At 75.0% G+C, this 44607-nt stretch carries 43 protein-coding genes and 2 pseudogenes; 33 read left to right on the top strand and 12 right to left on the bottom strand.

Annotated features, from left to right (window positions below):
- Positions 1–144: 144 nt before the first annotated feature.
- The 3 genes from ACWGB8_RS15410 to ACWGB8_RS15420 all read right to left on the bottom strand — a co-directional run bounded on the left by ACWGB8_RS15410 (position 145) and on the right by ACWGB8_RS15420 (position 3100).
- Positions 145–1674 (bottom strand): MFS transporter, encoded by a 1530-nt coding sequence (locus ACWGB8_RS15410; protein ID WP_452213870.1) that lies wholly within the window; start codon positions 1672–1674, stop codon positions 145–147.
- Positions 1675–1835: 161 nt separating this feature from the next.
- Positions 1836–2489: a TetR/AcrR family transcriptional regulator gene (locus ACWGB8_RS15415; RefSeq protein ID WP_452213872.1), complete on the bottom strand. Its 654-nt coding sequence runs from the start codon at positions 2487–2489 to the stop codon at positions 1836–1838.
- 155 nt (positions 2490–2644) lie between these two features.
- Entirely contained in the window at positions 2645–3100 is a 456-nt protein-coding gene (locus ACWGB8_RS15420; protein WP_452213874.1) for a MarR family winged helix-turn-helix transcriptional regulator, read from the bottom strand.
- Between the two features lie 137 nt (positions 3101–3237).
- Between ACWGB8_RS15420 and ACWGB8_RS15425 the strand changes: the two genes are divergently transcribed.
- The gene (locus ACWGB8_RS15425; protein WP_452213876.1) at positions 3238–3690 is read left to right on the top strand and encodes an AtaL-like protein; all 453 of its coding nucleotides are present in this window, start codon (positions 3238–3240) and stop codon (positions 3688–3690) included.
- A gap of 108 nt (positions 3691–3798) precedes the next feature.
- Here ACWGB8_RS15425 and ACWGB8_RS15430 read toward each other — a convergent pair whose 3' ends face one another.
- Entirely contained in the window at positions 3799–4380 is a 582-nt protein-coding gene (locus tag ACWGB8_RS15430; protein ID WP_452213877.1) for a GNAT family N-acetyltransferase, read from the bottom strand.
- A 189-nt stretch (positions 4381–4569) separates the two neighbouring features.
- On the opposite strand from ACWGB8_RS15430, the gene ACWGB8_RS15435 reads away from it, so the two are divergent.
- From ACWGB8_RS15435 to ACWGB8_RS15485, 11 genes and pseudogenes are all read left to right on the top strand, one after another.
- Entirely contained in the window at positions 4570–5850 is a 1281-nt protein-coding gene (locus ACWGB8_RS15435) for an ATP-grasp domain-containing protein (protein ID WP_452213878.1), read from the top strand.
- The gene (locus ACWGB8_RS15440; protein ID WP_452213880.1) at positions 5847–6683 is read left to right on the top strand and encodes a Rossmann-like domain-containing protein; all 837 of its coding nucleotides are present in this window, start codon (positions 5847–5849) and stop codon (positions 6681–6683) included. The genes ACWGB8_RS15435 and ACWGB8_RS15440 overlap by 4 nt, the downstream gene beginning before the upstream one ends.
- A pseudogene (locus tag ACWGB8_RS15445) lies at positions 6680–7732 on the top strand (pyridoxal-phosphate dependent enzyme); the annotation flags it as partial. The gene ACWGB8_RS15440 and the pseudogene ACWGB8_RS15445, both read left to right, overlap by 4 nt.
- Before the next feature lie 236 nt (positions 7733–7968).
- On the top strand, positions 7969–9066 hold the full coding sequence (locus ACWGB8_RS15450) for a dipeptide epimerase (protein WP_452213882.1): 1098 nt from the start codon (positions 7969–7971) through the stop codon (positions 9064–9066).
- Positions 9063–10268: an MFS transporter gene (locus tag ACWGB8_RS15455; protein ID WP_452213883.1), complete on the top strand. Its 1206-nt coding sequence runs from the start codon at positions 9063–9065 to the stop codon at positions 10266–10268. The genes ACWGB8_RS15450 and ACWGB8_RS15455 overlap by 4 nt, the downstream gene beginning before the upstream one ends.
- Positions 10265–11158, top strand: coding sequence for a class I SAM-dependent methyltransferase (locus ACWGB8_RS15460; RefSeq protein WP_452213885.1), 894 nt, complete (start codon positions 10265–10267; stop codon positions 11156–11158). The genes ACWGB8_RS15455 and ACWGB8_RS15460 overlap by 4 nt, the downstream gene beginning before the upstream one ends.
- Positions 11155–12723, top strand: a complete 1569-nt coding sequence (locus ACWGB8_RS15465; protein WP_452213887.1) for an ABC transporter substrate-binding protein — start codon at positions 11155–11157, stop codon at positions 12721–12723. The genes ACWGB8_RS15460 and ACWGB8_RS15465 overlap by 4 nt, the downstream gene beginning before the upstream one ends.
- Positions 12720–13664: an ABC transporter permease gene (locus tag ACWGB8_RS15470; RefSeq protein WP_452213889.1), complete on the top strand. Its 945-nt coding sequence runs from the start codon at positions 12720–12722 to the stop codon at positions 13662–13664. The genes ACWGB8_RS15465 and ACWGB8_RS15470 overlap by 4 nt, the downstream gene beginning before the upstream one ends.
- Positions 13661–14560 (top strand): ABC transporter permease subunit, encoded by a 900-nt coding sequence (locus ACWGB8_RS15475; protein WP_452213891.1) that lies wholly within the window; start codon positions 13661–13663, stop codon positions 14558–14560. Before ACWGB8_RS15470 ends, ACWGB8_RS15475 begins: the two co-directional genes overlap by 4 nt.
- Positions 14557–16002 (top strand): ABC transporter ATP-binding protein, encoded by a 1446-nt coding sequence (locus ACWGB8_RS15480; RefSeq protein WP_452213892.1) that lies wholly within the window; start codon positions 14557–14559, stop codon positions 16000–16002. The genes ACWGB8_RS15475 and ACWGB8_RS15480 overlap by 4 nt, the downstream gene beginning before the upstream one ends.
- 159 nt (positions 16003–16161) lie before the next feature.
- The gene (locus ACWGB8_RS15485) at positions 16162–16965 is read left to right on the top strand and encodes a VOC family protein (protein ID WP_452213893.1); all 804 of its coding nucleotides are present in this window, start codon (positions 16162–16164) and stop codon (positions 16963–16965) included.
- 76 nt (positions 16966–17041) lie between these two features.
- Here ACWGB8_RS15485 and ACWGB8_RS15490 read toward each other — a convergent pair whose 3' ends face one another.
- On the bottom strand, positions 17042–17521 hold the full coding sequence (locus tag ACWGB8_RS15490) for a hemerythrin domain-containing protein (protein WP_452213895.1): 480 nt from the start codon (positions 17519–17521) through the stop codon (positions 17042–17044).
- Positions 17522–17671: 150 nt separating this feature from the next.
- Entirely contained in the window at positions 17672–18256 is a 585-nt protein-coding gene (locus tag ACWGB8_RS15495; RefSeq protein WP_452213897.1) for a TIGR03086 family metal-binding protein, read from the bottom strand.
- A 231-nt stretch (positions 18257–18487) separates the two neighbouring features.
- Here ACWGB8_RS15495 and ACWGB8_RS15500 point away from each other — a divergent pair, with 231 nt between their 5' ends.
- Both ACWGB8_RS15500 and ACWGB8_RS15505 read left to right on the top strand, forming a co-directional pair.
- Entirely contained in the window at positions 18488–19039 is a 552-nt protein-coding gene (locus tag ACWGB8_RS15500) for a DoxX family protein (protein WP_452213899.1), read from the top strand.
- Between the two features lie 236 nt (positions 19040–19275).
- Entirely contained in the window at positions 19276–21840 is a 2565-nt protein-coding gene (locus ACWGB8_RS15505; RefSeq protein WP_452213901.1) for a collagenase, read from the top strand.
- Positions 21841–21937: 97 nt separating this feature from the next.
- On the opposite strand, the gene ACWGB8_RS15510 is transcribed toward ACWGB8_RS15505, so the two are convergent.
- Positions 21938–22705 carry a PP2C family protein-serine/threonine phosphatase gene (locus ACWGB8_RS15510; RefSeq protein WP_452213903.1) on the bottom strand — a complete coding sequence of 256 codons (768 nt, stop codon included), beginning with the start codon at positions 22703–22705 and terminating at the stop codon, positions 21938–21940.
- 181 nt (positions 22706–22886) lie between these two features.
- Between ACWGB8_RS15510 and ACWGB8_RS15515 the strand changes: the two genes are divergently transcribed.
- From ACWGB8_RS15515 to ACWGB8_RS15570, 12 genes are all read left to right on the top strand, one after another.
- Positions 22887–24038, top strand: a complete 1152-nt coding sequence (locus ACWGB8_RS15515; RefSeq protein WP_452213905.1) for an LLM class flavin-dependent oxidoreductase — start codon at positions 22887–22889, stop codon at positions 24036–24038.
- Entirely contained in the window at positions 24035–24643 is a 609-nt protein-coding gene (locus tag ACWGB8_RS15520; RefSeq protein WP_452213907.1) for an FMN reductase, read from the top strand. Before ACWGB8_RS15515 ends, ACWGB8_RS15520 begins: the two co-directional genes overlap by 4 nt.
- Positions 24644–24865: 222 nt before the next feature.
- Positions 24866–25927: a Dyp-type peroxidase gene (locus ACWGB8_RS15525; protein ID WP_452213909.1), complete on the top strand. Its 1062-nt coding sequence runs from the start codon at positions 24866–24868 to the stop codon at positions 25925–25927.
- 114 nt (positions 25928–26041) lie between these two features.
- Positions 26042–26842, top strand: a complete 801-nt coding sequence (locus tag ACWGB8_RS15530) for a family 1 encapsulin nanocompartment shell protein (RefSeq protein WP_452213911.1) — start codon at positions 26042–26044, stop codon at positions 26840–26842.
- 23 nt (positions 26843–26865) lie between these two features.
- On the top strand, positions 26866–27408 hold the full coding sequence (locus ACWGB8_RS15535; RefSeq protein ID WP_452213943.1) for a hypothetical protein: 543 nt from the start codon (positions 26866–26868) through the stop codon (positions 27406–27408).
- A gap of 48 nt (positions 27409–27456) precedes the next feature.
- Positions 27457–28185 (top strand): hypothetical protein, encoded by a 729-nt coding sequence (locus ACWGB8_RS15540; RefSeq protein ID WP_452213913.1) that lies wholly within the window; start codon positions 27457–27459, stop codon positions 28183–28185.
- Between the two features lie 51 nt (positions 28186–28236).
- On the top strand, positions 28237–29076 hold the full coding sequence (locus ACWGB8_RS15545; RefSeq protein WP_452213915.1) for an alpha/beta fold hydrolase: 840 nt from the start codon (positions 28237–28239) through the stop codon (positions 29074–29076).
- 159 nt (positions 29077–29235) lie between these two features.
- On the top strand, positions 29236–29739 hold the full coding sequence (locus tag ACWGB8_RS15550) for a GNAT family N-acetyltransferase (RefSeq protein ID WP_452213916.1): 504 nt from the start codon (positions 29236–29238) through the stop codon (positions 29737–29739).
- Positions 29740–29869: 130 nt separating this feature from the next.
- Positions 29870–31090: a helix-turn-helix domain-containing protein gene (locus ACWGB8_RS15555; protein WP_452213918.1), complete on the top strand. Its 1221-nt coding sequence runs from the start codon at positions 29870–29872 to the stop codon at positions 31088–31090.
- A gap of 94 nt (positions 31091–31184) precedes the next feature.
- A complete protein-coding gene (locus ACWGB8_RS15560; protein ID WP_452213919.1) occupies positions 31185–31409 on the top strand; it encodes a hypothetical protein in 225 nt (74 codons plus the stop codon).
- 103 nt (positions 31410–31512) lie between these two features.
- On the top strand, positions 31513–31914 hold the full coding sequence (locus tag ACWGB8_RS15565; protein WP_452213921.1) for an NUDIX domain-containing protein: 402 nt from the start codon (positions 31513–31515) through the stop codon (positions 31912–31914).
- Positions 31915–32043: 129 nt separating this feature from the next.
- Complete coding sequence (locus ACWGB8_RS15570) at positions 32044–32253, top strand: hypothetical protein (RefSeq protein ID WP_452213923.1); 210 nt, start codon at positions 32044–32046, stop codon at positions 32251–32253.
- Positions 32254–32379: 126 nt separating this feature from the next.
- Here the strand turns inward: ACWGB8_RS15570 and ACWGB8_RS15575 are convergent, their stop codons facing one another.
- Positions 32380–32916, bottom strand: coding sequence for a GNAT family N-acetyltransferase (locus tag ACWGB8_RS15575; RefSeq protein WP_452213925.1), 537 nt, complete (start codon positions 32914–32916; stop codon positions 32380–32382).
- A 382-nt stretch (positions 32917–33298) separates the two neighbouring features.
- On the opposite strand from ACWGB8_RS15575, the gene ACWGB8_RS15580 reads away from it, so the two are divergent.
- Positions 33299–33805: a SigE family RNA polymerase sigma factor gene (locus tag ACWGB8_RS15580; protein ID WP_452213945.1), complete on the top strand. Its 507-nt coding sequence runs from the start codon at positions 33299–33301 to the stop codon at positions 33803–33805.
- Positions 33806–34727: 922 nt separating this feature from the next.
- On the opposite strand, the gene ACWGB8_RS15585 is transcribed toward ACWGB8_RS15580, so the two are convergent.
- Positions 34728–35780 carry a trypsin-like serine peptidase gene (locus ACWGB8_RS15585; RefSeq protein WP_452213927.1) on the bottom strand — a complete coding sequence of 351 codons (1053 nt, stop codon included), beginning with the start codon at positions 35778–35780 and terminating at the stop codon, positions 34728–34730.
- A 496-nt stretch (positions 35781–36276) separates the two neighbouring features.
- Positions 36277–37974: an MFS transporter gene (locus ACWGB8_RS15590; protein WP_452213928.1), complete on the bottom strand. Its 1698-nt coding sequence runs from the start codon at positions 37972–37974 to the stop codon at positions 36277–36279.
- 127 nt (positions 37975–38101) lie between these two features.
- Here ACWGB8_RS15590 and ACWGB8_RS15595 point away from each other — a divergent pair, with 127 nt between their 5' ends.
- Positions 38102–38578 (top strand): MarR family winged helix-turn-helix transcriptional regulator, encoded by a 477-nt coding sequence (locus ACWGB8_RS15595; protein WP_452213930.1) that lies wholly within the window; start codon positions 38102–38104, stop codon positions 38576–38578.
- Between the two features lie 96 nt (positions 38579–38674).
- Here ACWGB8_RS15595 and ACWGB8_RS15600 read toward each other — a convergent pair whose 3' ends face one another.
- Positions 38675–39232, bottom strand: coding sequence for a CGNR zinc finger domain-containing protein (locus ACWGB8_RS15600; protein ID WP_452213932.1), 558 nt, complete (start codon positions 39230–39232; stop codon positions 38675–38677).
- Between the two features lie 241 nt (positions 39233–39473).
- Between ACWGB8_RS15600 and ACWGB8_RS15605 the strand changes: the two genes are divergently transcribed.
- The 3 genes from ACWGB8_RS15605 (at position 39474) to ACWGB8_RS15615 (ending at position 41975) form a co-directional block, all read left to right on the top strand.
- On the top strand, positions 39474–40610 hold the full coding sequence (locus ACWGB8_RS15605) for an MFS transporter (RefSeq protein ID WP_452213934.1): 1137 nt from the start codon (positions 39474–39476) through the stop codon (positions 40608–40610).
- A 259-nt stretch (positions 40611–40869) separates the two neighbouring features.
- Complete coding sequence (locus ACWGB8_RS15610) at positions 40870–41322, top strand: hypothetical protein (protein ID WP_452213936.1); 453 nt, start codon at positions 40870–40872, stop codon at positions 41320–41322.
- 26 nt (positions 41323–41348) lie between these two features.
- On the top strand, positions 41349–41975 hold the full coding sequence (locus ACWGB8_RS15615; protein ID WP_452213938.1) for a TetR/AcrR family transcriptional regulator: 627 nt from the start codon (positions 41349–41351) through the stop codon (positions 41973–41975).
- A gap of 101 nt (positions 41976–42076) precedes the next feature.
- On the opposite strand, the gene ACWGB8_RS15620 is transcribed toward ACWGB8_RS15615, so the two are convergent.
- Entirely contained in the window at positions 42077–43084 is a 1008-nt protein-coding gene (locus tag ACWGB8_RS15620) for a phosphatidylinositol-specific phospholipase C (RefSeq protein WP_452213940.1), read from the bottom strand.
- Between the two features lie 190 nt (positions 43085–43274).
- Between ACWGB8_RS15620 and ACWGB8_RS15625 the strand changes: the two genes are divergently transcribed.
- Together ACWGB8_RS15625 and ACWGB8_RS15630 are read left to right on the top strand one after the other, a co-directional pair.
- Positions 43275–44261: an endonuclease/exonuclease/phosphatase family protein gene (locus ACWGB8_RS15625; protein ID WP_452213942.1), complete on the top strand. Its 987-nt coding sequence runs from the start codon at positions 43275–43277 to the stop codon at positions 44259–44261.
- Between the two features lie 233 nt (positions 44262–44494).
- Positions 44495–44607, top strand: a pseudogene (locus ACWGB8_RS15630) (electron transfer flavoprotein subunit beta); the annotation flags it as partial.

A 44607-nucleotide genomic window follows, 5' to 3' on the forward strand; every position in this document is an offset into this window, starting at 1 on the left:
ACACCCCGGGCCCCCCCCCCCGTCCCCCGGGGGGGGGGCCCCCCGGGGGGGCTGGGGGGGGGGGGGCCCCGGCGCCGCCCCGCCCGGTGGGGTCCACCGGACGGGCCGTCGTCCTCGGGAGGGGAGCCGCGCAGCCCCTCGGCGTCAGTGCACCAGCACCGGCACCTCGTTCGCCTCACCGGCGCCCGAGCCGGCCACCACGCCCGCACCGTTCGGGCGGCCGGCGTTGATCAGCACGAAGGCGATCGCGGCGGCGGCCAGCAGGATCCCGAAGGACCACCAGATGGCGGTGGAGTAGCCGTGTACCAGGCTCTGGAACTGCAGGGCCCGGGCCGCGGCCGGCTCCACCGCGCCGGTCACCGCGTGCGAGGCGGCGTACGTGGCGGTGGCGCTGGCGGCGATGGTGTTGAGCAGGGCGGTGCCGATCGCACCGCCGACCTGCTGGGAGGTGTTGACCATGGCGGAGGCCACCCCGGCGTCGCGCGGCTGGACGCCGTGCGTCGACAGGCTCATGGCCGGCATGAACGCGGTGCCCATGCCGAGGCCCATCAGCACCAGACCGGGCAGGATCAGCGCCGGGTAGGAGCTGTCCAGCTCGATCTGGGTGAGGATCAGCAGGCCGAGCGAGGCGACCAGGAAGCCGGGCGCCATCAGGTACCGGGCCGGGACCCGGGTCATCAGCCGGGCGCCGATCTGGGTCGAGCCGACGATCATGCCCGCCACCATCGGCAGGAAGGCCAGGCCGCTGACCACGGGGCTGTAGCCGAGGACGACCTGCAGGTAGAAGGTCAGGAACAGGAACAGGCCGAACATCCCGATCACGGCCAGGCCGAGCGACAGGTAGACCCCGCCGCGGTTGCGGTCCAGCAGGACGCGCAGCGGCAGCAGCGGCGTCTTCACGACCTTCTCGACCACCACGAAGGCGGCCAGCAGGACGGCCGAGGCGGCGAACATGCCGAGCGTCATGCCGGAGGCCCAGCCGTCCGACTCGGCGCGGGTGAAGCCGTACACCAGGGCGACCAGGCCGGCGGTGACCAGCAGCACGCCGGGGATGTCGAGGCGGTCGCGGTTGCGGCCCTCGGCGGGTTCGCGGATCACCAGGACGGCGCCGACGGCGGCGACCACGGCGAACGGGATGTTGACGAAGAAGGTCCAGCGCCAGTTGAGGTACTCGGTCAGCAGTCCGCCGAGGATCAGGCCGATCGCGCCGCCACCGCCGGCGATGGCGCCGAAGATGCCGAACGCCTTGGCGCGCTCCTTGGCCTCGGTGAACATGACGGCGAGCAGCGACAGGGCGGCGGGCGCCAGCAGCGCGCCGAAGACGCCCTGGAGGGCGCGGGCGCCGAGCAGCATCGCGGTGTTGGCCGCGGCGCCGCCGAGCGCGGAGGCCGCGGCGAAGCCGGCCAGGCCGACCACGAAGGTCCGCTTGCGGCCCCACAGGTCGGCGATCCGGCCGCCGAAGAGCAGCAGTCCGCCGAAGGCGAGCGCGTAGGCGGTGATGACCCACTGGCGGTTGCCGTCGGAGATGCCGAGGTCGGTCTGGGCGGAGGGGAGGGCGATGTTCACGATGGTGGCGTCGAGCACGACCATCAGCTGGGCGAGGCCGATGAAGATCAGCGCCGTCCAGCGCCGCGGATCGGGCTGGCGGGTCGCCTTGACGGCGGTTTCGGGCATGGGGGTACTCACTTCACGGTGCGTGGCTCGGGCGGGGCGGTCGGTGCGTGGTCGAACGTTCTCGGGGTCGGGTCCGGCTCGGGACCGTGGCTCGGGACGGCCGGATCGGCTCAGAACCGGGGGTTCAGGGGCCCGGTCGCCGGGTCGGGTACGGGCTCGGGTCAGGTCCGGGGGAGGAAGTCCTCGAAGGTCGCGGCCCGGCCGGGCAGGACCGAACGGGCGGGCGCCCGCATGCCGTCCAGGAACAGCTGCAGGTGCCGGTGGACGAACTCGCCGATCGGCAGGCAGGCGCTGCCCGGCAGCGGCCGGGTCAGCTGGCTGATGGCGATGAAGAGGTCGGTCTGCGCGACGTCCGGCCGGACCTCGCCGGCCAGCTGCGCCCGCTCCAGCAGGGCGCCGACGGCGGCGGTGAGCCGCTCGCGGGCCTCGACCAGGGCGGGGTCCTCGGGGTCGAGCCGGTTGCTCAGCAGCGGGCAGAGCGCCCCGGCCTGCTCGTCCACCGCCGCGTGCGCGAAGCGCTGCAGGGCGTCGAACGGGCCGGTGCTCTCCGCGGGTGCGGTCTCGGCGGCCGCCAGGACGCGGCCCTTGACCAGCAGCACCACCTCGCGGATCAGCGTGACGCGGTCCGGGAAGTTCCGGTACAGCGTCGCGTTGCCCACGCCGGCCCGCTTGGCGATCTCGTCGAGCGGGGCGTCGGCGCCGTGCTCGACGAAGACCTCGCGGGCCGCCTGGACGATCCGCTCGCGGTTGCGGGTCGCGTCGGCACGCAGCTTGGGCGTGCGGGCGGCCGTCGGCCGGGCGGCGGTGGCGGTCACGGGACTCTCCTCCTGGGTACCGGTGCTCGCGGGGCGGTCCGCGCGAGCCGGGTCGATCGGTACCGGCGATGCGGGGAAGTTCTCCCCGCTTCGTCGTACGGAGGGGTAAACGGGGATTTCCTCCCCGGAAATTTCGGCTTCCGGTGTGACCTGCGTCACGCCGTCTTCGGCGGCTGGGCGAGGTTGGCCTCGACCCGGCCGAGCAGTCGGTGCAGGGTCGCGCGCTCCTCCTCGTCCAGGCCGGCGAGGGTGAGCTCCTCCAGTTGCAGCCAGGCGCCGGCGATCGAGTCCTGCAGGGCGCGGGCGGCGGTGGTCGCCTCGACCACCGCCGCGCGGCGGTCGCTCTCGCTGCGCCGCCGCCGGACGAAGCCGGCCTGCTCCAGGCGCTGCACCATCCGCGTCACCGTCGAGGCGTCCAGGCCGAGCCGCTCGATCAGGGCGCTCTGCGGCAGCGGCCCCTCGTCCCAGAGCATCATCATCAGCAGCTCCTGCCCGGCGTGCAGGCCCGAGGGGCGCAGCAGTCGTTCGGCGGTGGCCCGGTGCAGGCGGGCGACCCGGGCGATGGCCTGGCTGGTGTCGCCGGCGCCGGCGAGGGGGTTCTGATCGCTCACGGCTCCACTCTATCGGTACTTGTCCGGCCAAAGATTTCTTCCGGAAGGGCTTGCCTGCGGCTATGGGCAGACTTTTAATTGGCCGTACAAGCAATCGCCGCGGCGCATGATCCGCCGCCGATCCCGGAGGTTCCGCCATGCGTGTCGTCAGCGCGACCGTGCCCGTCAACGACCCCGCCCGCCCGGAGCAGGTGCCGCTCACCCGCGAGGACGTCTGGGGCGGACTGCTCCGCAAGGCCGAGAACGCGGTGCCGTACGTCGCGGCGATGGAGGAGTGCACCGTGCTGGAGCGCACCGCCGACGGCCTGGTGCGCGAGGTGTCCTTCCACGGTGAGCGGCTGGTCGAGCGGGTGGTGTTCCACCCGCAGCGGCGGGTCAGCTTCCACCGCGACGACGAGGCCGCCACCTGGGTGATCCACAACGACATCGACGAGGGCGAGGACGGCCTGACCCTCACCTTCCGGGCCGAGCTGGAGCTGCACGGCCGGGAGGTCGGCGACGAGGACGCCGAGCGGATGCGGTCCGGCTACCTGCTCGCCCTCGCCACCACGCTGGCGCTCACCCGCGAGGCCGTCGCCGCCCGGGGCTGAGGTGCGCGCCGCCGGGCCGGGTCGGGTTGGGCCGCGGGGGTGCAGGCGTGCAGGGGTGTGGGGCCCGGAGTCCGGGCGGGCGGCCGCGGTCGGGTCGGCGCCCGGGGTTCAGGCCGGGGTCCGGACCAGCGCCGGGCGGTGCAGCGGGATCTCGAAGTGGACGGTGGCGACCCCCGGCCCGTGCTCGCCGCTCGGCCGGGCGTCGTACACCTCCCGGGCGAGGCTGCGCCAGAACGGCTCGGCGCCCGGGATCCGGGTGTTGGTGTGCAGGTAGAGCCGCTCGTAGCCGCCCTCCTCGGCGGCGAAGTCGCAGGCCAGTCGGACGAGTTCGCGGGCCAGCCCGTGCCGGCGGTGCTCCGCGCGGACGTACACCCGGACCAGCTGGGCGGTCGTCCCGGACGGGTAGCGCTTGACCAGGTGCCGCGGGTGCGGGGGGTGCGCGGGGCCGGTGGAGTGCAGGGCGGTGGTGGCGACCACCTCGCCGCCGCGGACGGCGACCAGCAGGGTGTGCCGGGGGTGGTCGACGTAGTGCGCCTGGAGGTCGACCACGTCGGCGTGCCACTCGGGGACGTAGCCGTAGCCGAACTCGCGGTACAGCGTGTCGAGGATCAGCCGGCGTGCCCCGGGGACGTCCTCCGGGCGTGCGGGGCGGCACTCGTAGCGGAATTGACGGTCAATCAGATCATTCATCGGATTGCTCCCAAGGGTGGCGGCGCGGGGGTGGGGCCTGTAGCGTACATGAAAACGACTTTCATCTGGCGATCCGTCCCGGCATGTTGAAAATGAAAACGGATGCCGTTAAGTTCCTCCCTGTCGAAGCCCGCCGTGGCCGAGAACGGGCCGGACCGGCCTGCTCCGGCCCGCCGAAGAGGGAGAGCCGTGGCGCATCTGTTGGTCATCGAGAGCTGGGTCGGCTCCATGAGCAGGCTCCTGCCCAGGGCGCTGGGGGAAGGCGGCCACCGCTTCACCTTCCTCACCCGCGACCTGCACCACTACCTGCGCGCCCCCGGCGCGTTCGCCGACGGACCGCACCCGCTCCTCGCCGCCGAGAACATCCTCACCGCCGACACCAACGACGACGCCGTCCTGCTCCCGTACGCCGAACGGCTGCACCGGGTGCTCGGCTTCGACGGGGTGCTCTCCTCCTGCGACTACTACCTGCCCGCCGTCGCCCGGGTCGCCCGCCGGCTCGGCCTGCCCGGGCCCGACCCGGAGGCCGTCACCGCCGCCTGCCGCAAGGACCTCACCCGCCGCACCCTCGCCGCGGCCGGCGTCCCCGGGCCCGCGTACGCCCTGTGCGGCGACCGCGAACAGGCCCTCGCCGCCGCCCGCACCCTCGGCTACCCGCTGGTCGTCAAACCGGTCGACCTGTGCGCCGGGATGCTCGTGCGCGCCGTCGCCGACGAACGCGAACTCGACGCCGCCCTACGCGCGCTGGCCGACTTCCCGGTCAACGCCCGCGGCCAGCGCCGGGAGCCCGCCGTCCTGCTGGAGGAACTCCTCACCGGGCCCGAGGTCAGCGTCGAGACCGTCACCGCCGCGGGCACCACCCATGTCGTCGGGGTCACCGACAAGAGCCTCGGCGGCGCGCCCGCCTTCGTCGAGACCGGCCACATGTTCCCCGCCGCCCTCACCGCCGCCGACGCCCGCGCCGCGGTCGACACCGCCGCCGCCGCGATCACGGCCCTCGGCCTGGACGCGGTCGTCGCGCACACCGAGATCAAGCTCACCCCGGCCGGCCCCCGGGTCGTCGAGGTCAACCCCCGCCCGGCCGGCAACCGGATCACCGAACTCGTCCGCCGGGTCACCGGCATCGACCTCGCCGCCGCCTGCGTGGACGTCGCCCTCGGCCGCGAGCCCGACCTCGCCGTCCACCCCACCGGCGTCGCCAGCGCCGCCATCGCCTTCCTGGTGCCCGGCCGCGACGGCGTGCTCGACGGCTTCGACGGCGACGACGAGGTCCGCCGCGACCCGGCGGTCATCGAGCTCACCCTCGCCGGCGCCGGCCGCCGGGTCCGCGCCGCCACCAGCAACAACGAGTACCTCGGCCACGTCATGACCGCCGACACCGGCGGGGCGGGCGCCCGCCGCACCGCCGAGAAGCTGCTCGCCTCCCTCACCCCCCGCTACTGTCCGGAGCCCTCGGCGGTGTCCGCATGAGCGGCCCGACCGCCGTCGGGACCACCGCCCCCGCCCTGGCGGTGCTCGCCGACCGCGCCCGCGCCGGCGCGTACGGGCCCGACCCGGCCGGCCGCCGCATCGCGCTCGCCTTCACCACCAGTCAGGCCGTCCGCCACGAGGGCCGTGCCCGCGGCTACCGCAACGAGGTGCTCAGCCTGCGGATCGGCGCCGCCGTCGGCTCCTGCGCCGTCGAACCCGGCGAACTGCCCCCCGGCGCCCTCGCCGAATGCGTCGGCGCGACCGTCGCCGACCTGCTCGGCCACCCGCTCGCCGCCGTCCGGACCGCCGCCCTCGACGCCTACCTCCAGGACTGCCGCCCGCACGGCCCCGCCACCGGCGCCCGCCCCCACCGGCTGCCCGCCGGCAGCTCGCTGCAGAAGTCCCGCGCCCGCGCCGACGCCGTCACCGGCCTGCTCCCGGCCGGCCGGGTGCGCCGCGTCCTGGTCGTCGGCGTGGTCAACTCCCTCCTGGAGAGCCTGCGTTCGCGGGGGATCGGGTACACCGCCTGCGACCTCAAGGGCGGCAGCACCGAATGGGGCGAACCCGTGCACCCCGACGCCGCCGCCCACCTCGCGCAGTGCGACGCCGTCCTCGCCTCCGGCATGACCCTCGGCAACGGCACCCTCGACCCGCTGCTCGCCCACGCCCGCGCCACGGGCAAACCGCTGGTGCTCTTCGCCCAGAGCGGCAGCGCCGTGCTGCCCCTGCTGATCGGCGGGGGCGTCAGCGCGGTCAGCGCCGAACCGTACCCGTTCTTCTGGCTCGACGGCGGCCCCAGCACCCTCCACCTCTACGGCGGTGGCACCCGGTGACCGCCCTGCTCTCCGCCGCCACCGGCAACCCCGACCTGCTGCCCCTGCTCGGCCGCACCCCGCTCGCCCGCATCCGCACCCCGCTGCCGCACCCGCACCCCGGCTTCTGGGCCAAACTCGAATGCCTCGGCGCGGGCGGCATGAAGGCCCGCTCCGCCGTCGCCATGCTGCGCGGCGCCCACGCCCGCGGCGAACTCCGGCCCGGCGCCACCGTGGTGGAGTCCACCTCCGGAACGCTCGGGATCGGCCTCGCCTTCGCCGGACAGGCCCTCGGACACCCCGTCGTCCTCGTCGGCGACACCGAACTCGAACCCGCCATGCGGCAGTTGCTCCACTCGTACGGCGCCCGCCTGGAGCTCGTCGACCGGCCCGCCGCCGAGGGCGGCTGGCAGGCCGCCCGGCTCGCCCGGCTGCACGAGGTGCTGGACCGGCTGCCCGACGCCTACTGGCCCGACCAGTACAACAACCCCGACAACGCGGCCGGCTACCACGCCATGGCCCAGGAGTTCGCCGCCGAACTCGACCACCTCGACGTCCTGGTGTGCAGCGTCGGCACCGGCGGCCACAGCGCCGGCCTCGCCGAACCGCTGCGCCGCCGCTGGCCGGGACTCACCGTCATCGGCGTCGACTCGGTCGGCTCCACCATCTTCGGCCAGCCCGCCCGGCCCCGCCTGATGCGCGGCCTCGGCAGCTCCATCCACCCGCGCAACGTCGCCCACCACGCCTTCGACGAGGTCCACTGGGTCGGCCCCGCCGAGGCCGTCGACGCCTGCCGCCGACTCGCCCGGGGCTGCTTCGTCAGCGGCGGCTGGTCCACCGGGGCGGTCGCCCTGGTCGCCGCCTGGGCCGCCCGGGTCCACCCCGGCGCCGCCGTCGCCACCGTCTTCCCGGACGGCCCGCACCGCTACCTGGGCACCGTCTACGACGACGACTACTGCGTGCGGCACGGCCTGCTGCCGGAGCGGGCCGCACCGCGGCCGATCGAGATCCCGCACCCCGGCGCGGTCGAGGTCACCGGCTGGGCCCGCTGCCGCACGGTCACCGACCCCGCGCCGAACGGCCCGACGCCGCTCGCCGCGAGCGCCGCCCCGGTGCCGGCCCGCACCGCCGCGCCCGTCCGTGCCGCCGAGCCGACCCGCGCCGCCGTCCTGCCGGTACCCGCCCGCTGTTCCGAGGACCGCCGTACCGACGAGCGCCGCACCGACGAGCGCCGCACCGCTGAGCGCCGTACCGACGAGCGCCGTACCGACACCCGCTGTTCCGACGACCGCCCCAGGGAGCGCCGATGAGGCTCGACGTCAGCACCACCCGGTTGGAGTTGACCGAACCGCTGCGGATCTCCCGCTCGGTCATGGCGCACCGCGACGCCGTCCTGCTCGCCCTGCGCCACGGCGGCCTCACCGGCCACGGCGAGGCCGTCAGCAGCGCCCACCTGCGGCTGCCGACCGGCCGCATCCTGCGCGAACTCGACGCCCTCCGGCCCGCCCTGGAACGCTTCCCCGACCCCGAGCAGGCCCTGGTCGAACTCCAGCGCGGCGACGCCCGCTTCAAGGAGCTCCCGGCCGGCGTCCTCGCCGCCGTCGAGGCCGCCCTGCTCGACCTGGTCGGCAAGCGGGCCGGCGCCCCCGTCCACCAACTCCTCGGCTCCCTCGCCCCGATCGCCGCCCAGACCGCCCGCACCATCGGCATCTGCGACCCGGCGCTCGCCGCCGTCCGCGCCGACCGGCTGGCCGCCGCCGGCTTCCGCCTGCTCAAGATCAAGGCCGGCAGCCCCGACCCGGCCGAGGACCTCGCCCGGGTCCGCGCCGTCCGCGAGGCCGCCCCCGGTGTCCGCCTGCTGCTCGACCCCAACGGCGCCTGGACCCCGGCCCAGGCCCTCGACCTGCTCCCCGGCTTCGCCGACCTCGGCGTCGAGGCCGTCGAACAGCCCATCGCCCCCGGCACCCCCGACGCCCTCGCCGAGGTCGCCGAACGCTCCCCGCTGCCGGTCATCGCCGACGAGGACGCCGTCGACCACGAGGACGCCCTGCGGCTGGCCGGCCGCGTCCACGGCATCAACCTCAAACTCGCCAAATGCGGCGGCGTCCACCAGGTGCTCCGGATCCAGGCCGCCCTCCGGGGCAGCGGCACCGACCTCATGCTCGGCTGCCTCGCCGCCAGCTCGCTCGGCATCGCCCCCGCCGTCCACCTCGCCGACCGGGCCCGCTGGGTCGACCTCGACGGCCACCTGCTGCTCGCCCACGACCCCTGGCAGGGCATCGGCGGCACCGACGGCACCGTCCGCACCGCCGACCGCGGCGGCCTCGGCGTACTGCCCCACCCGGGCCCGCACGCCGGCCCGCGCGCCGCCCCGGACCCCGGCCCCCGGGCGGCCGGCCGGTGAGGATACTGCGCGCCGTACGGACCTTCCCGCTGCCCGTACGGCTGCTGCTGGTCAACCAACTCGGCGTCAACACCGGCTTCTACCTGCTCGTCCCGTACCTCGCCGGACACCTCACCCAGGACCTCGGGCTCACCGCCGCCGCCGTCGGCATCGTCCTGGGCGTGCGCAACCTCAGCCAGCAGGGCCTGTTCATCATCGGCGGCTCGGCCGCCGACCGGCTCGGCGCCCGCGGCGTCATCATCGCCGGCTGCGCCCTGCGCACCGTCGGCTTCGGCCTGTTCGCCCTCGGCGACGGCCTCGCCGTCCTGCTCGCCGCCTCCGCGCTCAGCGGCCTGGCCGGCGCCCTGTTCAACCCCGCCGTCCGCACCTACCTCGCCCACCGGGCCGACGACCGCAGGGCCGAGGCCTTCGCCCTGTTCAACGTCTTCGCCACCACCGGCGCCCTGGCCGGACCGCTGCTCGGCAGCCTCCTCCTGCTGGTCGACTTCCGGGCCGCCGCCCTCACCGCCGCCGGGATCTTCGCCCTGCTCACCGTCGCCCAGGCCCTCGTCCTGCCCGCCCACCCCGTCCGCCCGCCCGAGCGCGGCGTCCTCGCCGACTGGCGCACCGTCGCCACCGACCGCCGCTTCCTCGCCTTCGCCCTCGCCATGGTCGGCCTGTACGGCATGGAGAACCAGCTCTACCTGCTGCTGCCCGACGCCGCCCGCCGTGCCACCGGCTGGACCGGCGCCGTCGGCCTGGTCTTCCTCACCTCCACCCTCGCCAACCTCACCCTCCAACTGCGCATCACCGACCGGCTCAAGCAGTACGCCGACCCCGCCCGCTGGATCGCCACCGGACTCGCCACCGCCGGCACCGGCTTCCTCGTCCCGCTCGCCGCCCCCGGCCTGCCCGGCGTCCTCACCGGCGTCCTGCTGCTCCAACTCGGCCTGATGACCGCCCAGCCCTTCGTCATGGAACTGATACCCGCCTTCGCCGGGGACGGCCTCACCGGCACCTACTACGGCCTCTACTACGTCGTCTCCGGCCTCGCCGCCGCCCTCGGCAACGCGGCCGTCGGCCACGCCATGGACACCGCCCCCGCCGCCCCCTGGCTGCTCTGCTGCGCCCTCGGCCTCGGCTCCGCCGCCGCCCTCACCCACCTGCGCCGTACCGGCCGCATCCCCCGACCGCACCCCCTCACCCCCAGCGAGGCCCGATGACTGCCGGAAACCTGCTCACCGACACCCCCGAGCTGTACGAACTGCGCTTCCCCGACCCCGACCGCACGGCCGCCCGCTGGGCCGAATCCGTCCTGCGGGCGCACGGCGCCGGCCCGGAGCTGCTCGACCTCGGCTGCGGCACCGGCCGCGACGCCGCCTGGCTGCACCGCACCGCCGGCCGCACCGTCACCGGCCTGGACAGCTCCCCGGCGATGATCGCGTACGCCCGCAGCCGCCACCCCGGCCCGGACTACCGCCTCGGCGACATGCGCGCGTTCGACCTCGGCCGCCGCTTCGACGCCGCCCTCTGCCTCGACAGCGCCCTGCTCCACTGCCACACCAACCACGACCTCGACGCCGTGCTCGGCCGGCTCCGCGCCCACCTGCGGCCCGGCGGCCTGCTGGTCGCCGAGATGCGCAACGGCGCCTTCTTCCTCGGCCGCACCGAACTCCTGGACGCCCCCAGCACCCACACCGTCACCCACGACGGCACCACCCGCACCTCGCACACCACCCTGTGGATCGACCACCCCGCCCAACTCCTGCGCCGCACCCGGATCTGGACCGCCGACGACGGGACCCCGCCGGTCGAACAGCACTCCGCCTGGCGGCTGCTCCTCCCGCAGGAACTGCGCTACGTCCTCGCCGCGAACGGCTTCGAGGTCCTCGCCCTCTACGACCGGCCCGGCCCGCGCACCGAACCCCCCTGGCAGGACGGCGACCGGCCCGCCGACACCGCCGACGCCGACCGCATCCACCTGGTCGCCAGACTCACCGGCAGCACCGGGCCCACCGCCGGTACCGGACCCACCGGCAGTGCCGGGCCCGCCGGCCGTACCGGATCCACCGCCAGCGCCAGACCCACCGGCAGCCCCACCGAAGGCAGTTGAGCACCGTGACCCACCCCCTCGCCCGCCGCACCCTGCTCGCCGCCGGCGGCACCCTCGGCCTGACCGTCCTCGGCCTGACCGCCTGCTCCCCGGCCACACCCCCCGCCGCCGACGGTGCCGCCGCCGCGAGCCCCAAGCCCGGCGGACGGCTGCGCGCCGTCTTCGCCGGCGGCGGTGCCAACGAGACCCTCGACCCCCACCTCACCAACCTCTTCGCCGACGCGGCCCGCGCCAAGGCCCTCTACGACAAGCTCGCCGACTCCGGCGCCGACCTCGCGGCCGTCCCCCGCCTGGCGAGCGGCTGGGAGCCCAACGCCGGCCTCGACGTGTGGACGGTACGGCTGCGCCGCGCCGCCTTCCACGACGGCCGCCCCGTCACCGCCGCCGACGTGCTGTACAGCTACCGCCGGATCGCCGACCCCAAACGGGCGTTCCGCGCCAAGGCCTCCCTGGAACCGGTCGACCTCGCCGCCAGCCGCGCCGTCGACCCGGGCACCGTCGAGTTCCGCCTCAAGCGCCCCTACGCCGAATTCCCCAACGTCCTGGCCGCGTTCGGCGCGTACATCGTCCCCGAGGGCACCGAGGACTTCACCCGGCCGGTCGGCAGCGGCCCGTTCTCCTTCGTCTCGTTCACCCCCGGCAGCTCCCTGCTCGTGCGGCGCAACCCCGACCACTGGGACGGCGCCCCGCACCTCGACGAGCTGGAGATCCTGGTCGCCAACGAGGAGTCCGCCCGGGTCAACGCCCTGCTCGGCGGCCAGGCCGAGTACGCCCACGAACTCGCCCCCGCCACCGCCCGCGCCCACGAGGGCAGGGGCCGGATCGGCATCGTCCGGCTGCGCAACAGCGCCATGCAGGGCTTCGTCATGAAGACCGACCGCCCGCCCTTCGACGACAAGAGGGTCCGCCAGGCGTTCTTCCACCTCGTCGACCGCAGGGAACTCGTCGACGGCGCCCTCTCCGGCGCCGGCGAGATCGGCAACGACGTCTTCGGCAAGGGCGCCCAGTACTACCCCGCCGACCTGCCGCAGCGCACCCAGGACCTCGACCGGGCCCGCGCCCTGCTCCGCGAGGCCGGCGCCGAGCAGCTCAGGGTCACCCTCGACACCTCCCCGGTCGCCCCCGGCTTCGTCGAGGCCGCCGGCATCCTCAAGGAGCAGGCCGCCCGGGCCGGCATCACCGTCGAGGTCAGGGTCGGCAACAAGGACACCTACTGGAAGGACATCCTGGACGGCGGCGTGCTCGCCTCCTACCGCTCCGGCGCCCTGCCCGTCGAGTCCCACCTCTCGCAGCGGCTGCTCACCGGCTCCACCACCAACGCCACCCACTGGCGCCACCGCGACTTCGACGACCTCTACACCCAGGCCCAGGCCACCGCCGACCCCGCCGCCCGCACCGCCCTCTACGAGCGGATGCAGCGCCGCCTCCACGACGAGGGCGGCTTCCTGATCTGGGGCTTCGCCGACTGGATCGTCGGCACCGCCCGCCGCCTGCACGGCGTGCGCTCCGACGCCCCCGCCAACACCCTCGACTGGGCCCGCTTCGACAAGGTCTGGCTGGCGTGACGCCACTGCGCCGCTGGACCGGCCGCCGCCTGCTGCTCGGTGCAGGGCAGGCGGCGGCCGTACCGGTCCTCGTCTTCGCCCTCACCGAGGCCCTGCCCGGGGACGCCGCCGTCGCCCTCGCCGGCGACGACCCCTCCCCGGAGCGGATCGCCGCCCTGCGCACCGCGATGCAGCTCGACCGGCCCGCCGCCGAACGCTTCCTCGACTGGCTGGCCGGACTCGCCCGTCTCGACCCCGGCCGCTCCCTGGTCAGCGGCCGGCCGGTCGCCGACTACCTGGCCGACGGACTCGCCCCGACCCTCCTGCTCGCCGCCCTCACCCTCGCCCTGATCGTCCCGCTCGCGGTCGGCCTCGGCATGCTCGCCGCCCGCCGCGAGGGCGGACCGCTCGACCGCACCCTCAGCACCCTCGCGCTCGCGGTCTACGCCGTCCCGGAGTTCGCCCTCGGGATCCTGCTGACCGCCGTCCTCGCCCTGCACCTCGGCTGGCTGCCGCCGACCGCCGTCGGCGGGGTGTGGCAGCAGCCGGCCGTCCTGGTGCTGCCGGTGCTGGTCCTGCTGGCCCGCCCGGTCTGCTCGATCGCCCGGCTCGTCCGGGCCGGCCTGATCGAGGCGCTCGCCGCGCCCTACGCGGTGCACGCCCGCCGCTGCGGGGTGCCCGCCGGACGGGTCCGCCGCGCGCACGCCCTGCCCAACGCCCTCGCCCCCGCCGTCCAGCAGCTCGCCCGCACCGCCGACTGGCTGCTCTGCGGCGTGATCGTCGCCGAGGCGCTGTTCGTGGTGCCCGGGCTCGGTACCGTCCTGCTCGACGCCGTCGCCGCCCGGGACGTCCCCGTGGTGCAGGGCCTGGCCGTCCTCTTCGGCCTGCTCGCCGTCGCCCTCAACCTGGCCGCCGACCTCGCCGCCCGCCGCCTCGCCCCCCGTACGGAGGCCGTCGCATGAAGCCCCTCGCGCGCCGCCCGGCCACCGCCGCCCGCGGCCCGGCCGGTCGTCCCGCAGGCCCTGGTCCCGCAGGCCGCGGTCCGGCCGATCGCGTCCGCCGCCCGGTCGCCCGGTATGCGCTCGGCGCCGCGCTGGTCGCCGTCCCGCTGCTGCTCGCCCTGGCCGGCCCGCTGCTCGCCGGCGACCCCGGCCCCCGCGCCGTCTCCTACACCCTCGGCGACGGCCACTGGCTCGGCACCGACTTCACCGGACGCGACGTCCTGCACCAGGTGCTGCTCGGCGGCCGCTCGGTGGTCCTGACCGCCGTCGCCGCCACCGCCCTCGCCTACGCCCTCGCCCTGCCGCCCGCCCTCGCCGCCGCCCTCACCGGACGCCCCTGGGTCGAGGACCTGCTGATGCGCCCCCTCGACGTGCTGATCGCGGTGCCCTCGCTGCTGCTCCTTCTGCTGGTCGCCACCGCCCTGCGGCCCGGCCCGGCCGGCCTCGCCCTGCTGGTGGCCCTCACCGCCGTCCCCGACATCGCCCGGGTGGTGCACTCCGCCGCCGTCGAGGCCGCCGCCCGCCCCGCCGTCGAGGCCCTGCGCCTGCACGGCGAGTCCTGGCGCAGGATCGCCCTCGACCAGGTCGCCCGGACCATCCGGCGCACCCTCGCCGCCGACGCCGGCACCCGGCTGGTCGGCGCCCTCCACCTGGTCAGCACCGCGGCCTTCCTCGGCGTCGGCGTCCCGCCCGACGCCGCCGACTGGGCCGTCATGGTCGACCGCAACCGCCCCGGACTCCTCCTCCAGCCCTGGGCCGTGGTCGTCCCCGCCCTGCTCGTCGCCGGACTCGCCACCGGCACCAACCTGCTGTTCGACGCGGCCCTCCAGCAGCCGCGGAAGGAGGCACGGCGATGACCGTCCTGGCCGAGATCGACGGCCTGCGGATCGAGACCGGCGGCCGGACCCTCGTCGACGGCGTCCGCCTGCGGGTGCGGCCGGGACGGGTCACCGCCCTGGTCGGCCCCTCCGGCAGCGGCAAGACCACCACCGCCCTCGCCCTGCTCGGCGAGTACCCGCCCGGCGCCCTGGTCAGCGGCCGGGTCAGCACCGCCGGAGGCCCGATCGGCTACGTGCCGCAGCACCCCGCCGCCGTGCTCAACCCCGTCCGCCGGGTCGGCGTCCTGCTGCGCGACATCGCCCGCGGCACCGGCGGCGGCCCCGAAGCCGTCCACCGGGCCCTGCGGCAGGCCCGGCTCGACGACGTCGACGCCGTCCTGCGCCGCTACCCGCACCAGCTCTCCGGCGGCCAGCAGCAGCGGGTGGTGCTCGCCCAGGCGCTGCTGCTCGGTGCCCGGGTGATCATCGCCGACGAGCCCACCACCGGCCAGGACCCCGCCACCAAGCGGCTCCTCACCGCCGAACTCGCCCGGCTCGCGGAGCAGGGCCTCGGGCTCGTCCTGCTCAGCCACGACCTGGACGTGGTGCGGGAGCTCGCCGACGAGGCCGTGCTGCTGGACCGGGGCCGGACGGTCGCCTCGGGGCCGCCCGCGGAGGTCCTCGCCGCGTCCGCTGTGTCCGGGGCGGTCACCGTGTCCGGGGCGGTGGCCGTGCCCGGGCCGCGTCGGAGGGCCGCGGACCGCCCCGTCCGGCTGGAGGCCACCGGGCTCACCGCCCACCACCCCGGCGGCGCACCCGTCCTGCACGACGTCGCCCTGACCCTGCACGCGGGGGAGTGCCTGGCCCTGGTCGGCCGCTCCGGCAGCGGCAAGACCACCCTCGGCCGCTGCCTGGCCGGCCTGCACACCCGCCACCGCGGCACCCTGCGGCTCGACGGCCACCCGCTCCCGCGCAGCACCCGGCGCCGCAGCCGGGCCCAACTCGCCGCCGTCCAGTACGTGTTCCAGGACGCCCGAGCCGCCTTCGCGGACCACCGCACGATCGCCGACCAGGTCGCCCGGGCCGCCGTCCGCCTGCGCGGCCTCACCGCCCCCGCCGCCCGCGCGGAGGCCCTCGCCCTGCTCACCGGCCTCGGCCTCGCCACCGGCCAGGCCGACCGCCCGCCCGGTCGGCTCTCCGGCGGCGAACTCCAGCGCGCCGCCCTCGCCAGGGCCCTGATCGTCCGGCCCGCCGTCCTGGTCTGCGACGAGATCACCTCCGGCCTCGACACCGCCACCCGCACCGCCGTCCTCGACCACCTGCGCGAACGCCGCGACCACGACGGCCTCGCCCTGCTCCTCATCACCCACGACCCGGCCACGGCCGCCCTCGCCGACGCCGTCCTGGAACTCTCCGCCGGCCGCCCGTCGACGCCCCGCCGCCCCACGGGCCCGGAACCCTCCGCCCACGCCTCGCGGTGAGGCCGGGTACCGCCCCGGCGACCACCCCGCGCCGTCGGCCGCGCCCGCGCGCTGATCCGACGGGAAGTGTCGGACACGCCCTAGGCTGAAGCCGCCCGGGCGGTCCGTCGGCCGTGGGTGCCGGGAGGGGCCCGGCGGCCGGGCGGGTGGAGGTGCGCGATGGGCAGCGGTGGGACCGGCAGCGGTGAGACCGCCACGGTGCGCTGCGTGGCGGCCGTGCCGTGCTGGGTGAGCCTGATGGCGCACGACCTCGACGCGGCGAAGGCCTTCTACGGCCCGCTGCTCGGCTGGGAGTTCGAGCCCGGCCCGGACCGTTTCGGCCCGTACGTGCACGCGGTGGCCGGAGGCGAGGCGGTCGCCGGGCTCGGCACCGGGGCCAGCGGCTTCGGCATGCCCGTCGCCTGGACCAGCTACTTCGGCACCGAGAGCGCCGATGCCGCCGCCGACGCCGTCCGCGAGCGCGGCGCCACCCTGGCGGTCGGCCCGCTGTCGTTCGACGCCGGGCGGGTGGCCTTCGCGGCGGACCAGCAGGGGGCGGTCTTCGGCATCTGGGAGGGCCCGCTCGGCCGCGCCCGGAAGCTGGACCTGCCGGGCGCCCCGGTCTGGATCGAGCTGCGCACCCCGGACCCGTTCGCGGCGGCGCTGTTCTACGGCGAGGTGTTCCGCTGGGACGGCCGGGACCCGGAGCGCTTCGAGGTGCGCTGGGAGCACGACCGGGTGGTGCTGCGGGCCGAGGGCCACAGCGTGGCGGCCCTCTCCCGGGAGCAGGAGTCCGGCCCGACCGGGCTGCCCCCGCACTGGGAGGTCTCGTTCTCGGTGCAGGACACCGACCGGGCCGTCGCCCGGGCCCGCTCCCTCGGCGGTACGACCGTCGGGCCGGTCTTCGACACGCCGTACGGGCGGATGGCGCGGCTGCAGGACCCGGAGGGCGGCCGGTTCGCGGTGATCAGCCCCAAGGTGTGAGCAGCCCCAAGGTGTGAGCGGCCCCAGGAGGTGAGCAGCCCGGAGGGCTGAGCGGGCCCGGCGCCGCTTCCGGGTGTCAGGACGGGTCGGGCACGCTCTCGCCGGCGCCGCTCTGTGCCGTGCGGTCGGCGCGCAGCCGGTCCGCGAGTTCGTTGCGGGCGGCGGCGGGCAGGGCCTTCCGGGCGGCCGGGTAGAGCTGCTCCTCCTCGGCCGCGACGTGGCGGCGGACCAGCGGGCCCAGGCCGCCGAGCAGGGTGGCGAAGGCGGGTTCGTCCGGCGAGAGGCCCTGCAGGTCGGAGAGGTACTGCCCGAGCCCCAGGTGGTCGTGGATGGCCGCGAACACCAGTGCCCCGCCGTCGCCCACGTCGTGCTGGACGGCCGGGAACAGGTGTTCCTCCTCCGCGGCACAGTGGCTGAACAGCAGGTCGGTCAGCTGCCCCAGCAGCTCGGACCGCTCGGGCGCGCCGGGCGGCGCGGCCTCGATCCGGTCGAGCAGGTCCGTCGCGGCGCGGTGGTCCGCGGTGAGTTCCCCGAGGATGTCCGGCCTGCGGCCCATGGTGTGCCCGCCCGTCTCGTCGGAAAGGTGCTGGCCCTTCCAGTATCCGGCGCGGGCCCGCGGTGCCGGGTTCCGGGCGCCGCCGGGGGTGGATGGGGGCCGGGGTGCGGGCCCGGTTCAGGCCCGGTTCAGGCCCGGTGCGGGCCGGGTTCAGGGGCGGTCGCGGCGGCCGGTGAGGGCCAGCAGCCGGGTCTGCGGGCTCGCGTCGTCGGGGACGTCCAGCGGCGGGTCGAACAGCCCGCTGCCGGAGAGGTCGCCGTACCCGCCGATCTCGCCCAGGGCGAAGTCGACCAGGGCGGCCGGCAGCCGGGTCCGGCGGTCGATGCCCTCGGCGAGGTCCCAGGTGTGCACGACGGCGTCGGCCGTGAGCTGGTCCAGGTACGCGCGGGCGGGGACGTCGCCGTACGAGAGGTGCACGGTCAGCCCGGTGGCGCCGGGTTCCAGGAAGGCCTGCAGGGCGGCCTCGGCGGCGGCGGTCCAGGCGGCGAGGGGGTCGTCGCCGAGGACGTCGCCGTCGAACCGGCCGCCGACCTCGGAGATCGTCGATCCCATCAGCAGCTCGGGCACCCACAGCTGCTCGGAGGTGAGGTGGTTCACCACGTCCCGGACCGACCATTCGCTGCACGGCGTCGGCCCGCCCCACTGCCCGGGCGCGATCAGCCGCACCCGCTCGCCGAACTCCGCCAGCGCCTCCGCGTACGGCACCCCGAGCTGCACCTCGCCACGATCACGCATACCTCCACCCTGCCCCGACCCCGCCCCACCCCGCCATTCCGCGGCCCCTGCGCACCGGAGGCCCGGCCCCACCGCCGGCCTCCGGCCCCCCGCCTCCGGCGCCGCCCGCCGCCCCGCGCTCGCCCCCCGCCTCCCGGCGGCTCAGTTGTTCAAATTCAAACTTCCAGGTACGGTCGGAGTCCCGGTTCGAATTTGAACTACCTCTCCCACCCTCGATCGCTGGAGACGACCATGCCGAGCATCAGCCCGAGCACGACCGCCCCCACCACCACGCCCGCCGCCGCGTCCGCCACCTCTCCGCACGCCTACGACGCGGGGCTGCTCCTGCTGCGCCTCGTGCTCGGGCTGACGATGGCCGCGCACGGCAGCCAGAAGCTGTTCGGCTGGTTCGGCGGCGGCGGGCTCGACGGGACCGGGAAGTTCTTCACCATGAGCGGCTACCCGGCCGGTGACGCGATGGCCGTCGTCGCGGGCCTGACCGAGACGCTGGGCGGTCTGGCCCTGGCGGTCGGCCTGCTGGCGCCGCTCGCCGGCGCCGCGATCGTCGGTGTGATGGTGAATGCGCTGGCGGTCACCTGGGGCGGCGGCTTCTTCGCTCCGAAGGGCAGCGAGTACGAGCTGCTGCTGACCGCCGGTGCCGCCGCTCTGGCGCTGACGGGCCCGGGCGGCTATGCGGTGGACCGCTTCCTGCCGGTGGTCCGGGCGCACCGCCTGGCGTACGGGGCCGCCGCCGTGGTGGTCGGGCTGGCGACCGCGGGGGTGATCCTGCTGCTGCGCAAGTAGTCGCCGGTAGCAGGGCTGCGGCCGCCGTGGCGGAGGGTCAGAATCCTTCCGTGCGGCGGCCGTTCGCGTTCTGTCGGCGCCGAAGGGGTTCCGCCGCCATGTGATGTATGCCATGGTACATGTCACACTCCCCACCGGTTCGGTGCATGACATCCGGAGGTCATGCCCGTGAACGGTCCTCACTCCCCGTACGGCCGCGCCCCCAACGCGGTCGCTGAAGGCCCGGAGGCCCCCACGTGAGAACCGCCCGATCCCTTCGACTGCCGTACCTGGTGCGGCTGTTGACCGTGGCGCTGGCATGCTGTCTGGCGCTCGCCGTGTTCACCCCGCGCAGTCAGGCGGCCCCCCTCCCCGCCCCGCCGGCCGCGGACGGCGGCGCAGGGGCGCTCGCCCCGCAGCCCGCCCCCGACGCGGCGCAGAGCGCGCACGAGGCCGACCACGGCCGCGCCGCCGTGCCGGCCCGCGAGCGCGCCCCGATCGCCGTGTCCGCCACCCGGCCGACCGTCGACGCCGATCCCGCCGCCGCCGATCCCGCCGCGAAGCAGAACGGGCTCGGCGCCCCCTCCACGGCCCAAGCCGCCTGCAACGTCGGCGACTTCACCGGCCGCACCGGAAGCGCCCTGGTCCAGGCGGTCAAGGCGGCCGAGGTGTCCTGCATCAACACGCTGTTCAACCTCACCGGCTCCGACGCGCGCGGCGCGTTCCGCGAGGAGCAGATGACCGCCGTGGCCTGGGCGCTGCGCGACGCGTCCGCCGCCTACCCGGGTGACAACAGCACGTCGGTGTCCCAGCTGGTGCTGTTCCTGCGGGCCGGCTACTTCGTGCAGTGGTACCACCCCGGCGACGTCGGCACCTACGGCACCGCCCTGCGGACCGCGATCCGCGGCGCCCTGGACGCGTACTTCGGCAGCGCCCGCTCGCGCGACGTCACCGACGCCAACGCCCGCATCCTCGGCGAGGCGGTCATCCTGGTCGACAGCGCCCAGGAGAACACCCACTACCTGCCACTGGTGAAGCGCCTGCTCGTCGAGACCGACAGCAGCCGCTTCCCGTCCGTCCCGTCGATGGCGGGCGCGCTCAACGGCGTCTTCACCGTGCTGTGGCGCGGCCACCAGACGGCCGGTTTCGCCGATGCCGTCCGCGCCGACCAGGGCGTGCTGGACGCCGTGCACCGCTTCGCCGACGGCAACGGCGCCCTGCTCGGCACCGACCTCGGCTACGTGGTCTACAACGCCAGCCGCGAGCTGGGCCGCTTCCTCCAGTACGAGGACCTGCGCGGCAAGCTGCGCCCGCTCTACAAGGGCCTGGCCGACCGCAGCGCGCCGTCCGGCCGCACCGCCCACCAGTGGGCCGCCGTCGCCGAGATGGCCGACGAGTACGACGCGGGCAACTGCTCCTACTACGGCACCTGCGACGCCCCGAACCGGCTGCGCACGGGCATCCTGACGGTCGCCCACACCTGCAGCCCGAGCATCCGGATCGCCGCCCAGCAGATGACCGCCGAGAACCTCGCGGCGACCTGCACCAGCCTGCTCAACCAGGACGCCTACTTCCACGCCGTCGCCAAGGACTCCGGTCCGGTGGCCGACGACCGCAACAGCACCATCGAGGTCGTCGTCTTCGACACCAAGTTCGACTACGGGGTGTTCGCCGCGGCGATCTTCGGCATCCGGACCGACAACGGTGGCATGTACCTGGAGGGCAACCCGGCCACCCCGGGCAACCTGCCGCGCTTCCTCGCGTACGAGGCGACCTGGCTGCGCCCGGCGTTCGAGATCTGGAACCTCAACCACGAGTACACCCACTACCTCGACGGCCGCTTCGACATGTTCGGCGACTTCACCGCCAACATGACCACCCCGACCGTCTGGTGGGTGGAGGGATTCGCCGAGTACGTGTCGTACTCGTACCGCAAGGAGACCTACCAGGCGGCGATCGACGAGGCCGGGCGGCACACCCACAAGCTCAGCACGCTCTTCGACACCACCTACGACAACGCCGACTCGACCCGGATCTACCGCTGGGGCTACCTGGCCGTCCGCTACATGCTGGAGAAGCACCGCGCCGACCTGGACGCCGTGCTCGCCAAGTACCGCACGGGCGACTGGAACGGGGCCCGCAGCCTGCTGAAGACCACCATCGGCACGCGCTACGACGCCGACTTCGACAGCTGGCTGACCGCCTGCGCCTCCGGCGGCTGCGGCACCACCACGCCGCCCGGCAACCAGGCGCCCACGGCCGCCTTCGGTGCCGCGATCAGCGGGCAGAACGTCTCGTTCACCGACCGCTCCACCGACCCGGACGGCCGGATCGCCTCCCGGGTCTGGAACTTCGGCGACGGCACCGGCTCCACGGTGGCCAACCCGTACAAGACGTACAGCGCGGCCGGCACCTACACGGTGAGCCTGACCGTCACCGACGACAAGGGCGCCAAGGCGACCAGCACCCAGAGCCTGGTGGTCGGCGCCGCGTCGGAGTGCCCGGGCGGTGACATCCGGGTGCTCGGCCAGAACTGCCGCCGCAGCAACATCGGGGCGACGGCCGGCAACTACGCGCACTTCTACCTGTACGTCCCGGCCGGTACCGCCCGGGTGACCGTCAGCAGCGCCGGCGGCACCGGCAACGCCGACCTGTACTACAGCAGCAGCAGTTGGGCGTACACCCACGCGTACACCAGCCGCTCGGCGGGCCCGGGCAACACCGAGACGCTGACGATCACCAACCCGCCCGCGGGCTACGTGTACTTCAGCCTCCACTCCGAGCAGGGCTTCGGCGGCGTGACGGTCACCGCGCGCTACTGATCCCGGCACCCCGAACGGCCCCGGCGGGGGGATCGCACCCCTCCGCCGGGGCTCCGCCGTGCGTCCGGGGCCCGAGGCGGGTCCTCAGTGCCCTGGGTCAGGCGCCGATCCGGACCAGCGCGAGCGTGATGTTGTCCGGCCCGCCGGCCTCCACCGCCGCCCGCCACAGCTCGAACGCGGCCCGCCCGTCGGCCCGTTCGCCCGCCTCCTCGGTGTACGCGCGGATCAGCACCCGGTGCAGTTCGGCGTCCTCGACCGGATCGGTGAGGCCGTCGCTGCACACCAGGTAGCGGTCGCCGGGGGCGAGCGGCCCGACCCGGACGTGCGGTTCCACGTAGGTCAGTCCGAGCGATCCGCCGAGGGTCTGGGTGACCAGGGCGGTGCTGCGGCGGCCGGGCGACGGGGGAGGGCTGTCGTCGACGCTGACCCGCTGCAGTCCGCCGTCCTCGACCCGGTAGACCCGGCTGTCGCCGACGTTGAAGACCACCGCCCGTTCGGGCAGCAGCACCACCCCGGCGACGGTGGTGCCCATCGCGGCCAGCTCGGGGGCGCCGGCCGTCGCCGCGTACACCTCCCGGTTGCAGGACTTCAGTTCCTCCCGGACGGCCTCCTCGCCGTCCAGGCCGAGCCCGTCGGCCGCCAGGCGCCGGGCGACCAGGCCGCTGGCGATCTCGCCGCCCGGGTGGCCGCCGAGGCCGTCGGCCACCGCGACCACGCAGGGCGGGCCGAGCGGGAAGAGCAGGGTCTGCGGATTGGTGGTGACCGTCGCGCAGAGCGTCCACGGCCCTACGGTGAGGCTGTCCTCGTTGTGCTCCCGGACCAGCCCCTCGTGGCTCAGCGCGCTCACCGAGATATAGCCCGCCATCGGCTCGCCGTCCTTCCGGATCCTCCGGGCCGGCCACTCCTGCCCCTCCATTGTGGCGCGCGCCGTTGGCCCGGGCCGGACGGGATGGGAGCCGGGGCGGGAATAGCCCCGGGCGGGGCGGTGCTAAGGTGGTTGAAACTTTGACGATCTGGTCTCGATCACCAGGAGCGTGGTGAGCAGCATGCAGTTCGGAATCTTCACCGTCGGCGATGTCACGACCGACCCCACCACCGGCCGCACCCCGACCGAGCACGAGCGGATCAAGGCCATGGTGGCGATCGCCCGCAAGGCCGAGGAGGTCGGCCTCGACGTCTTCGCCACCGGTGAGCACCACAACCCGCCGTTCGTGCCGTCCTCCCCGACGACCATGCTCGGCTACATAGCCGCGCAGACCGAGCGGATCATCCTCTCCACCTCCACCACGCTGATCACCACCAACGACCCGGTGAAGATCGCCGAGGACTTCGCGATGCTCCAGCACCTCGCCGAGGGCCGCGTCGACCTCATGATGGGCCGCGGCAACACCGGCCCGGTCTACCCGTGGTTCGGCAAGGACATCCGCCAGGGCATCCCGCTCGCCGTCGAGAACTACGCACTGCTGCACCAGCTCTGGCGCGAGGACGTGGTCGACTGGCAGGGCCGCTTCCGCACCCCCCTGCAGTCCTTCACCTCCACCCCGCGCCCGCTGGACGGCGTGCCGCCGTTCGTCTGGCACGGCTCCATCCGCTCGCCCGAGATCGCCGAGCAGGCCGCGTACTACGGCGACGGCTTCTTCGCCAACAACATCTTCTGGCCCAAGGAGCACTTCCAGAAGCTGATCGAGCTGTACCGCGAGCGCTACGCCCACTACGGCCACGGCACCCCCGAGCAGGCGGTCGTCGGCCTCGGCGGGCAGGTCTTCATGCGCCGGAACTCGCAGGACGCGGTGCGCGAGTTCCGCCCGTACTTCGACAACGCGCCCGTGTACGGCCACGGCCCCTCGCTGGAGGAGTTCACCGAGCAGACCCCGCTCACCGTCGGCAGCCCGCAGGAGGTCATCGAGAAGACCCTGGCCTTCCGCGAGTCCTTCGGCGACTACCAGCGCCAGCTGTTCCTGATGGACCACGCCGGCCTGCCGCTGAAGACCGTCCTGGAGCAGCTGGACCTGCTCGGCGAGGAGGTCGTGCCGGTCCTGCGCGCCGAGTTCGCCAAGGGCCGCCCGAGCGAGGTGCCGGACGGACCGACGCACGCCGCCCGGGTCGCCGAGCAGCAGATCACCCGTCAGCAGGCGGTCGAGCAGCAGGCCGCGGAGCAGCAGGTCACCGAGCAGCACAAGGCGGAGGTGGCGCCGTGACCGGGCTCGTCGTCATCAGTGCGGGCCTGAGCAAGCCGTCCTCGACGCGGCTGCTCGCCGACCGGCTCGCCGAGTCCACCGTCCGCTCGCTCGGCCACGGCGAGGTCACCGTGGTCGAACTGCGGGACCTCGCCACCGAGATCGCCCACAACTTCGTCACCGGCTTCCCCGGCGCGAAGCTGCGCGCGGCCCTGGCCGCGGTCACCCGGGCCGACGCGGTGATCGCGGTGACCCCGATCTTCACCGCCTCCTACAGCGGTCTGTTCAAGTCCTTCTTCGACGTCCTCGACAACGACGCGCTCACCGGCAAGCCCGTGCTGATCGCCGCCACCGGCGGCACCGCCCGGCACTCGCTCGCCCTGGAGCACGCCGTCCGCCCGCTCTTCGCCTACCTGCGGGCGGTCGTCGTCCCCACCGCCGTCTACGCGGCCACCGACGACTGGGGCGGTGCGGGCGACGCCCACACCGACGGCCTCCCGGCCCGCATCGACCGGGCGGCCGGCGAACTGGCCGCCCTGCTCGCCGGACGCCCGGCGGCCGTCCCGCACCAGCAGACCCCGGGCGTGGTGCCCTTCGAGCAGCAGCTCGCCGCCCTGCGCCCCTGACCTCCCCGCCCCGCCCCCTCGGGCCCCTGCCGGACCACCTCCGGCCGGGGCCCGGGGCGTTCCGACAACCCTCCCGGGGCTCTGCGGGGGCGCGCCCGGGCCGGGCCGGGCACCGGCCCCCCGGTCGGGCGGCGCCGCGTGTTGACCGCGCCGAGCCGTCCGCTCTGCGGTCAAATGGTCCGCGTGACGGCGCCCCGACCCCGTTGGACCCTGGAGCCACCCATGCCACCCGAACCGCAGGCCGTCCTCGCCCCGCTCACCAGCGCGGCGGTCTTCCTCGTCCTCACCGTCGACCCCGGCGGCGAACCCGCCGTCCGCGACCTGCTGCCCGACCTCGTACCGCTGCAGAAGGCGGTCGGCTTCCGCGCCCTCGAAGGCCGGCTCAGCTGCGTCACCGGCATCGGCTCCACCGCCTGGGACCGGCTCTTCGCCGGCCCCCGCCCCGCCGGGCTGCACCCCTTCACCGCACTCGCCGGCCCCCGCCACCGGGCCCCGGCCACCCCCGGCGACCTGCTGTTCCACCTCCGCGCCACCCGGCTCGACCTCTGCTTCGAACTGGCCGCGCAGCTCACCGGCCGCCTCGCCGGCGCCGCCACCGTCGTCGACTCCGTGCAGGGCTTCCGCTACTTCGACGACCGCGACCTGCTGGGCTTCGTCGACGGCACCGAGAACCCCGTCGGCCGCGCCGCGTACGAGGCCGTCGTGACCGGCGACGAGGACCCCGGCTTCGCGGGCGGCAGCTACGTCACGGTGCAGAAGTACCTGCACGACCTGGACGCCTGGAACGCACTCACCGTCGAACAGCAGGAGCTGGCCGTCGGCCGGACCAAGCTCACCAACATCGAGCTGGACGACGACGCCAAGCCCGCCGACTCCCACGTCGCCCTCACCTCGCTGCCGGACGCCGACGGGCGGGCGCAGGAGATCGTGCGCAGCAACATGCCGTTCGGATCCTTCGGCGGGGGAGGGGAGTTCGGCACGTACTTCATCGGCTACTCGCGCAGCCCGGACCCCACCGAGCTGATGCTGCGCAACATGTTCCTCGGCGACCCGCCGGGCAGTGGGCACGACCGGCTGCTCGACGTCTCCACGGCCGTCACTGGCGGGCTCTTCTTCGTGCCCTCCGCCGACTTCCTCGCCGCACCGCCCGGACCGCCGACGGCTGGTGCCGCCGCGCCCACCGCCTCCGCGCCTGCTGCCGAGCCGGTTCCGGTGGCCGCCGCCGTCGCACCGGGCGCCGCCGACGGTTCGCTCGGCATCGGCAGCCTGAAGCGGACGCCCTGACCCGCACGCGGCCCCCGAGCGGCCACCCGACCCGAGCGGCCACCCGAAGCGGCACCACCCACCCCGAGCGGACCCCCGACCTGACGAGGACCCCCTGAAAGGGACGCCCCCACCATGAACAACCTGCACCGCGACCTCGCCCCGATCTCCGCCGCGGCCTGGGAGGAGATCGAGGAGGAGGCCCGCCAGACCTTCACCCTGCACATCGCCGGCCGCCGCGTGGTCGACCTGAGCGGACCGGACGGCACCACCCTCGCCGCCGTCGGCACCGGCCACCTCACCGGCATCGACCCGCCGACCCACGGCGTCGTCGCCCACGCCCGGGACGCCCGGCCGGTCGTCGAGCTGAGAGTCCCGTTCACCGTCGACCGCACCGCCGTGGACGACGTCGAACGCGGCGCCGAGGACTCCGACTGGCAGCCGGTCAAGGACGCCGCCCGGACCGTCGCCCTCGCCGAGGACCACGCCGTCTTCGACGGCTACCCGGCCGCCGCGATCGAGGGCATCCGGGCCGGCGCCTCCAACCCGCCCGTCCGACTCCCCGCCGACGTACGGGAGTACCCCAACGCCGTGAGCCGGGCGCTGACCGCACTGCGACTCGCCGGCGTCGGCGGGCCATACTCGCTGCTGCTCGGCGCGGACGCCTTCACCGCCGTCAACGAGACCTCCGACCACGGCTACCCCATCCACAACCACATCGCCCGGCTGCTCGACGGCGAGATCATCTGGGCGCCCGCCATCGAGGGCGCCCTCCTGCTCTCCGCCCGCGGCGGCGACTTCGAACTGCACCTCGGGCAGGACCTCGCCATCGGCTACCTCGCGCACGACGAGACCACCGTGCAGCTCTACCTCCAGGAGTCGCTGACCTTCCTGCTGCACACGCCCGAGGCCGCCGTCGCCCTCACCGGCGCCTGACGGCGGACCGCGGGCGCGGCATGATGGCAGGCATGCCGCGCCCGTCCGCCCTCCCGCTCCTCTTCCTGGACGTCGACGGCCCGCTGATCCCCTTCGGCGCCACCCGCGACCAGCTGCCGAACGGCTACCCGCTCCACCGGGGCCCGTCCTCCGCCGCCTCCGCCGCGGCCGGCAACCCGCTGGTCGCCCGGATCGACCCCGCGCTCGGCCCCCGGCTCGCCGCACTGCCCTGCCGACCCGTCTGGGCCACCACCTGGCTCGCCGACGCCAACGCCTGCATCGGCCCGTGGCTCGGCCTGCCCGACCTGCCCGTCGTCGACTGGCCCGAGCGGCCCGCCCCCGAGGACGCCTGGTCCGGCCTGCACTGGAAGACCCGGCGGCTGGTCGCCTGGGCCGCCGGCCGCCCGTTCGCCTGGGTCGACGACGAACTCACACCCGCCGACCGGGTCTGGGTCGCCGCCCACCACCCCGCCCAGGCCCTGCTCCACCGCGTCGACCCGGTCACCGGCCTGCAGCCGGAGGACTTCGCCGTGCTGGACGCCTGGCTGCGCGCCGTCCGGGCCTGAGTACGCGTACTCATGCGCCGGACGCCGAGCCCGGACGAGGCTGTTCGCATGCCACGGAACGGTCGCCCCCTCGGACTGCTGCTCGCCCTTGCCCTGCTCGGGACGGCCGCCACGGCCTGCACGGACGAACGCGGCGACGACGAGGTGCGCGGCCTCGCCCGCTCCGCGGAGGCGCAGGCGATGCGGGCGCAGGCCGAGCAGCGGATCCGGGAGGCCGTCGCCCGGCTCACCGCCGTCGACGGCCTGGAGCACGCCCGGACCGAGCTGGTCGACAGCTGCGGGCGGCCGTCCACCGGCTCCTTCCTCTTCCCGGAGCACCCCGAGCACGCGCTCAGCTGCCGGCTGACCGCCACCGCCTGGTTCGGCGTCCGGTCCCCGCTGGTCGAGGTCCTGCCCCGGATCCGCGCCGCGGGCGTCGCCACCTGGGGGCTGCAGGACGCCAACGGAGAGGACGCCGCGTATGCCGCCGGTACGGTCCGCTACGCCGTCGAGTACGTCCGGAACGCGGGCCGCGACCCGGACGGCGGGCTGATGCCCGGCCCCGACCTCACGGCGCCCGGCACCACCCTCACCTGGGACCGGCCCGAGCCGCTGCCCAACACCGTGGCGGAGCCGCTCCCGCCCACCGCGTCCGGCTACTGGTTCCGGCACGAGAAGACCCCGGCGGACCCGCCCGCCGTCCGGTCGGTGCGCGAGAAGTACGGCACGGTGCTGGCCCTGCAGATCGGCGGCGTCCCCGGTGCCGCCGACTACTACACCGTGCCGCGGCACCGCTGACCGGGTGTCGGCCGTTGACCTGCGGGGATGCGACTGGCAGGGTCGGTCGTCGTGCCTACCTTCACCGCGTACGACGGAACCCTGCTCGCCCACCGCGTCTCCGGGGAGGGCGCCCCGCTCGTCTGCCTGCCCGGCGGACCGATGCAGGACCCGGCCTACCTCGGCGACCTCGGCGGCCTGGCCGCCGACCGCCGGCTGATCACCCTCGACCTGCGGGGCACCGGAGGCTCGGCCGTCCCCGCCGACCCGGCGAGCTACCGCTGCGACCGGCTCGTCGACGACGTCGAGGCGCTGCGCGAACACCTCGGGCTGGAGTCGGTCGACCTGCTCGCCCACAGCGCCGGCGCCAACCTCGCCCTGCGGTACACCGAACGCCACCCGGAGCGGGTCGGGCGGCTGGCGCTGGTCACCCCCAGCACGGTCGGCGCGGGGGTCACCGTTTCGGGCGAAGTCCGGCGCGAGGTCGCACGGCTGCGCAGGCACGAGCCGTGGTACCCGGCGGCGTACGCGGCCCTGGAGGCGCTGACGGCGGGCAAGGGCTCGCCGGCGGCGGCAGCGGCCATCGCCCCGTTCTTCTACGGCCGTTGGGACGACGCGGCCCGCGCCCACAAGGCGGCCGAGGCCGAACAGCGCAACGACGAGGCGGCGGCGGTCTTCGGCAGCGAGGGCGCCTTCGACCCGGCCGCGACGCGGGCCGCGCTCGCCCGGTTCGCGGGGCCGGTCCTGGTGCTGGCGGGGGAGTACGACCTCAACTCGCCCGTGCAGGCGCTGGTCGAGATCGCCGAACTCTTCCCGAACGCCCGCCTGGAGGTCCAGCCCGGCGCCGGCCACTTCCCCTGGCTCGACGACCCCCGCGAGTTCCGCCGAGCCGTCGCCCGATTCCTCGGATGACGCCAGGTCAGAGCGGGTGCGCGGGCTCGGGGACAGGGTCGGTGTACGGATGAGGTGTACGCGACTACGGTGGTCCCCCGGGGGAGGTTGACGAGTTCGGCCACGCGCAACGGCTCTTCGGCATGCCCTCGTTCGCAACGGAACGATCAGGAGTCACGTGTGGCTGTCAACTATTCGCTCGACGGTGTGGAGCTGACCACGGATCGCCTCGTGCTGCGCCCGTGGACCGAGACGGAACTCGCGGCGGTGATCGACGACCGGCAACTGGGGCACTGGGCAGCGGACTTCCCCTCCGAGGGCGACCGCGTCATCGCCGGCTACGTGGCGAAGGACCCCGAGGTCCGCGCCGGCGCGTTCGGTCAGCGCCAGATCGTGGAGCGGGAGAGCGGCGAGGTCGTCGGCGCCATCGGCCTGTTCTGGCCGCCGGTCGAGGGGGTCGTCGAGTTCGGCTACGGCGTGGTCGAGTCCCGCCAGGGACGCGGCTACGCGACCGAGGCGGCGAAGGCGATAGCCGAGTTCGCCCTCACCGCCCCGGGCGTCACGGCCGTGAGCGCCAACGTGGAGCTGACCAACCCCGCCTCGGTGCGCGTCCTGGAGAAGGCCGGCCTGCAGAAGGCGACCCTGGAGGGCGACCTGGCCACCTACCGCCTGCCGGCGCAGTAGGAGTAGCGGCCGAGGGAGATCGGGATCGGCGGCGGGCGACCCGTCGCGGATCCTTTCGAATCGACACCCCTCCGCGGGAGTTCGCCGTCGCGCACGCACGCGCCCGACCGGAACGCCCTACCCTTGACCCATGGCGATGGCTCTTGATCCGGCGCTTCCGGTGGGCAAGCGCATCAAGCTGTTTCGTGAACGTGCGGGCAAGTCCCGTGCAGTGCTGGCCGGTCTGGTGGGGCGATCCGAGGCATGGCTGAAAGCCGTCGAGACCGGCCGCCTCCTTCCGCCGAGACTGCCGATGCTGGTGATGCTCGCCGAGCATCTCGGAATCGACGACCTGTCATTGCTGACCGGCGACGTCTCCATGCCGAGAGCCCTCTTCTCCGGCGCCGAGCACCCGGCACTCTCGGTGGTGCGAAGGGCCGTCGACAGCGCGCCGTTGGGAATGGCCGATGGTCCCGCGCCGAGTGTCGACCACGCCGAAGCGCTGCTGGCGAGGGCCTGGCAGTCCAGGGACAGCAGGGGCGACCACCGAACGGCACTGGGCGACCTGCTTCCGTCGCTCGTGACCGTCGCCTCGGCAGCGGCGTCGCACCCCGCGTGCGAGGACCGGCGCCGGGCCGAGGCCCTGTACGCGTCGGCGCTGAACCTGGTGCAGATGTTCGCGGCCTACCAGGCGGACGGGAACCTGGTGTGGCGGGTGGCCGAGCGTTCGCTGGCGACGGCCCGCGCGTCGGGGGACCGTGCGGCGGTCGCCCAGGCGTGCTGGTTCCTGGTCGAGGCGTTCCGGGCCTCCGGTCAGTGGGACAGCGCGCAGGCACTCACCGAGGAGTGCCTGCGGCTGCTGGAGCGGTCCCCGCTCACGTCGCCCCTGTTGGCCGCGTCCTGGGCCGGGATGGCCTTCCAAGCCGCCCTGACGCACGCCCGGGCCGGCGAGGCGGGCGAAGCCTGGGGCTGGTTCGACCGCGCGGAGGAGGTGGCCAGGACGCTGCCTTCGGGCTTCTGGCATTCGCCGACGTCCGCCTCGGCACAGGTCGTCCCGGTGCACGCCGTCTCGGCCGCCGTCGAACTCCGGCAGGCGGGCACGGCCCTGCGCTGGGCCGACCGCCTCCCCCCGTCGGCCATTCCTGCGCGCCCGCGCCGCGCCCGGCACCTGGTCGACGTGGCGAGGGCACACGCGCTCCGGAACGAGCACGAGGACGTGGCCGCGCGTCTCGCCCAGGCCGTCCAAGCCGCGCCCGAGACGACCCGGTGGAACAACGAAACCCGCGCTCTCGTGCAGGACTTGCTCAACGGACCGGCCTCCGTCCGCCCGGCGGCCCGCGAGCTGGCCGAAGCAACGGGCGTGACGGCCTGAAACGTAGGGGTACAGACCGTATCCCTTGAGCACTCTGAGTGTCCGTAACTTCTCCAGCAGTTACGGACACTCAGTGCATTGCGAGGCCTGCCGAATGACCCTGCCCGACCGGCGACAGCACCGCCGCCGACTCCCCGGATACGGCGTCCGATGGGACGCCGATGCCCGGCTGCTCCGCGTCTGCAACGAGCTGACCGGGGAGTGGCTGCGCGATCCCGACGGCGGCCTGGCCGGATTCACCTCCTTCACCAAGGCCGACATCGCCTGGCGCTCCTTCCAGCCGCGCGGGCAGGGGCCCGACCGTGCACCCCGGATCTGATCACCTGGGCACCGCGGCCCGCCTCCTCTGGTGGCTGCTGTTCGCGGTGCTCGTCCTCCTCGCCTTCCACCGCCGCACCAGGCCACCCGACTAGGAACCGCACGTGAGCACGCCCACCACCCTCACCGCCCTCGCCGTCCTCCGCGACCAGCACGGCCGCCTGCTCCTGACCACGCCGCCGGACCTCAACGGCCTCCGCCTCCCCGGCGGTCCCGCCGCGCCCGGCGAACCCCCGCACGAGGTCGTCGCCCGGCGCCTGCACGCCCTCATCGGCCTGCCGATCCGCCCGACGTACCTGCTCGCCGTCGACTGGACCTCCGACGAACTGACCCTCCTCTTCGACGCGGGCACCGTCACCGCCGCGCCGACCGTCCCGCCGGGCGTCCGCCTGGTGCACGCCGCCGACCTCCCGAACGCCATGAGCCCGGCCCAGGCCGCCCGCCTCCAGCAAGCCCTGCTGGGGCCCCGACTCCCGCTGCTCCTGCACGGCCAACGAGCCGGGTAGGCCGTGTCCTGCCCGATCGGGCAGGACACGCTGCCTCCGCATGCCGCTCGCGGCGGCGTCGGACGGCCCACGGTGCCGTCCGTCTGCGACGATCGCGGGGACGGGGTGGAGCGGGGAGAGGTGCGAGGAATGATGGGTCTGGTTCTGGTCGGGGTCCTGGCGCTCGTCGTCGGGGGTTGCGTGTGCGTGGTCTGGGCCGACCGCGGCGGCCCCCGCTGGGTGCGCGGTGTGGCCGCGGTGACCCTGGCCGCGGGCGAGTTGGTGCGGGGGGCGCAGAAGAGCCGCCGTCGTGGCCTCGACCGCAGCGACACCTCCGGTGACAGCGGCGACGGGGGCTGACCGGAACCCGCTTGAGTCGGGCGGGTCAGGCCGGGCGGAGTACGGGGTCGATCGTCACCAGGACCGCGAGCAGCGCCCGGGCCCCCGCGGCGGTGCGCTCGTCCGCACCCCGCGCCAACTCCTCGCTCAGCGGGGCTGCTCGACCTCGTCGGGTGCGGCCCAGCAGTGCACGGTGACCGTCTGGTGCGGACCCCACTCGTCCTCGACGGTGGCCAGCAGGCTCCAGCCCGCGCGCCGGTACAGCTCCGCCGCGGCGGTGTCGGTGGCCAGGACGTCCAGGACCGGGTGCAGGCCGTCCGCCCGCGCTGCTCGTACGGCCTGGGCCAGCAGACGGGCGCCGATGCCGTGGCCGCGCGCCTGCGGGGAGACGTACAGCCGGCTGACCACCGCCGCCGCTTCGACGGGCCGGCCGGTGCGGCGGCTCCACTCCTGCGGTGCCAGGTCGCCGGGAGCGCTGCGGCAGAGGCCGACGTGGCCGACCACACGGCCGTCGAGTTCGGCGACCCAGGTGCCGAGGCGGGACGGCTGCGTCAGCCACAGCTGCGGATCGTCCGGCCAGTTCACGGGGTAGCCGTCGCCGTCGTGCACCGCGCGGAGTACGCGGACGCAGGCGTCCAGGTCGGTCTGCTCCCGTGGGCGGATGCGGCTCTGGTCGTTGATCATCGGAGCACCCAATCACACGTCGCGCCCCGTGTGCCTACTCCGGGAACAGCGCGGCCAGCGAGGGGAGGCGGGGGTCTCCGCGTCGTCGTGGACGTCGAGCTCCTCGCCCATGTCCGGCTCCTTCCCGCCGGCGGCGGGGGTTCCGTGGTCATGCGCAGCCTTCCGGCAGGCGGGTCCGACAGTCGCTGCGTGGGAAGTCGGCCGGTCCGACTTCTCACGGGTCGCGCCCTCCGTGCGTCGCGCCCTCCGTGCGTCGCGCCCGAACCGTTCGGGGCCGGCCGTGGTCGGGCGCGGTGATCCAGGTCACACGGGCGGGGTGCATAGCGGGCCGGGTGCCGATGTCTTTCCAGGAGTGCAGGTGTTCGAACGATGGGGGGTGCCGGTGCGGAAGTCACAGGCAGACGGCTTCGACGAATTCGTGGCAGCGCGGTGGCCGGCGCTGTTCCATCTCGCACGCCTGCTCACCGGCGGAGACAGACACCGGGCGGAGGATCTGCTGCAGGAGGCGCTGGTCAAGCTGTGGTTCGCGTGGTCGAGGGTCGCCGACGAGGCGCCGGAGGCCTATGTGCGGCAGGTCATGGTGCGGGCCGCGGCCCGGTCGGCCCGTCGGCGGTGGTGGGGCGAACGTCCCACCGAGCAACTGCCGGAGGCGGCCGACCGGACCGACCTGGCGAGCGTCGTCGAGGAGCGCACCCGCCTGGAGGAGGCGCTCGCGCTGCTGCCGGCCCGGCAGCGGGCCGCGGTGGTGCTGCGTTACTACCAGGACCTGGGGGAGCGGCAGGTGGCCGAGACGATGGGCTGCCCCGTCGGGACGGCCCGCTCCCTGACGTCGCGCGGAGTGGCGAAACTGCGGCAGGTGTTGTCCGAGGCCGGGGAGCCGGTGCGGTGATGGAGAGACAGATGGATCACTTTGAACAGGAGTTGGCGAGGATGATGCGCGAAACGCAGGAGTTTCCCCCGTTCGAAGCGCGGCACCGGGAGCGGCTGCTGGCCGGTGTGAAGGCCCGCCGCCGTACGCGGGTGGCCCTGATGGCGGGCGGTTCGGCGCTGCTCGTGGCCGGTGTGGGACTGCCGGTCGCCTTCGCCGGCCAGGGCGGCGGGGCACCCGCTCCCGGGCCGGCCGCGACGGTCGGTGGGCCGAGTCCGTCGGCGAGCCCGTCGTCGGGTTCGTCGGGCAGCCCGACCTGGGGGCCGACGCAGGGTCCCTCGGACGGTCCGTCCGGGAGCCCGACGTGGGGGCCGTCCACCGGTCCTTCGGGCGGTCCGACGTGGGGTCCGTCGAGCGGCCCCTCGGGCCACCCGTCCGGCGGTCCGACCTGGGGGCCGTCGAGCGGTCCTTCGGGTGGTCCGTCGGGCAGCCCGACGTGGGGCCCGGGCGGCGTTCCTTCGGGCGGTCCGTCCGGGAGCCCGACGCGGGGGCCGTCCACCGGCCCGTCGTCCGGTCCTTCGGGCAGCCCGACGCAGGGGTCGTCGAGCGGTCCCTCGACCGGACCGTCGTCCGGGCCGTCCGGTGCACCGACCTGGGGCCCGTCCAGCAGCCCGTCCGAGGGTGCGGGGCCCGGCTGGAGCTCCCGGCCGAGCGGCGCGGCCTCGGCCGGAGCGGCCGTCCCGTCGGCCTCCGCGACCCGGTAGGTACCTCCAACCCGGTAGGTACCTGCGACCCGATAGGTGCCTCAGGTCCGGTAGGTACCTGCGACCCGGTAGGCGCCTGCGATCCGACAGGTACCCGCGGTCCGACAGGCACCCGCGGTCCGGACGGTGCGGCCACCCCCGCGCCGTCCGGCCGCCGGTGGACCCGTCGGTCCGGAGGGTCAGAGCAGCGGCTGCTGCTGCGCCCAGGTGTAGAGGCGGCGGGCACTGTCGCCGAGGCGGGTGGCGTACAGCGTGCCGGGCTGCCCGCCCGCGAGGTCGTCGGTGGTGGTGGTGACGCCGACGACGGTGCCGGTGCCGGTCCGGGCGTCGAAGCGTGCCAGGTGGGGTCCGCCGCTCGCCCCGTGGGACATGTCGCAGGTCCCGCCCCACAGGAGGGGGGCCTTGGGCCCCTGCCGGGCCGGGCCGGCGCAATGGATCATCCGCGATCCGGCGTACTCGGCGGCGGGATCGTTCAGCCGGTCCTTCGGATATCCGAAGGTGTGGAGGAACTCGCCCTCGACGGGCTCGGTGAACGCGATCCGCTGGCTCCCCGTGACGTCCGCGATCCGCCGTCCCCCGGCCGCCGGGTTCGCCACGAGGATTCCCGTGTCGTACCCGGCGGCGGCGACGGACTCCGACGTCGTGCTGCCCGGGTCCGCGTCCCAGCGGGAGGAGGTGGCCATGGACTTGATGCTGAAGCCGCCGAGCGGTTCGGTCCCGTTGCGGTAGCCGGGCACGAAGTAGAGGTTGTGGTTCCAGGTGCCGGCGGCGGCGGGATCGCCGACGCCCCGCAGGCAGTGCGCGGCCGTGATGACGGTGCTGCGGTTCGCGCTGTGGACGACCGTGGCGGTGCAACTGCCGTCGTAGCCGTCGGAGAAGGTGAAGAAGAGCCGGCCTGTGCTCCTGTTCACCGCTCCGCCGTGCGTCCACACGGACCCGGGGTCCGGCGTGTTCGCGGGAGGCCGGTGCGGGTCGTCGGGCGTGTTGTCGTCCTCGGGTACGGGGGTGATCTCGGGGACCATCGCGCCGGCCAGCTTCATCCGGGTGGGGGTCCAGTAGGCGTCGATCCGGCTGTGCTCCCGTGCGGTGGTGGCGCCGGCATGGGTGGTGAGGGGATTCGGGTCCGCGGCGACGGCCGTGGACGGCAGCAGCACCGCCGCGGCGGTGGCGCTCAGCAGGAGGGCGCCCGTAGCGGCGAGGGTGCGGGGGAGTGTTCGGTGGGTGGCTGACATCGTTGCCATTCCTGGTCGGGGACGGGTCGTTGCGAGGGACGGCCGCGAGCGGGCGGCGGGGCCGCTCCCGGCGGTCGGGGGCGGCCCCTGAGTGCGGGGCGGTCCCTGGGCACGGGGCCCGCGGCCGCCACGACTGCCGTCGGGACGGCGCGGGTGCCCGCCCGGCTGCGGACCCTGTCGTGGCGGCCGGTGGTTCGGCCCCGTGCATGCGGCACGTGTCGGACGGTAGGGGCGGGAGGTCAAGGTCCCGTCCTGAGCGCGTTTCATCCGTTCGTCGATGGCGGCAGGTTTCGGTAACGGGCGTCGCGCCCGTGTATCGGCGCCGGGATCCGGCCGCTCCGGGCGGGACGATCCGAACCGGGCCCGTGGGCACCGGAGTCGGGGCGCCGGTGGACCCACAGCGTGGGCCGAAGAGCCGATCAGTGGTCAGAGGTCAGAGGGCAGAGGTCAGAGGTCAGTGGTCGGCGGTCAGTCGTCGGTCGTCAGAGGTCAGAGGTCAGCGGTCGACGGGCGCGGCCGGGGCCCGGTCGGCGGGTGTCCCGTCGGCCGGTGCGCCGGGCGGCACGGCGTCCGGTACGACGCCTGCGGCACCGCCCGCGGCACCGCCCGCCGGCCGCACCGCCGGCCGCCCCGTCGGGACGAGGACCGTGGCGGCCAGCCCGAGCGCCAGCGCGCCCGCCGCCAGGAAGCCGCCCCACGCCAGGGCCTCGGTCATCGCCTCCTTCGCCGCCGCCGCGACGGGCCCGGTCCGCGGGTCCGCGGCCAGGGGGGCGATCGCGGCGCCCGCGCTGTCGGTGACGGTCCGGGCGAGTTCGTCGGCGGACGCCTCGGACAGGCCGGAGGCGGTCAGCCGTTCGCGCAGGCCGGAGCCGAGTGCGGTGAAGAAGACCGTGGTGAGGACGGCGATGCCGAGGGCGGAGCCGAGTTCCCGGAATGCGCTCTGGATGCCGGATCCCTGGCCGGCGCTCTGCTCGGGCACGTCGGCGAGGACCACGTTGGTGACCTGCGCGGTGGCGAACCCGACGCCGACGCCGTACAGGAAGAGGGGCAGGGCGACCGACCACCACGGGGCGTCGGTGGCGGCGATCAGCGCCAGCCAGACCAGTCCGGCGGCCTCCAGGGCGAGTCCGATCCGGACCTGCCCGAGCGGGGTGGTCCGGGACGTCATCCCGAAGCTCGCGCCGCTGGCCGCGAAGCTGCCCACGGCCAATGGGACCAGGGCGAGGCCGGCGTCGAGCGCGCTGTAGCCGAGGGTGAACTGCAGCCACAGCGGCAGTACCGCGATGATCCCGAACTCCCCGAGGCCGATGACGACCGTGACGATGTTGCCGTTGCGGAACGAGGGGACGGCGAACAGCCGCACGTCCATGAGCGCCCGCGAGGCGTCGCCGCCCCGGCCGAGCGAGGCCTGCCGCCGGGCGAACGCGGTCAGGACGACGGCCGAGGCGAGCAGCGCGACCAGGGCGGGCGAGGGGCCTGCGCTCCAGGTCAGGCCGAGGACGTCCAGCGGTTGGACGGTGGCGAGCCAGCCGTACGTCCGGCCCTCGACCAGGCCCAGCGCGAGCAGGCCGAGTCCGAGGACGGAGAGGGCCGCGCCGGTCGTGTCGATCCGGCCCCGGGTGCGCGGCGAGCGGTCGAGGAAGGCGGTCGCGCCGACCGCGATCAGCACGGTGAGCGGCACGTTGATGCCGAACGCCCAGCGCCACGACGCGTGTTCGGCGAGCCAGCCGCCGAGCAGCGGGCCGAGGGCGGAGGCGGCGCCGATGGTCGAGCCCCAGACGGCGAACGCCTGGGCGCGGGCCTTGCCGGTGAAGCCCGCGTTCAGTAGGGCGAGCGAGGTCGGCAGGATCATCGCTGCTCCCACGCCCTGGAGGAAGCGGGCCAGGACGAGCAGGCCGCCGGTCGGCGCCAGGCCCGCGAGCACGCTGGTGGCGCCGAAGACCAGTGCTCCGGCGGTGAAGACCCGGCGCGCGCCGACGAGGTCGGCGATCCGGCCGACGAGCAGGAGCAGCGCCGCGAACACGATGGCGTACGACTCCTGGATCCACTGGACCTGGGCGGAGCTGACGCCGAGGTCCTCGACGACCGGCGGGACGATCACGTTGACGATGGTGGCGTCGACCACGATCAGGGCGACGCCCACGGAGACCACGAGGAGGCCGAGCCAACGGCCGGCGGGGTGGAGAGCACTCACAAACTACCTCCATGGTGAAGTAACTTCATGATGAAGGTAATTTGGAGGCGGTAGGTTGTCAAAGACGTCCTGCCCCACCGGCCGCCGGCAGGAGAGACCGGCAGGAGACGGCGAGAAAGGGCACCCCATGGAGGAGTCGCAGGCATACGGCGACATCGCCGAACGGCGCGAACGGCTCGCCAAGGGGCTCCGCGCCTACGGAGCGGGCTTCACCGAACTCGGCCGCCGCTTCGCCGTCCTGCTCGGCGTGCACTCCACCGACGCCTTCGCCCTGATGGAGATCGCCTCCGCCGAGGAGGCGGGCGCGCCGCTCTCTCCGGTGCAGCTCGGCAAGCGCATCCCGCTCTCCTCCGGCGCCATGACCGCCCTGCTCAACCGGCTGGAGAAGGCGGGGTACATCACCCGCAGCCGCGAGCACACCGACCGCCGCATCGTCACCCTGCGCAGCAGCCCCCGGGTGAAGGAACTCGCGGACGAGTACTTCGGCGCCCTCAACCGGCGCCAGGACGCCGTCCTCGCCCAGTACCCGCCCGAGACCCTCCACCAGTTCGAGGCCCTGCTCGCCCAGCTGAGCGACACCGTGGACGCCCACCTCGCCCCCTGACGCCGGGCCCCCTGACGCCGGGCCCCCTGACGTCGAGACCGTTGACGTCGAGACCGTTGCGCCCGGGCGGCGTCGGGCGCCCCGGGCGCGGGTACGTCAGGCGCCGGCCCGCCAGGCGCTGCGCGGTGCGACCGCGCCCGGCCGGGCCGCCCGGTGGCGGCGGACCGCGTCCCGGTTGGCGCAGAGCGGGGTGCAGTAGCGGCGGCGGCCCGTCCGGGAGGTGTCGGCGAAGACCGTCGAACATTCGGTGACCGCGCAGCGGCCCAGTCGGTGGAGGCCGCGGCCGACCAGGTGCAGGGCGGTGCCGACGGCGATCAGCGAGGCGAACACCGCACCGAACGGCTGCCGGTCGTCGCGGTGGTGCAGGTGCCAGCCGCTGCCGGCGTGGTCGGTGAGCCGGGGGTGGGAGGTGGTGACGGCGAGCATCGCGTTGAGCCGTTCGGCCCGCTGCTGCTCGCCGTCGGCGTCGACGACCGCCTCCCAGGCGTCCAGCGCGGCCATCGCCTGCACGAAGTCGGCCGGGGTGACCGGCTGTTCGAGCACGAGCCCGGCGGCGTGGCAGCGGTCGGCGAGTTCGCGGTGGTCGGCGGGCCGGCGGTTGGCCAGCTCGGCGGCGAGTCCGACGACGTCGTGGCCGTAAGGGTTGAGGTGCACAAGGGCATGACACCACGCTGCTGGTCATGACACAACGCACCAGGAACGACAGGGGAGTTCGGCGCGCTTCGGCCTCCCCGCACTTCCGCTGGGCGGTGCTCGGCATCGCCACCTTCACCCAGGCCGCGACCGCCTTCTTCGTCCAGGGCATCGGCGCCATGGGCGTCCTGCTCCAGCGCGAACTGGGCATCGGTACCGCACAGTTCGGCCTGCTCGCTCGGCCGCCCAACTGGTGCCGCTGGTGGGCCTGTTGGTGGCCGGACTGCTGCTGGACCGCTACGACGAGCGCTGGGTGGTCGGGATCGGCGCCTGCTCGGTGGCCGCCGCGCTGGCGGCGGGCGCCCTCGCCACCGGCTATGCCGCGCTGCTCACCGTCCTGCTGGTGGTGGGCGCGGGGTACAGCACCGTCCAACCGGGCGGCAGCAAGTCGGTCGCGTCCTGGTTCGACGCCTCGCAGCGGGGGCTCGCGCTCGGCATCCGCCAGGCCGGACTGCCACTGGGCGCCGCGCTCGCCTCGCTGGTCATGCCCGTCCTCGCCGAGCGGTACGGGCTGCGGACGGCGCTCGCGGCCGGCTCGCTGGTCGCCCTGGCGGGGGCGCTCGCGTTCATGGGCGGCTACCGCCGTCCGCCCGCCGCGCCCCCGACCCCGGCCCCCGGGCAGGCCGACCCCGCCGGCCCGTCCGGCCCGGTGGCACCGGCCGGCGGCGGGCTCGGGGCGCAGCTCGCCGGGCGGCTGCGGATGCTGCGGGAGCCGTTCATGAGCCGGGTGCTGCTCTCCGGGACGAGCCTGATCGCGGTGCAGGTCGGTACCGGCGTGCTGACCGTGCTGTTCCTGCACGAGCGGGCGGGCCTCGCGGCCGGGACGGCGGCGCTGGTGCTGATGGCCTCGCAGGCGGCGGGCGTGGTCGGCCGGATCGGACTGGCGGCCTGGAGCGACCGCGGCCGTGGCGGGCGGCAGGCGACCGTGGCGGGCTGCATGGTCGCGGTGATCGCCGGGATGGTCGCGCTGACCACCCCGCTGGGGAGTTCGCCCGTGGCGGCCTCGCTGCTGTTCTGCTGGCTCGGCTTCTTCGGGCTCGGCTGGTACGGCCCGTGGGTGGCGCAGCTGACCGAGTCCGCCCCGCCGGAGCGGACGGGCTTCGCACTGGGGCTGGCGATGTCGGTCAACCAGGTCGTCATCGTGCTGGTGCCGCCGGGCCTCGGCCTGCTGCGGGACGTCACGGGCGGCTTCACGGCCGGATGGTGCCTGCTGAGCGCGCTGACGGCCGGGGCGCTGGCGGCGGTCGCCCGGGTGGACCGCGGACGCCCGCCGCACCGGCGGGAGCGGGAGTCGGAGCGGGAGCCGGAGCAGGCCCGGCGCGACCGCGCCCTGGCCTGAGCGCGACCCGACCCGGGCGGGCACCGACCCGGGCGCGCCCCCCGGACCTGCGCGGGCACCGGCAGCGGCAGGTGAGCCACCAGGGCGGGCAGCCGGGGTGAGCCGCCAGGGCGGGCAGCCAGGACGGGCAGCCACCGCTGCTCCCTACGCGGCGCAGCACGGCGCGTCGACGGAGTCGGCCCGCAGGTGCCCGCGTTCACATACATGCATGCACGTATGTATGCTGCGAAGCGGTGAAGTCCACAGGAGGGGGAGCCCGATGAACAACCGGCTCGTGCAGCAGGTGCGCCGGATCGAACCGACCGACCCGGTCGCCACCGCCCGGCGGTACGACTACGCCGACGCCTTCGAACTCAGGCTGCCCGCACCGGACGTGCACGCGCCGGAGACCTGGGTGCGGGCCGGCCTCGACGGCACGCCGAAGTGGGTGGACCGGATCGCCGCGATGCTGGGGATGGGCGGGGCACCCGCCGGATCGACCGAGGAGGTGGGCGGGTTCCGGCTGGTGGAGTCCAGGACCGATATGGTCCGTCTGGAGACGTCCCTGCCGCTGATGCACGTCGTCGTGGTGGGCCGCCTGGTCGCGCCGGACCGGAGGGTGTTCACCAGCGTGCTGTACTACCGGCGGCCGGTGCTCGCCCGTCTCGTCTGGGCGGCCGTCGGCATCGGCCACCGCCGGGCGGCCCGGCAGTTGATCACACGCAAGGTATGAGCCGCGAGGTATGAGGGTGCGAGGGTATGAGTGACGAGACGCGGACGCGGCCGACCCAGGCCGACCGCAGGGCCCGGACCCGGGCGGCCCTGCTCGAATCCGCCGCACGCGGGCTCTCCCGGTACGGCTACGGCAACCTCGTCCTGGAGCAGGTGGCCAAGGACGCCGGGTACACCCGCGGTGCGCTCTACCACCAGTTCAAGGACAAGCAGGACCTCACCCTGGCGGTGATGGAGTGGGCCCTGGCGACCTGGGACGACGAGGTGGGCCGGGCCGTCGAGCAGCAGCCGGACCCGGTCGCGGCGCTGCTCGCCCTCGCCCGCGGCCACGCGGTCTTCTGCCGGCGCGACATCGCGCGGGTGGCCGTCGCCCTGCGGCTGGAGTTCGCGGGCCAGGACCACCCGGTGGGCAGGGCGGTGGAGGAGGGCTACGCGGAGCTCACCGCACTGTGCCTGCGGCTGATCCGCAGCGGGCGCCGGGCGGGCGCCATCCCGCCCGGCCCGCCCGCCAGGGCCCTCGCGCTCGCCCTCATCGGAGCCCTGGAGGGGGTGGTGATCGCCCTGGCCGGTGAGGCGCGGCACGACGAGCGGCTCGCCGCCCGCACCGTCGCCGGCGTCCTCGGGCTCGACCCCGCGTCGGTCGGGGACCGCTGAGCGGGCCTCCCGGCCCGGGGCACGGCAGCGCGCCGGGGGTACGGCAGCGTGCCGGGGGTGCGGGAGGGGACGCCTCCCGCACCGCCCGGCGCGTGGGTGGGTCAGACTCCGAAGTTGAGGCCGTACAGCGAGCGGACCTGCTCGGCCGTGACGAAGTCCATCGGCACCGTGCCCAGCACCGGCCGCTGCGCCCGGTCGAGCGCGCCGAGGTACGTGCGCAGCTTCGGGGCGATCGCGTCGGCGGCCTGGCGCGGCCACAGGCCCCAGCCGGAGCTGGAGGTGAAGGTGATGAAGAGCCGCTGCGGGTCTCCGGCCGCGCGGGCCGCGTCCAGGTGGGCCGAGACGCCGGGCCACTTGCGGGAGTGCAGCTCGAAGATGGTGCCGATGTCGTAGTCGTCCGCGATGTCGGTACGCGGGCCGCCCCATCGCAGGCCCGGCAGCGCGGAGTTGTCGGCGAGCAGCACCACCCGCCCGCGCACCTCGCCGAGTTGTGGGATGCGGTCCTCGGTCCACAGCAGGCCGGGCCAGCGCCGCCGGTAGTCGGCGAAGAGGGTGCCGAAGACCGCGTCCGACTCCGTCGAGTACTCCTGGCGGACCCGCATGACCAGCGTCTCGCCCGGGTGGGCGGCGAGGAAGTCCCGGCACTGGTTGAGGACGTCGCCGAAGAAGATCTTCTGGAAGACCGGGCCGTGGTGGATGGCGAACACGCCGTCGATCACCCGGCAGCGGATGTCCAGGAAGCGCACCCCGGCGGCGAACTGGGCGGGCAGGCCGAGCGTCTGGGTCTGCGCGAGCGCGCCGCCGTACAGGGCGCAACTGTCGTGCGTGCCGGGGATGGTGAGCCGGGAGAGCGGTGCCTGGGCGGGGAGGGCGCCGAGCCAGTCCGCCCCGGCCGGCAGGGCCCGGGCGCGGGCGTGGGAGCGGGCGGTGCCGGTGGCGAACCCGGCGGCGGTGAGGCCGGCCAGCAGGGCGGCGCGGCCGAAGGTGCGCCGGTCGAGGGCGGTGGCGGGCGCTGCGGGTCGGGGTGCGGGCTGCGGTGCGGGCGTCGTCACGGACACGTACTGGTACCCCCGTCGGTGGTCGTGGTCCGATGCAAGTGAGGTGCGCATGACCATTGTTGACAGGGTGTCTCGCTTTGCCCAGGGGTCGGACGGCACCGAACGCGGAACCGGCACCGACGGCCCCCGCGTCCTCGCCCGTACGCCCCGACGGCAACCCGCACCCCTCAGCCCCAGTCACCCGTCCCCGAACCGCACCCGACGACGCACCCGACGACGCACCAGAGAAGGCGAGCGCACGGTGGACCAGCACCGGCCCGACGGCCCGACGGCCGCACCCGCCGCCACCCGCTGGGTGCGCGGCCTCGGCGCGGGCGGCAGCACGCTGACCGTGCTCGCCGCCCTGGTCGCGGCGCTGCTGCTCGGCCACCGCGCCGTACCGAACGCCGTCGGCCGGTTCGGCAGCCTGCTGGAGACCTTCCTGCCCTGGCTCGGCCTGGCCGTGCCGCTGCTCCTGGCCGCCGCCCTGCTGCGCCGCTCGCTCGCCGGCCTCTGCGCCCTGCTGCTGCCCGTCGCCGCCTGGGCGGGGGTGTTCGGCGGCCGGCTGCTGCCCGTACCGGACGGCGCCGGGCCCGGCCTCCTGGTCGTGCAGCACAACCTCGCCGACGACAACCCCGACCCCGCGGCCGCGGCCCGCGCCCTGGCGGCGGTGGGGGCCGACCTCGTCGCCCTGGAGGAGTTGACACCCGACGTCCTCCCCGCCGTCGCGGCCGTCCTCGCCGGGCGGTACCCGCACCACGCCACCGCCGGTACCGTCGGCCTCTGGTCCCGGTACCCGCTCGCCGACGTCCGCCCGCTGGACATCCGTCCACCGGGCGTCCCCGAGGACTGGCAGCGCGCCCTGCGGGCCACCGCCCGCACCCCGTACGGCGAGGCGGCCGTCCTGGTCGCCCACCTGCCCTCGCTCCGGTGGGGCCCGCGCACCGGCCTCGGCTCGGCCCGCCGCGACGACAGCGCCGCCCGGCTCGCCGCCGCGGTGGACGCCGAGGCCCTGCCGCGGCTGGTCCTGCTCGGCGACCTCAACGGCAGCACCGACGACCGGGGCCTGCGCCCGCTCACCGGCCGGCTGCGCCCGCCCGCCGCCGGCCTCGCCCCCAGCTGGCCGGCCGGCCTTCCGCTGGTCCGGATCGACCAGGTGCTGGTGCGCGGCGCCGCCCCCGGGCGGATCCGCACCCTGCCGCCGACCGGCAGCGACCACCTGCCGGTGGCCGTCCGGATCCGCTTCTGACCGGCCCGGCGGGGGCCTGCCGGGGGGCCGAAGGGTACTGAGTTCCTTTACGCGGGGTACTGAGTGCCGTATTCTCTCGAACGAGCCTCTGACATCCGTCGAAGAGCGCCGACACGGCATCCCGGTTCAGGTGCGGCTGCTGTCCGCAGCAGCCCGCGCGGGGCGTCCTGGCACTCAGTACCCTCGGCACCATCTGAGGCCCTGGACCAGCAGCCCGTACAGGAGAACCGACCATGAGCTTGAGGATCGTCGTCTGTGTGAAGTACGTGCCGGACGCGACGGGTGACCGTCGTTTCGCGGACGACCACACCACCGACCGGGAGGGCGTGGACGGCCTCCTGTCGGA

The organism is Kitasatospora sp. NPDC054939 (assembly GCF_053610105.1).

What these genes read in the sequence shown, in the direction of transcription:
- ACWGB8_RS15410 (WP_452213870.1), bottom strand. Translation starts at nt 1,674, where the DNA reads ATGCCCGAAACCGCCGTCAAGGCGACCCGCCAGCCCGATCCGCGGCGC.
- ACWGB8_RS15425 (WP_452213876.1), top strand. Translation starts at nt 3,238, where the DNA reads ATGCGTGTCGTCAGCGCGACCGTGCCCGTCAACGACCCCGCCCGCCCG.
- ACWGB8_RS15430 (WP_452213877.1), bottom strand. Translation starts at nt 4,380, where the DNA reads ATGAATGATCTGATTGACCGTCAATTCCGCTACGAGTGCCGCCCCGCA.
- ACWGB8_RS15440 (WP_452213880.1), top strand. Translation starts at nt 5,847, where the DNA reads ATGAGCGGCCCGACCGCCGTCGGGACCACCGCCCCCGCCCTGGCGGTG.
- ACWGB8_RS15450 (WP_452213882.1), top strand. Translation starts at nt 7,969, where the DNA reads ATGAGGCTCGACGTCAGCACCACCCGGTTGGAGTTGACCGAACCGCTG.
- ACWGB8_RS15460 (WP_452213885.1), top strand. Translation starts at nt 10,265, where the DNA reads ATGACTGCCGGAAACCTGCTCACCGACACCCCCGAGCTGTACGAACTG.
- ACWGB8_RS15475 (WP_452213891.1), top strand. Translation starts at nt 13,661, where the DNA reads ATGAAGCCCCTCGCGCGCCGCCCGGCCACCGCCGCCCGCGGCCCGGCC.
- ACWGB8_RS15480 (WP_452213892.1), top strand. Translation starts at nt 14,557, where the DNA reads ATGACCGTCCTGGCCGAGATCGACGGCCTGCGGATCGAGACCGGCGGC.
- ACWGB8_RS15485 (WP_452213893.1), top strand. Translation starts at nt 16,162, where the DNA reads ATGGGCAGCGGTGGGACCGGCAGCGGTGAGACCGCCACGGTGCGCTGC.
- ACWGB8_RS15490 (WP_452213895.1), bottom strand. Translation starts at nt 17,521, where the DNA reads ATGGGCCGCAGGCCGGACATCCTCGGGGAACTCACCGCGGACCACCGC.
- ACWGB8_RS15495 (WP_452213897.1), bottom strand. Translation starts at nt 18,256, where the DNA reads ATGCGTGATCGTGGCGAGGTGCAGCTCGGGGTGCCGTACGCGGAGGCG.
- ACWGB8_RS15500 (WP_452213899.1), top strand. Translation starts at nt 18,488, where the DNA reads ATGCCGAGCATCAGCCCGAGCACGACCGCCCCCACCACCACGCCCGCC.
- ACWGB8_RS15510 (WP_452213903.1), bottom strand. Translation starts at nt 22,705, where the DNA reads ATGGCGGGCTATATCTCGGTGAGCGCGCTGAGCCACGAGGGGCTGGTC.
- ACWGB8_RS15515 (WP_452213905.1), top strand. Translation starts at nt 22,887, where the DNA reads ATGCAGTTCGGAATCTTCACCGTCGGCGATGTCACGACCGACCCCACC.
- ACWGB8_RS15525 (WP_452213909.1), top strand. Translation starts at nt 24,866, where the DNA reads ATGCCACCCGAACCGCAGGCCGTCCTCGCCCCGCTCACCAGCGCGGCG.
- ACWGB8_RS15530 (WP_452213911.1), top strand. Translation starts at nt 26,042, where the DNA reads ATGAACAACCTGCACCGCGACCTCGCCCCGATCTCCGCCGCGGCCTGG.
- ACWGB8_RS15535 (WP_452213943.1), top strand. Translation starts at nt 26,866, where the DNA reads ATGGCAGGCATGCCGCGCCCGTCCGCCCTCCCGCTCCTCTTCCTGGAC.
- ACWGB8_RS15540 (WP_452213913.1), top strand. Translation starts at nt 27,457, where the DNA reads ATGCCACGGAACGGTCGCCCCCTCGGACTGCTGCTCGCCCTTGCCCTG.
- ACWGB8_RS15555 (WP_452213918.1), top strand. Translation starts at nt 29,870, where the DNA reads ATGGCGATGGCTCTTGATCCGGCGCTTCCGGTGGGCAAGCGCATCAAG.
- ACWGB8_RS15560 (WP_452213919.1), top strand. Translation starts at nt 31,185, where the DNA reads ATGACCCTGCCCGACCGGCGACAGCACCGCCGCCGACTCCCCGGATAC.
- ACWGB8_RS15570 (WP_452213923.1), top strand. Translation starts at nt 32,044, where the DNA reads ATGATGGGTCTGGTTCTGGTCGGGGTCCTGGCGCTCGTCGTCGGGGGT.
- ACWGB8_RS15575 (WP_452213925.1), bottom strand. Translation starts at nt 32,916, where the DNA reads ATGATCAACGACCAGAGCCGCATCCGCCCACGGGAGCAGACCGACCTG.
- ACWGB8_RS15585 (WP_452213927.1), bottom strand. Translation starts at nt 35,780, where the DNA reads ATGTCAGCCACCCACCGAACACTCCCCCGCACCCTCGCCGCTACGGGC.
- ACWGB8_RS15595 (WP_452213930.1), top strand. Translation starts at nt 38,102, where the DNA reads ATGGAGGAGTCGCAGGCATACGGCGACATCGCCGAACGGCGCGAACGG.
- ACWGB8_RS15610 (WP_452213936.1), top strand. Translation starts at nt 40,870, where the DNA reads ATGAACAACCGGCTCGTGCAGCAGGTGCGCCGGATCGAACCGACCGAC.
- ACWGB8_RS15615 (WP_452213938.1), top strand. Translation starts at nt 41,349, where the DNA reads ATGAGTGACGAGACGCGGACGCGGCCGACCCAGGCCGACCGCAGGGCC.
- ACWGB8_RS15620 (WP_452213940.1), bottom strand. Translation starts at nt 43,084, where the DNA reads ATGCGCACCTCACTTGCATCGGACCACGACCACCGACGGGGGTACCAG.